52 protein-coding genes (2 of these 52 running past the window's edge) are annotated in these 54793 nt (G+C 69.5%); 29 read left to right on the top strand and 23 right to left on the bottom strand.

From position 1 onward, the window contains the following. Positions 1–230, bottom strand: the 5' portion of a protein-coding gene (gene chpT, locus B5Y19_RS02740; RefSeq protein WP_055729426.1) for a histidine phosphotransferase ChpT. Its footprint begins 412 nt before the window's first position; the window shows 230 of its 642 coding nt (coding positions 1–230); its start codon is at positions 228–230; its stop codon lies beyond the left edge, outside the window. A gap of 128 nt (positions 231–358) precedes the next feature. On the opposite strand from chpT, the gene B5Y19_RS02735 reads away from it, so the two are divergent. Then, positions 359–1195 carry a 3'(2'),5'-bisphosphate nucleotidase CysQ family protein gene (locus B5Y19_RS02735; protein ID WP_055729427.1) on the top strand — a complete coding sequence of 279 codons (837 nt, stop codon included), beginning with the start codon at positions 359–361 and terminating at the stop codon, positions 1193–1195. A gap of 7 nt (positions 1196–1202) precedes the next feature. Here B5Y19_RS02735 and B5Y19_RS02730 read toward each other — a convergent pair whose 3' ends face one another. Next, a complete protein-coding gene (locus B5Y19_RS02730) occupies positions 1203–1754 on the bottom strand; it encodes a YHS domain-containing (seleno)protein (RefSeq protein ID WP_055729428.1) in 552 nt (183 codons plus the stop codon). Positions 1755–2045: 291 nt separating this feature from the next. Here B5Y19_RS02730 and B5Y19_RS02725 point away from each other — a divergent pair, with 291 nt between their 5' ends. The 4 genes from B5Y19_RS02725 (at position 2046) to B5Y19_RS02710 (ending at position 5883) form a co-directional block, all read left to right on the top strand. Then, on the top strand, positions 2046–2639 hold the full coding sequence (locus tag B5Y19_RS02725) for a DUF1134 domain-containing protein (RefSeq protein WP_055729429.1): 594 nt from the start codon (positions 2046–2048) through the stop codon (positions 2637–2639). 67 nt (positions 2640–2706) lie between these two features. Next, on the top strand, positions 2707–3954 hold the full coding sequence (locus B5Y19_RS02720) for a coiled-coil domain-containing protein (protein ID WP_055729430.1): 1248 nt from the start codon (positions 2707–2709) through the stop codon (positions 3952–3954). Positions 3955–4084: 130 nt separating this feature from the next. Next, a complete protein-coding gene (locus B5Y19_RS02715; RefSeq protein ID WP_244555454.1) occupies positions 4085–5023 on the top strand; it encodes a sugar kinase in 939 nt (312 codons plus the stop codon). After that, a complete protein-coding gene (locus B5Y19_RS02710; RefSeq protein ID WP_055729432.1) occupies positions 5023–5883 on the top strand; it encodes a TIGR01459 family HAD-type hydrolase in 861 nt (286 codons plus the stop codon). Before B5Y19_RS02715 ends, B5Y19_RS02710 begins: the two co-directional genes overlap by 1 nt. 22 nt (positions 5884–5905) lie before the next feature. On the opposite strand, the gene B5Y19_RS02705 is transcribed toward B5Y19_RS02710, so the two are convergent. The 3 genes from B5Y19_RS02705 to ribA all read right to left on the bottom strand — a co-directional run bounded on the left by B5Y19_RS02705 (position 5906) and on the right by ribA (position 11063). Next, a complete protein-coding gene (locus tag B5Y19_RS02705; protein ID WP_079591050.1) occupies positions 5906–7432 on the bottom strand; it encodes an MFS transporter in 1527 nt (508 codons plus the stop codon). Positions 7433–7558: 126 nt separating this feature from the next. After that, a complete protein-coding gene (locus tag B5Y19_RS02700; RefSeq protein ID WP_079591049.1) occupies positions 7559–9904 on the bottom strand; it encodes a glycosyltransferase family protein in 2346 nt (781 codons plus the stop codon). Between the two features lie 31 nt (positions 9905–9935). Next, the gene (ribA, locus tag B5Y19_RS02695) at positions 9936–11063 is read right to left on the bottom strand and encodes a GTP cyclohydrolase II RibA (RefSeq protein ID WP_055729434.1); all 1128 of its coding nucleotides are present in this window, start codon (positions 11061–11063) and stop codon (positions 9936–9938) included. A 240-nt stretch (positions 11064–11303) separates the two neighbouring features. On the opposite strand from ribA, the gene B5Y19_RS02690 reads away from it, so the two are divergent. Next, complete coding sequence (locus B5Y19_RS02690) at positions 11304–11867, top strand: cytochrome b (RefSeq protein ID WP_055729435.1); 564 nt, start codon at positions 11304–11306, stop codon at positions 11865–11867. A gap of 6 nt (positions 11868–11873) precedes the next feature. On the opposite strand, the gene B5Y19_RS02685 is transcribed toward B5Y19_RS02690, so the two are convergent. Genes B5Y19_RS02685 through B5Y19_RS02670 form a run of 4 tightly spaced genes read right to left on the bottom strand, consistent with a single transcriptional unit; the run spans position 11874 to position 15228 of the window. Continuing rightward, entirely contained in the window at positions 11874–12713 is an 840-nt protein-coding gene (locus tag B5Y19_RS02685; protein ID WP_055729436.1) for a class I SAM-dependent methyltransferase, read from the bottom strand. Then, on the bottom strand, positions 12713–13777 hold the full coding sequence (locus tag B5Y19_RS02680; RefSeq protein WP_055729437.1) for a glycosyltransferase family 4 protein: 1065 nt from the start codon (positions 13775–13777) through the stop codon (positions 12713–12715). Before B5Y19_RS02680 ends, B5Y19_RS02685 begins: the two co-directional genes overlap by 1 nt. After that, positions 13774–14175, bottom strand: coding sequence for a 6-pyruvoyl trahydropterin synthase family protein (locus B5Y19_RS02675; RefSeq protein WP_055729438.1), 402 nt, complete (start codon positions 14173–14175; stop codon positions 13774–13776). Before B5Y19_RS02675 ends, B5Y19_RS02680 begins: the two co-directional genes overlap by 4 nt. Positions 14176–14208: 33 nt before the next feature. Next, positions 14209–15228: a zinc-dependent alcohol dehydrogenase gene (locus B5Y19_RS02670; protein WP_079591048.1), complete on the bottom strand. Its 1020-nt coding sequence runs from the start codon at positions 15226–15228 to the stop codon at positions 14209–14211. Positions 15229–15280: 52 nt separating this feature from the next. Between B5Y19_RS02670 and mdoH the strand changes: the two genes are divergently transcribed. The 6 genes from mdoH to B5Y19_RS02640 all read left to right on the top strand — a co-directional run bounded on the left by mdoH (position 15281) and on the right by B5Y19_RS02640 (position 21902). Beyond that, positions 15281–17095, top strand: a complete 1815-nt coding sequence (gene mdoH / locus B5Y19_RS02665) for a glucans biosynthesis glucosyltransferase MdoH (protein WP_139384228.1) — start codon at positions 15281–15283, stop codon at positions 17093–17095. Beyond that, entirely contained in the window at positions 17092–17850 is a 759-nt protein-coding gene (locus B5Y19_RS02660; RefSeq protein ID WP_055729440.1) for an FkbM family methyltransferase, read from the top strand. The genes mdoH and B5Y19_RS02660 overlap by 4 nt, the downstream gene beginning before the upstream one ends. A gap of 16 nt (positions 17851–17866) precedes the next feature. After that, positions 17867–18847: a hypothetical protein gene (locus tag B5Y19_RS02655; protein ID WP_055729441.1), complete on the top strand. Its 981-nt coding sequence runs from the start codon at positions 17867–17869 to the stop codon at positions 18845–18847. A gap of 190 nt (positions 18848–19037) precedes the next feature. Then, positions 19038–19817 carry a 2-oxo-tetronate isomerase gene (otnI, locus tag B5Y19_RS02650; RefSeq protein ID WP_055729442.1) on the top strand — a complete coding sequence of 260 codons (780 nt, stop codon included), beginning with the start codon at positions 19038–19040 and terminating at the stop codon, positions 19815–19817. After that, positions 19817–20821 carry a glucokinase gene (locus B5Y19_RS02645; protein ID WP_055729443.1) on the top strand — a complete coding sequence of 335 codons (1005 nt, stop codon included), beginning with the start codon at positions 19817–19819 and terminating at the stop codon, positions 20819–20821. The genes otnI and B5Y19_RS02645 overlap by 1 nt, the downstream gene beginning before the upstream one ends. A 34-nt stretch (positions 20822–20855) precedes the next feature. Continuing rightward, positions 20856–21902, top strand: coding sequence for an acyltransferase family protein (locus B5Y19_RS02640; protein ID WP_055729444.1), 1047 nt, complete (start codon positions 20856–20858; stop codon positions 21900–21902). A gap of 134 nt (positions 21903–22036) precedes the next feature. On the opposite strand, the gene B5Y19_RS02635 is transcribed toward B5Y19_RS02640, so the two are convergent. Next, positions 22037–22390 (bottom strand): hypothetical protein, encoded by a 354-nt coding sequence (locus B5Y19_RS02635; RefSeq protein WP_244555453.1) that lies wholly within the window; start codon positions 22388–22390, stop codon positions 22037–22039. A 122-nt stretch (positions 22391–22512) separates the two neighbouring features. Between B5Y19_RS02635 and B5Y19_RS02630 the strand changes: the two genes are divergently transcribed. Next, positions 22513–24318: an ATP-binding cassette domain-containing protein gene (locus tag B5Y19_RS02630; RefSeq protein WP_055729446.1), complete on the top strand. Its 1806-nt coding sequence runs from the start codon at positions 22513–22515 to the stop codon at positions 24316–24318. A gap of 206 nt (positions 24319–24524) precedes the next feature. Further along, on the top strand, positions 24525–25271 hold the full coding sequence (locus B5Y19_RS02625) for an SDR family oxidoreductase (RefSeq protein WP_055729447.1): 747 nt from the start codon (positions 24525–24527) through the stop codon (positions 25269–25271). A gap of 35 nt (positions 25272–25306) precedes the next feature. On the opposite strand, the gene B5Y19_RS02620 is transcribed toward B5Y19_RS02625, so the two are convergent. Further along, positions 25307–26200, bottom strand: coding sequence for a metallophosphoesterase family protein (locus B5Y19_RS02620; RefSeq protein ID WP_055729448.1), 894 nt, complete (start codon positions 26198–26200; stop codon positions 25307–25309). Positions 26201–26532: 332 nt separating this feature from the next. Between B5Y19_RS02620 and B5Y19_RS02615 the strand changes: the two genes are divergently transcribed. After that, positions 26533–27042 carry an NUDIX domain-containing protein gene (locus B5Y19_RS02615; protein ID WP_079591047.1) on the top strand — a complete coding sequence of 170 codons (510 nt, stop codon included), beginning with the start codon at positions 26533–26535 and terminating at the stop codon, positions 27040–27042. Between the two features lie 21 nt (positions 27043–27063). Here B5Y19_RS02615 and B5Y19_RS02610 read toward each other — a convergent pair whose 3' ends face one another. Next, entirely contained in the window at positions 27064–28587 is a 1524-nt protein-coding gene (locus B5Y19_RS02610) for an argininosuccinate lyase (protein WP_079591046.1), read from the bottom strand. 303 nt (positions 28588–28890) lie between these two features. On the opposite strand from B5Y19_RS02610, the gene B5Y19_RS02605 reads away from it, so the two are divergent. Next, positions 28891–29400 carry a GNAT family N-acetyltransferase gene (locus B5Y19_RS02605; protein ID WP_055729497.1) on the top strand — a complete coding sequence of 170 codons (510 nt, stop codon included), beginning with the start codon at positions 28891–28893 and terminating at the stop codon, positions 29398–29400. Between the two features lie 129 nt (positions 29401–29529). On the opposite strand, the gene B5Y19_RS02600 is transcribed toward B5Y19_RS02605, so the two are convergent. The 4 genes from B5Y19_RS02600 to B5Y19_RS02585 are packed head-to-tail and all read right to left on the bottom strand — an operon-like array spanning position 29530 to position 36403. Continuing rightward, positions 29530–31620, bottom strand: a complete 2091-nt coding sequence (locus B5Y19_RS02600) for a hypothetical protein (RefSeq protein WP_055729451.1) — start codon at positions 31618–31620, stop codon at positions 29530–29532. Between the two features lie 2 nt (positions 31621–31622). After that, the gene (locus B5Y19_RS02595) at positions 31623–34451 is read right to left on the bottom strand and encodes a DUF4159 domain-containing protein (protein WP_055729452.1); all 2829 of its coding nucleotides are present in this window, start codon (positions 34449–34451) and stop codon (positions 31623–31625) included. Positions 34452–34461: 10 nt separating this feature from the next. Continuing rightward, positions 34462–35376: a DUF58 domain-containing protein gene (locus tag B5Y19_RS02590; RefSeq protein WP_055729453.1), complete on the bottom strand. Its 915-nt coding sequence runs from the start codon at positions 35374–35376 to the stop codon at positions 34462–34464. A gap of 4 nt (positions 35377–35380) precedes the next feature. Beyond that, entirely contained in the window at positions 35381–36403 is a 1023-nt protein-coding gene (locus B5Y19_RS02585; RefSeq protein WP_055729454.1) for an AAA family ATPase, read from the bottom strand. 197 nt (positions 36404–36600) lie between these two features. On the opposite strand from B5Y19_RS02585, the gene B5Y19_RS02580 reads away from it, so the two are divergent. From B5Y19_RS02580 to B5Y19_RS02565, 4 genes are read left to right on the top strand one after another with little or no spacing between them, the layout of a single operon-like run. Then, positions 36601–37188, top strand: a complete 588-nt coding sequence (locus B5Y19_RS02580) for a DUF1285 domain-containing protein (protein WP_244555452.1) — start codon at positions 36601–36603, stop codon at positions 37186–37188. Beyond that, positions 37185–37841 carry a CoA pyrophosphatase gene (locus B5Y19_RS02575; protein WP_055729456.1) on the top strand — a complete coding sequence of 219 codons (657 nt, stop codon included), beginning with the start codon at positions 37185–37187 and terminating at the stop codon, positions 37839–37841. The genes B5Y19_RS02580 and B5Y19_RS02575 overlap by 4 nt, the downstream gene beginning before the upstream one ends. A gap of 43 nt (positions 37842–37884) precedes the next feature. Beyond that, positions 37885–38142 carry a DUF6111 family protein gene (locus tag B5Y19_RS02570; RefSeq protein ID WP_055729457.1) on the top strand — a complete coding sequence of 86 codons (258 nt, stop codon included), beginning with the start codon at positions 37885–37887 and terminating at the stop codon, positions 38140–38142. After that, complete coding sequence (locus tag B5Y19_RS02565; protein ID WP_055729458.1) at positions 38139–39368, top strand: CCA tRNA nucleotidyltransferase; 1230 nt, start codon at positions 38139–38141, stop codon at positions 39366–39368. Before B5Y19_RS02570 ends, B5Y19_RS02565 begins: the two co-directional genes overlap by 4 nt. On the opposite strand, the gene hemF is transcribed toward B5Y19_RS02565, so the two are convergent. Together hemF and B5Y19_RS02555 are read right to left on the bottom strand one after the other, a co-directional pair. Next, complete coding sequence (gene hemF / locus B5Y19_RS02560) at positions 39365–40291, bottom strand: oxygen-dependent coproporphyrinogen oxidase (RefSeq protein ID WP_055729459.1); 927 nt, start codon at positions 40289–40291, stop codon at positions 39365–39367. The two genes, B5Y19_RS02565 and hemF, sit on opposite strands and share 4 nt — an antisense overlap. After that, on the bottom strand, positions 40269–40766 hold the full coding sequence (locus B5Y19_RS02555; RefSeq protein ID WP_055729460.1) for a tRNA (cytidine(34)-2'-O)-methyltransferase: 498 nt from the start codon (positions 40764–40766) through the stop codon (positions 40269–40271). The genes hemF and B5Y19_RS02555 overlap by 23 nt, the downstream gene beginning before the upstream one ends. Before the next feature lie 114 nt (positions 40767–40880). On the opposite strand from B5Y19_RS02555, the gene B5Y19_RS02550 reads away from it, so the two are divergent. The 8 genes from B5Y19_RS02550 (at position 40881) to B5Y19_RS02515 (ending at position 49211) form a co-directional block, all read left to right on the top strand. Continuing rightward, a complete protein-coding gene (locus B5Y19_RS02550) occupies positions 40881–42746 on the top strand; it encodes an ABC transporter ATP-binding protein (protein ID WP_079591045.1) in 1866 nt (621 codons plus the stop codon). 192 nt (positions 42747–42938) lie between these two features. Beyond that, entirely contained in the window at positions 42939–43487 is a 549-nt protein-coding gene (petA, locus tag B5Y19_RS02545; protein ID WP_280174374.1) for a ubiquinol-cytochrome c reductase iron-sulfur subunit, read from the top strand. Positions 43488–43540: 53 nt separating this feature from the next. Beyond that, entirely contained in the window at positions 43541–44827 is a 1287-nt protein-coding gene (locus B5Y19_RS02540) for a cytochrome b (RefSeq protein WP_055729463.1), read from the top strand. Positions 44828–44834: 7 nt separating this feature from the next. After that, positions 44835–45713, top strand: coding sequence for a cytochrome c1 (locus tag B5Y19_RS02535; protein WP_055729464.1), 879 nt, complete (start codon positions 44835–44837; stop codon positions 45711–45713). A 264-nt stretch (positions 45714–45977) separates the two neighbouring features. After that, positions 45978–46853, top strand: coding sequence for an S-methyl-5'-thioadenosine phosphorylase (locus B5Y19_RS02530; RefSeq protein ID WP_055729498.1), 876 nt, complete (start codon positions 45978–45980; stop codon positions 46851–46853). A gap of 75 nt (positions 46854–46928) precedes the next feature. Beyond that, positions 46929–47456 carry an adenine phosphoribosyltransferase gene (locus tag B5Y19_RS02525; RefSeq protein ID WP_055729499.1) on the top strand — a complete coding sequence of 176 codons (528 nt, stop codon included), beginning with the start codon at positions 46929–46931 and terminating at the stop codon, positions 47454–47456. 4 nt (positions 47457–47460) lie between these two features. Continuing rightward, a complete protein-coding gene (gene mtnA / locus B5Y19_RS02520; protein ID WP_079591044.1) occupies positions 47461–48570 on the top strand; it encodes an S-methyl-5-thioribose-1-phosphate isomerase in 1110 nt (369 codons plus the stop codon). After that, positions 48567–49211, top strand: a complete 645-nt coding sequence (locus B5Y19_RS02515; protein WP_055729466.1) for a class II aldolase/adducin family protein — start codon at positions 48567–48569, stop codon at positions 49209–49211. The genes mtnA and B5Y19_RS02515 overlap by 4 nt, the downstream gene beginning before the upstream one ends. 3 nt (positions 49212–49214) lie before the next feature. Here B5Y19_RS02515 and B5Y19_RS02510 read toward each other — a convergent pair whose 3' ends face one another. Next, positions 49215–50228, bottom strand: a complete 1014-nt coding sequence (locus B5Y19_RS02510) for a MaoC family dehydratase (RefSeq protein ID WP_055729467.1) — start codon at positions 50226–50228, stop codon at positions 49215–49217. A 14-nt stretch (positions 50229–50242) separates the two neighbouring features. Beyond that, on the bottom strand, positions 50243–51340 hold the full coding sequence (gene ychF / locus B5Y19_RS02505) for a redox-regulated ATPase YchF (RefSeq protein WP_055729468.1): 1098 nt from the start codon (positions 51338–51340) through the stop codon (positions 50243–50245). Positions 51341–51549: 209 nt separating this feature from the next. On the opposite strand from ychF, the gene B5Y19_RS02500 reads away from it, so the two are divergent. Beyond that, positions 51550–52155 carry a hypothetical protein gene (locus B5Y19_RS02500; protein ID WP_055729469.1) on the top strand — a complete coding sequence of 202 codons (606 nt, stop codon included), beginning with the start codon at positions 51550–51552 and terminating at the stop codon, positions 52153–52155. 78 nt (positions 52156–52233) lie between these two features. On the opposite strand, the gene pth is transcribed toward B5Y19_RS02500, so the two are convergent. The 3 genes from pth to B5Y19_RS02485 all read right to left on the bottom strand — a co-directional run. Beyond that, positions 52234–52848 carry an aminoacyl-tRNA hydrolase gene (gene pth, locus B5Y19_RS02495; protein ID WP_055729470.1) on the bottom strand — a complete coding sequence of 205 codons (615 nt, stop codon included), beginning with the start codon at positions 52846–52848 and terminating at the stop codon, positions 52234–52236. A 152-nt stretch (positions 52849–53000) separates the two neighbouring features. Next, positions 53001–53621: a 50S ribosomal protein L25/general stress protein Ctc gene (locus B5Y19_RS02490; protein WP_055729500.1), complete on the bottom strand. Its 621-nt coding sequence runs from the start codon at positions 53619–53621 to the stop codon at positions 53001–53003. A 137-nt stretch (positions 53622–53758) separates the two neighbouring features. After that, positions 53759–54793: the 3' portion of a putative bifunctional diguanylate cyclase/phosphodiesterase gene (locus B5Y19_RS02485; protein WP_055729471.1), read on the bottom strand. 819 nt of this gene lie beyond the right edge of the window; the window shows 1035 of its 1854 coding nt (coding positions 820–1854); its start codon lies beyond the right edge, outside the window — the gene reads right to left on this strand; its stop codon occupies positions 53759–53761.

Genomic DNA, 54793 nt, shown 5'->3' with positions numbered 1-54793 from the left:
CCGGCCGAGCCGGCGGCGCCGAAGGCCAGGCGCGCGAACTGCAGGCGGGCCGAGGCGTTGCGGGCGCTCTTCTTGATCAGCTCGAGCGCGAAGTCGCGCATCGAGGGATCGTCTTCCTCGAGCACCTCCAGCGCGTTGACAATCGCACCGACGGGGCTGATCACGTCGTGGCAGACGCGGCTGCACAGAAGTGCGGCCAGATCGAGCGAGTCGAGCGAGATGGCGTTCATGGAGGCGGATTCCTGGAAGCAGCGATGCGCCGGAAGAAGGGCGCCATTGCCGCCAGATATGCTGTCATCTTGGTTTTCATGTGGTTAATCGCCATGTCCGGGACGAAGATTCAAAGGAAGGGCCGCAGATGATCGGCCATGACGATCCGCGCCTCAGCGATCGCGACGGGCTGGCGCGGAAGCTTGCGGAAGCCGCCCGCATCAGCGCCGCCGTCCTGCTGGCGAAGCGCGCGGAGCCCGACGTCAAGCTCAAGCGCGACGGCTCGCCGGTCTGTGCGGCCGACCTCGCCGCGGACCACGCGGCCAAGGGAGCGCTGGCGCGGCTGCTGCCCGGCTTCCCGGTGATCAGCGAGGAGACGGCCGATGACGGCGCGAGCTCCGGTGCCATCTTCATCCTGCTCGATCCGCTGGACGGCACCCGCGAATTCCTCGCCGGCGGCGACAGCTATTGCGTCGCGATCGCCGTCGTGCGCGACGGCCGGCCGATCGCAGGAGCCATCGCGGCACCGGCCATGCGGCGGCTCTGGTTCGCCGGGACCCATGCCTTCACCCAGGATTTCGGCAGCGACGGTGCGGCGACCGGCGAGCCGCGCCCGGCCAGCGTCCGCGATCTTCCCGCGGCAGGCCCCGTGGCGCTGGTCAGCCGCTTCCACGGCGATACCCGCAGCGACGGCATCGCCGCGACGATGTGCTGCAGCGAGGGCATTCCGGTCTCGTCGGCGGTGAAGTTCGGCCTGATCGCCTCGGGCGAAGCCGATCTGCATGTGCGCTGCGGCCAGACCATGGAATGGGACATTGCTGCCGGCGACGCCATCCTCTCGGCGGCCGGAGGAATCGTCCTGACCCTCGACGGAGCCCGGCCGCGCTACGGAGTGTCCGAGCGCCAGTTCCGCAACCCGCCCTTCGTGGCGGCTTCCAGCGAGGCGCTGGCCCGGCGGGCGATCGCGGGCGATCCCGGCTGCTGAGCCCGCTTCAGCGGGCGACGGAGCGCAGCACCGCGGGCCAGTGCTCCTCGGCGAGGGCGAGCATCTGCGCGTCCCGCAGGAACCGGCGGCGGTTCTCGGCCGAGCGGAACAGGAAGAGCCGGGAGCCGACGACGGCGAAGAAGGCGGGGTCGCTGTCGACGGCGACGCCGCCGGCCACGCCGGTCGGATCGAAGCCGCCGAAGGCGGGCGCGTAGATCTCCGGCGCGTCCCGGAAAGCTTCCAGATTGGCTCGCGAAGCGAAGCGCCAGACGACGCCGTCATGGATCAGCTCATGCTCGGGGTGGCCGGCCGCAGGCCTGCCCGCGAGCCGATAGGAGACCGGATCGAAGCCGTTGATCGCGAGCCCCGTGCGCAGGTCGCGCTGCATGATCTCGCCCAGCGCCGGCAGGTCCGGAAGGCCCGCAGGCAGGGCCGGTGCGGCGGGCCCGGTCGCTGCCGGTGCGGAGGCGGGCGCGCCCGCGCCGGCGCCGGGCGCAAGGACCATCAGGGCCAGCCCGGCGGCGAGCGAGCGCGAGCGTCGCCTTGTTGCGGCCTTCATCGCATCAAATCCTTGATGTCCCGCCCCGGGCCGTTCGGCTCTCCGGAATCTTCACGCCTTGGATAGATTTACGGCGTATCAAATCCGTTACCGAATTGATTCGAATTCGCCGGATGTCGCCTTGCGACGACCGTGCGAACGGCGGACAGCCCAGGATCGGCCCGCCTTCCGGCCCGCATCGCATCCGTCCGGCGCAGGTTGCACCGCAACCCGGACCGGCGCTCAGCGGCCGGGCGATCAAACCGCCCTGGCGTCCGGCCTGCCCGGACCCATTGCCCGGAGAGCTTGCTCATGAACCAGACCCGCCGCAGTCTCATCAAAGGCGGCCTCGCCGTTGCCGGCACGGGCCTCACCGGCCTATCCGTCCCGGCCCTCGCGCAGCAGCAGAACTATGGCGATCAGCGCTCGTTCTCCCAGAACGAACTCGTCTCGTCCGGCCACAAGTTCTTCGGCAACGTCTCGCGGGGGCTCGCGCTCGCCATCGAAGAGGCGGTCCGGCGCTGGGGCGAGCCCAATGGCTACGTGCTCGGCCAGGAGGCGTCGGGCGCCTTCGTCGGCGGGCTGCGCTATGGCGAGGGGCAGCTCTACACCCGCAATGCCGGCGACCGCCGCGTGTTCTGGCAGGGCCCGTCGATCGGCTTCGACTTCGGCGGCGAGGGCGCCCGCACGATGATGCTGGTCTACAACCTGCCGGCGGTCGATGCGCTCTACCAGCGCTTCGCCGGCGTCGACGGCTCGGCCTATTTCATCGGCGGCTTCGGCTTCACCGCGTTGACCGCCGAGGGAATCACCGTGGTTCCGATCCGGACCGGCGTCGGCTGGCGGCTCGGCGTCAATCTCGGCTATCTCAAGTTCACCCCCCAGGCGACGTGGAATCCATTCTAGGGTTGTCCTTGCCGGGAAGGGCGTGGCAGGTTCGCGGCAAGACAGTTCGGAGCAGGAGCCGTAAGTCTTGATCGAAGCCGCCATGCTGTTCGCGCTCGGCTTCCTCTGCGCGGGGCTGCTCGCGCTGGCCGCCGTGCCTGCCCTGTCGCGGCGCGCCGACCGCCTGGCGCGCAAGCGAGCCGAGGCCGCCTTTCCCTTGTCCCTGGCCGAGATCGCCGCCGATCGCGACCATCTGCGCGCCGAGCTCGCGCTGCGGATGCGGGCGACGGAGCAGGAGGCCGAACGCGGCTTCGCGGCCAAGGCCGGCGCGATGCAGGAGCTCGGCCGGCGCGATATGACGATCGGCCGGCTGGAGCGCGAGAGCGCCGAGCGCAGCGCCCGGATCGCGACGCTGGAGGATGAGCTCGCTGCCACCCGGCGCGACCGCGACGAAACGAGGACCTCGCTCGAACAGGAGCGGGCGGGGCATGGCGAGACCGCCGCGACGCTCGACAAGCGGCTCGCCGATCTCGCGAGCCTGGAACAGAACCTCGCCGAGACCCGGCAGGCGCTCAGTGGCACCGGGGCCGATCTCAGCGCGCGCAATGACGAGCTGGGGCGCGAGCGCGAGACGGTCGGGCGCATCGAGGCCCTGCTCGTCGAGCGCGAGCAGGAGCTGGCGACGCTGCGCAGCGAGCACGAGAGGCTGCGGGTGGCGCAGGTCGAGGACCGGACGCAGATCATGATATTGCAGGCCAAGCGCGACGAGCTCGCCGGCCGGCTCGCCGCGAGCGAGGAGCGGCTTGCCGAGCTCGACGCGGGGCTGAAGAAGATGACGGCCGAACGCGACGGCGAACGGGTCCGGGCCGGCGCCTTCGATGCACGGGCCGCGCAGGCGGAGGCCGGGCTGGCCGCGGCCGATGCGCGCGCTGGCACTGCCGCCGTCGCGGCCGGGCAGCTGGAGGCGCGGCTGTTGCAGGCGCAGGCCGATCACGCGGCCGTGCAGGACAAGGCGCAGTCGCTCGAACAGGCCCTCGCCGCGGCGCAGGCCGAGCTGGCCGAGCTCCGTCGCGCCAACAAGGAAGAGATCGTCGTCTTGCAGAATGCCCAGCGCGAGCGCGAGAGCCAGGTCGAGATGCTGCGTGCCGAACTTCGGACGCTCGAAGGCGCGCTGAGCCAGGCGCGGGAGGACCGCGACCAGCTCCTCGACGAGATGTCGGGCCTGCGCCGCGCCGCCGCGGGAGCGGGGGGATCCAACGCCGCCCTGCGCCAGGAAATCACCCGGCTGGCCGACCGGCTAATGTCACTGGCGCCGAGCCGCGAAGCCGCCGAATAGCGCCGGCCGCACCGCCTTGCCGCCGCCTCGCGCTGCCGGGGCTGGCCAAAACCGGTTTCCCCTTTTCGATTCGATGCTCTAGGAAGGCGGAGCTTTCCGGCGCGCCCGCGCCTCCTGCATGGTTCCAGACGTGACCGACAGCCATATCGACCTCCTTTGCCTGGGCGAGCCGCTCGGGGAGTTCAACGCGACCCGGGGCGAGGCCGGGGCCTTCCTCTTCGGACATGGCGGCGACACGTCGAACTGCGCCGTGGCGGCGGCGCGGCAGGGCATGTCGGTCGGCTATATCGGCGCGCTCGGCGACGACAGCGCCGGTCACTCGATCCGTGCGCTGTGGAAGCGCGAGGGCGTGAACGACAGCCAGGTGTCGACGCATCCGAGCGCTCCGACGGGACTCTACTTCGTCGACCACGGCCCCTCGGGCCATGTCTTCTCCTATCTGCGCGCCGGCTCGGCCGCGAGCCTCTACGGCCCGCGAGACCTGCCGCGCGATCTCATCCGTTCGGCCCGTATCGTCCAGGCTTCGGGCATCAGCCAGGCGATCTCGGCCGGTGCCTGCGACGCGGTGTTCGAGGCCTTCGAGACGGCGCGCAAGGCCGGCGTGATGACCGCCTACGACACCAATCTGCGGCTCAAGCTCTGGCCGCTGACGCGCGCGAGGGCGATCATCCATGCCGCCTGCGCCATGGCCGACATCGTGCTGCCCGGCCTCGACGATGCGACGCAGCTCACCGGGCTCAACGATCCGGACGCCATCGCCGATTTCTACCTCAGGCTCGGTGCGCGCGTCGTGGCGCTGACGCTCGGCCATGAGGGCTCGCTGGTGGCGACGCCGGTCCGGCGCGACCGCTTCCGGCCGATCAAGGTGAATGCAATCGACGCGACCGGCGCGGGCGATTGCTACGACGGCGCCTTCCTCGCCGAATATCTGCGCACCGGCGACGCCTTCGCCGCTGGCGCCTATGCCAATGTCGCGGCGGCGCTCTCGACGCAGGGCTACGGCGCGGTCGCGCCGCTGCCGCGCCGGGCCGAGGTCGAGGCGCGCATCGCCGCCGAGGCAAAACTCTGATGTCCGTTCCCGTTCTGAAGCATGCCGGCGACCTGCTCGCCCGCTACGACGTGCTGATCAGCGACGTCTGGGGCGTCGTCCATGACGGGCTCTGGGCACTGGAGCCGGCCTGCGAGGCGCTGATGGCCTTCCGTGCGCGCGGCGGCACGGTCGCGCTGCTGTCGAACGCGCCGGGACCGTCGCAGCAGGTCGCGGGGCTGCTCGACGCCAAGCGCGTGCCACGCGAAGCCTGGGACCGGCTCGTCACCTCCGGCGACGTGACGCGCGCATTGGTCGCGCAGAGCCATCATCGGCTCGTCTATCATATCGGCTGGCAGAGCGACCGGGCGGTCTTCGACGGGCTCGATGTCGAGCTCACCGACGAGGCGCGGGCCGACATCGTCGTCGCGACCGAGCTCAACGACTACCGCACCGAGACGCCGGAGCAGTACCGGCCGCTGCTCGAGCGCTTCGCCGGGCGCGGCCTGCCCTTCATCTGCGGCAATCCCGACCTCGTCGTGCATGTCGGCGAGGATCTGCTGCCCTGTGCCGGCTCGCTCGCCACGATCTACGAGGAGCTGGGCGGTACGGTCGCCTGGGCCGGCAAGCCCTATCGCCCGGCCTATGACCTAGCGCTCGCGGCCGCGGCCGAGGCGCGCGGCGGCCGCCCGGTCGAGCCGGGCAAGGTGCTGGTGATCGGCGATGCGGTCAGGACCGATCTGGCCGGGGCCCGCCTGATGGGCTTCGACAGCCTGTTCATCGCCGGCGGCATCCACCGCGACGAGACCATGCGCGGCGGCGAGGTCGATCCGGCCGGGCTCGCCAGGGTGCTGGACGGGTTGCCGGTCCGGCCGATCGCGGCGATGGGCGCCCTGGCCTGACGTTCCGCTGCCGTGGCGCGGCTCAGTGCGCTTCGCCCGTCCGGGCGTCGCGCAGCGTCGTCAGCGTGACGGCGATACAGAACAGCATGCCGACGATCGACAGGATCGCGGCGGCGCGGAAGCCGAGCATGAAGGCTTCGCTCGCCCGTGCCAGCATCGGCCCGGCCTGATCGGGCGCGAGCTCCGTCGCGAAGGCCAGCGCGCCGCCGAGCGTGGAACGGGCCGGGGCGAGCGCCTCGGCGCTGATTCCGGGCACCGCGACATCCGCCATGCGACTGCGATAGAGCGCGGCGCCCAGGCTGCCGAGCACGGCGACGCCGAGCGCGCCGCCGAGTTCGGCTGACGTTTCCGACATGGCCGAGGCCGCGCCGGTGCGCTCGGGCGGGGCGGAGCCGACGACGATGCCGGTCGTCAGCGTGATCACCGGCGTGAAGCCGATGGAGAAGAACACCGAGGCGGCGACGACCTGCACGAGGCTTGGCGCGAAGACGAGCCAGGCGAAGCCGAGCGCCGATATCACCATGCCGCCCGCCATCAGCGTCGCGGGCCTGTAGCGGCCGACGAGGGCCGGCGTCACGAAGGAGGCGAGCGTGAAGGCGATCGCCGAGGGCAGAGACCAGAGCCCGGCCTGCAACGGCGTGAGCCCGGCGACCAGCTGGAAGTACTGCGCCAGGAAGATGAAGCTGCCGAACATGAAGAGGATGCCGGCGAGGTTGATCGCGAGCGCCGCGCGGAAGGCCGGGATGCGGAACATGGCGAGGTCGACCATCGGGTCGGCGAGCCGCGCCTGACGCCGCAGGAAGACGAGGACGAAGCCGAGCCCGACCAGGATCGCGGCGGCGGCCTGCCAGTCGAAGCCATCGGCGGCCCAGTGCTTGATGCCGTAGATCAGCGCGAGCACCGAGGCGAGGGAGAGCAGCGCGCTCAGGAGATCGATGCGGCCGGCCTCGGGCGCGCGGTATTCCGGCAGCAGGATCGGGCCGATGACGAGCAGCAGCAGCATCGGCGGCACGGCGATAAGGAAGGCAGAACCCCACCAGAAATACTCGATCAGGAAACCGCCGACGACCGGGCCGAAGATGGCGCCGACCGAGAAGCTGGCGATCCACATCGAGATCGCGAAGGTGCGCTCCTTCTCGTCGGTGAACATCACCGTGATCAGCGACAAGGTGGAGGGGGCGAGCGTCGCCCCGGCGATGCCGAGCACGGCGCGCATGGCGATCAGCATCTCGGCGCTGTCGGAGAAGGTCGCGACGGTCGAGGCGACGCCGAAGAAGGCGGCGCCGATCATCAGCAGCCGGCGACGGCCGATGCGATCGCCGAGCGTGCCCATGGTCATCAGGAAGCCCGCGACCATGAAACCGTAGATGTCGATGATCCAGAGCAGCTGGCTCGCGCTCGGCTTGAGGTCGCGCGTCAGCGTCGGCACCGCGAGGTTCAGCACGGTGAGATCCATCGAGTAGATCATGCAGGGCAGGGCGATCGCGAGCAGGCCGAGCCACTCGCGGCGCGTCGCCTTCCTCACGCCCTGTGCGGGTACCGCCGTCATGATTTGCTCGCAGTCCTTGGTGTCCGGGCCGGGCCTTTGCCATGGCAGTGCGGCCGAATCTGGCAGGAGCGGGCAATCCGGCCCTCCGCCCTGCCGGCCCGACCGTTATCCCTGCGGCGCTGCCATTCAGCCGCGCAGCCGCGCGACGATGTCCGCGTACAGCCCTTCGAGCGGGCGGAAGACGAAGCGCACGGTCGACTTGCCCGGTGGGACGACGACAGCGCGGAATAGGACATTGGCGCGCAGCAGTTCGGCCGGCCTGTCGTCGATCTCGACCTGCCACCAATGGTGCCAGACATCGTTGAGGACGAGATAGCCGCCGCGCGGTGCGTCGACAGCGAGCGTCACCGTCGTCGTGCCGTAGTCGCGGATCGTCGCCATCCCCTGGCCGATCGCGCCGGTGGGGAGCGGTGGCGGTTCGCGGTCGAGCAGCACCGTCCGGCGCGGATCGAAGCCGGGTGGCCATTGGCCGCTCGACAGGATGGCGCCGAAATCGGCCTTTTGCGCCTCGGTGACGAGCAGGAGGCGCGGCAGGGCACGCGGATTCTCGTAGACATAGGCATCGCGGGTCCGGGCGATCTGCTTGAGGTCGCCGGGCTTCAGCCCTTTGTCGATCTGCTCGACCGGCACGCCGGTCGCGATGAAGCGCAGGCCGAGCATGTCGGCGAGCAGGGAGCGGTAGCCCGGCATCAGGGCTGAGAAACTCCGCTGGTCGGGCAGGGCGACGTGGTCTCCGGCGCCGGTCGCCTTGCTGTAGAGGCCGAGCCGGAGCGGATTGTAGCCCAGGGTGTTGTCGAGCTCGTGGACGAGGCTGGCGTTCGGCCAGTGGAAGTCGATCGCCGCCAGCTCGATGCGGTCGCGCCGGTCGGGAGCCGCCGTGCGGGCGGTCTCGCGCTTGAGCAGCGCGATGGTTTCGTTGCCGCTGTCCTTGCGCAGCACCTCGTACATCTGCGGCGGCAGGGCGGTGGATTCGCTCGGGCCGTTGTTAACCGAGAGGTCCATGACGAGCGTCGCCGCAACGACGAAAGTGGCTGCGAGCGCGGCATCGCGCCGGGCCAGGCCGCGGGCGGCGACCAGGCCGCCCAGCGAGACGATGGCGCAGAGCACCGCGACGACGAGCGGCGTGGTGGCGACGGGGATGCGCCCGACCGTCCAGGCGAGCCACAGGGCGAGCGCGAGCGCGCCCGCGAAGATCAGCCCTTCCAGGGCGAGCTGCCAAGGCCGCGCGCGCGGCGCCGCACCGGTCATGACCAGATGGGTCAGGTAGCCGCCGAGCAGGGCCAGAAGGGCGCCGAGGATGAAGAGCGCATCGGCCGGGCGGCGATAGAAGCTGACGCCGGGAAGCTCGAACAGCAGCCGGAAGGCCGGGGTGTAGCGGCCGAGCGCATAGAGCAGCACGATGAGCGCCGCGACGCTGAGCGCGACGATCTCGCGCCGCCAGAGCGCGCCGCGGATGATGCCGATGGTGAGGATCAGTCCCATCGGCACCAGGCCGAGATAAAGCTGGCTCATATTGCGGGCGAGATAGAGCCCGAGCGGACCGAAGCGGGCTTCCCAGGCCGGGCTCGGCGCGCCCCAGAAATCCGCGAGCGGCCCGGCGGCGCCATAGAGATTGGCGATCAGACCGGTCAGCAGGGCGGCCGGGTGCAGGGAGCCCTTGCCGGCCTCGACGAAGTCGATCGCGGGGCGGTTCGATTCCTGCGCGATGAAGGCCGTCAGCAGAATCGGAACGGTGGCGACGAGAATGGCGCCGAGCGTGCCCGCCAGCAGCGGCGGCAGGCTGGTGCGGAAGGCGCGCCACGGGCTGCTGGCCATCAGGATGGCCGCGATCACCAGCCCGGCGAGGACATAGACGCCGATCAGCGCGACCTGGTCGCGCCCCAGCACCATGAAGCCGGAGGCGAGCCCGGCGGCGAAGCCGTAGCCGAGCGAGCCCCGCTCAAGCGCGCGGGAGAGCAGGAAGAGGGTGACCGCGAAATAGCCGAGGCTCAGCACCTGCCCGACATGCTGGATGCGCCAGGCGGCGGCCGCGCCGAAGGCGAAGGCGAGGGCCGCGACGACCGCGCCGGCCGGATGCCAGCCGCGGTCCCGGAAGATCAGGACGAACGACAGCGCGCCGAGGAGAAGCGTGCCGAGCACGGCGCCGTCGCTCCAGCGGAAGTCGGGCGCGGGGTTCAGTGCCGCGATCAGCGCGAAGGAGGGCGAGAAGATCAGCGATTGCGGATCGGCCACCTGCGGCGAGCCGGAGAAGACGTAAGGCGTCCAGAAGGGCGAGAGGCCGCGATGCCAGCTATCGGCGAGGAACTGCAGCTGGGGATGGAAATGGGCCTTCGCGTCCCAGGGGATGGTGACGGCGCCCGAGAGCCAGGGCCAGGACAAGGCGAGCCAGGACAGGCAGACGATGCCGACCACGCTGGCGAGCGGCCAGCGTGGCTGTCGAGCGTCGGAGGTGGTGTTCCCGGGCACGGGCATCAGCCTGGCCTGATCGTGGTCGCCGGGGCGCTCAATCCGTCGGAGCCGCGCGCGCCATCAGCGCGTCCATGTCGATGAAATGGCCGGCACGGTCGCGCTTGGAGGCGAGATAACGGACATTGTGCGCGTTGGGGCGGCCGAGCACGCGCTGGCTCGCGGCGACCTCGAGCCCCGCGGCCTCGATCGCGCCGATCTTCTGAGGGTTGTTGGTCAGGGCGACCACGCTGGAAACGCCGAGCTGCTTCAGCATCGTCGCGGCGAAGTCGAAATGGCGCTGGTCGAGGTCGAAGCCGAGCACCTCGTCGGCGTCATAGGTGTCCCAGCCCTGGCTCTGCAGCTTGTAGGCGCGCATCTTGTTGGAGATGCCGTTGCCGCGGCCCTCCTGGTCCAGATAGAGCAGGACCCCGCCGCCATTCTCGGCCATCCATTGCACCGTCTCGCGCAGCTGGTCGCCGCAATCACATTTCAGCGAGCCGAAGAGATCGCCGGTGAGGCAGGCGGAATGCAGCCGCACGGGCACTGCCGAATCCAGATTCGGCTTGCCGACCACGATCGCGACCTGGTCGCGCAGGCCTTCGCCGCCGCGGAAGACGACGAATTCGGTCTCCGGCGCCCCTTCGAGCGGTACCGGCGCACGACCGACGATCCTGAGCGAGGCCGCCTGCTCGGCGCGATAGCCGTTGATAGCTTCGATCGCGACCTCGACCAGCGGCTCGCCGGCGATGTCCGCTTCGGCGACCGGGATGACAATGACGGCCGGCAGGACGAGCGACAGGCGGGCGAGCTCCAGCGCGGCCTCGTCGACGGCGGAGGCCGGTGCGGTCGGCGCGTCCATCCGCGCGTCGATCTTCAGCGCGAGCGTCTCGATACGGCCGAGATCGATCGCGGGCAGGGCGAAGATGCCGCTTTCGGCGCGGCCCTTGGCACCCAGGCGGCGCAGGCGCGCCGCGCTGAGGACGAGGTGGCCGCCGCCGCGCGCGAGCGCGTCCAGGCCGCGCACCAGCGCCTCGTCGGCTAGCTCGGCCGAGAGCGTGAGCGCGAGCCGGTCCGCGTCCCGCAGCAGCACCGGACGGCCGGCGCGGAACTCGGCGATCGCGCGGTCCACCTTCACGAGAGAAGTTTCGAGGGAGCGGCCGAAGAGCGTACGCGACTCAGGCATCGGGAAGTCCGTCAGATTGGGCCGGCGAGCGGCCGAGGAGCATCAGAGGCACCATCGAGGATCGATATAGGGCGTCTTGGCCCGCCCTTCCAGCAACGTTCCCGACGCGGCACGGTTCCGCGCCGCAAGGGACATGCGGAAGCGGGGCGTCGGGAACCCGGCCGGGGCTGCACCGTATAGGCTGTAGCGCTTGAACGTGAGATGAATGCCTTCCCCAGCGGCAGGATGAGGAGGCCGGCCATGCCGAAGGAGATGCCGCCAGCCGCGGTCTACAGCCCGGTCGCCCGCACGCTGCACTGGATCACGGTCGTCGCGGTCTTCGTCATGATCCCCGTCGGCCTCACCATGAGCTATCGCGGCAATGTCCTGAACCTGTGGGACGGGCTGACCAACGGCCTCTACAGCGCGCACAAGCTCACCGGTTTCCTGTTGCTGTGGCTGACGGCAGGGCGGCTGATCTACCGCCTGCTGCACGGCGCCCCGCCGGACGAGCCGACGCTGGAGCGATGGCAGAAGGTCGTCTCGCATCTCGTTCACTGGCTGCTCTACGGGCTTCTGCTCGTCGTGCCGTTCCTGGGCTGGACCGGCGTCTCGCTGTTCCCGGCCCTGACGATCTTCGACCTGTTCGATCTGCCGGCCTTGGCCAAGCCCGACGAGGAGGCGGCGAAGCGCGTGCTCGGCATCCACGGCAAGCTTGCGCTGACCTTCGGCGCGCTCGTCGCCCTGCACATCGCGGCGGCGCTGTATCACCGGTTCGTCCGCAAGGATGGGGTCCTGCGCCGGATGTGGCCGGGGGCCGGCTAGGCGGCTTCAGACGGGGCGCGCCCAGAGATCCTGATGGCCGATCCGGGCCGATCGTGCGCTCCGGCGGGCCGAGAGCCAGTCGCTCAATTCCGCCGGGTCGAGGCGCCCGGTCTCGCGCACCGCATCGGCGATGCCCTCCGCCAGCGCCGCACGCAGTGCGGCCCGGTCATCGTCGATCAGCCAGCTGCTGTCGCCGGTCGAGACTGCGAACCCGGTCTTGCGGAACGCCTCGGCCATGACCTCGCAGGCATCGGGACCGGCGGCTGGGCCGAAACCCTTGTCGCCGCGCTGATGGTCGGCAAAGGCCGCCTGCGTGCCGGCATCGGCTGGGTGCGGCGGCTGCCAGTCCTCGCGGCCGTCATAGGTCAGGACCGCGTAGAGCGGCAGGCGCTGGCTCGCGAGCGCCGCGACGAAACGTTCGATCCAGCGCCGCGACGTCAGGTCGAAGAGCGCGGCGGCCGTGACGAGATCGGGCTGCCAGCCCAGCACCCATTCGAGGTCCCGGTCGAGATCGACCCGGCGCGCATCGACGGTGATCAGCTTCTCGTCCTTGGTGAGGACGAGCTCCTCGCCCTGCTCGCGCGCCTCGTCCGCCCATTCGGCGAGGCGGGCGCGGGCATGGTCGAGCAGCGCGGGATCGTGATCGATCAGGGTCCAATGCTGGCGGTCGGGCAGTGCAGCGTAGGAACCGCGCAGATTGGAGCCGCCACCGCAGCCGAGATCCACCACGGACAGCGACGGCCTGCCGGAAAAATGCGCGCCGACCGCGGCGAGCACCTGCGGATTGCGCGCCGCGTGATCCGCGGGCTCGCGCAAGGCGAGCCATTCGGGAGAGAAACCAGCCATTACCCCACCTCTCGGCTGCCGTCGCCCAGGCAGGCCCGCGCGACGATGCGCGCGGTGTCCTGCCAGCGCGGCAGGGCGCCGGCTGCCGCCCATGCGGCGTCGGCCCGCTGCCGGCGGTCGGCCGGCGCATCAATCAGCCTGGCGAGGGCCTTGGCAAGTGCCATGGTGTCGCCGGGCGGCACCTTGAGGGCGGCGGCATCGGGCAGGGCCGCGGCCCCGGCCCCGCTCAGCGTCGTGACGATGGGCAGGCCGCGCGCCAGCGCTTCCGTCAGCACCATGCCGTAGCCTTCGTAGAGCGATGGCATGACGAAGATATCGGCCCCGTCATAGAGCCGCCATAGCGCGCCCGAGTCCACGCTGCCCACAGGCGAGATCCGATCCGCCAACCCGGCCCTGGCGATCCGGTCGTGCAGGAGTGCGACGGTGCGGGGGGCATAATCGGGCGAACCGGCGATCGTCATGGTCCATGGCCGATCCCGGATGGCCGCGAGTGCCTCGACGAGGACGTCGTAGCCCTTCCGGGGGATGATCGAGCCGACGGCAAGCAGGCGCACCGTGGCGCCGATGCTTGCCCGCGTCGCGCGGATCGCCGGTTCGGTGCCCGGAACGGCAACGGTGATGGCGTCGCGCCGAACGGCATAGTTTTCCGCGAGCAGGTCGCGCGTGGCCGGGCCGGTCACGACGACGGCCCGTGCATGGCCGAGGGCCGCTCTTTCGTTGTGGCGCAGGAAGGCAGCCTCGTCCGGGGCGAGGCCGGTCTCCAGCGCCAGCGGATGATGGACGAGCGCGACGAGGCGGTCGGCGAAGCGTGCGGCGAGCGCTTCGGGGAAGGCGCCGAAGGCGAGGCCGTCGATCAGCAGCACCTCGTCGGAAGCGGTTTCTGCCAGGAGGCGTTCGGTCGTCGCCAGGTCCTCCGCCGTCGGAAAGGGGAAGGACCCGGGCAGCGCGAGATGGCGTGCCTCGGTGCCCGTCTCGCGCCATTCCCGCAGCAGCTGGCGGTCATAGCCATAGCCGCCGGTCGGGGCATCGATATCGCCGGGAATGGCGAAGACGATACCGCTCACGCCAGCGCGCCCTCATAGCTGGCGCGGGCGAGGTCGGTCTCGTGCAATGTCACGCGGATCTTCGCGAGCCCGGTGCCATCGGCACCCAGCGCGCCGGATTTCGCGGCGGCGGCCATCGCGTCGAAGATGTGCTTGCACAGGAATTCGGTGGTGGTCAGCACGCCGGCGAATTGCGGCAGGGCATCGAGATTCTGGTAGTTCAGCGGCTTCAGGGTCCGCGACAGCACGTCGAGCGCGGCGCCGATGTCGACGACGACGTTCTGGCGGTTCAGCGTTTCGCGGAAGAAGGCGACATCGACGACGAAGGTCGCGCCGTGCATGGCCTGCGCCGGGCCGAAGAAGGGATCGGGCAGGGAATGGCCGATCATGATGCGGTCACGGACTTCGACGGAAAACATGCGATCTCCCGGTTGGCGCGAGGGGCGGCGCCGTCATGGCCGCGTTTCATAGCAAATCGCTGCAGTCAGGCCAGCAGCGCCGGCGGCGAGCAGCTCGGGGACGCGCCGGTCAGCGTCGCGGAAGGCGATCTCGTCGGTGATCAGGGCGTCGAGACGGTCGTCGGCGAGAAGCGCCATGGCGGCCAGCGCGCGGCGCGCATGGTCCCAGCGCACCCGGCGCGAGCCGGCGATCATGCCGACCTGCGAGGAGATGAGCTGGAGGCGACGTGCGTGGAAGGCGCCGCCAAGCGGGGCCGGGACCGCACCCTCGCCATACCAGCTCAATTCGACGATCCGGGCCTCGGTGCCGGCCGCGGCGACGGCCGTCGCGAGGCCGGCGGCGGTGGCGCTCGCATGGAAGACGAGATCGGCATCCCGCGGTGCCGCGTCAGGCGTGGCGAAGGCGAAGCCGAGCGCCGTCGCCAGGGCGGCGCGGCCGGGCTCGATATCGACGAGCGTCACCTCGCTGCCCGGCAGGCGCGCGGCGAGCCAGGCGACGAGCAGCCCGAGGACGCCGCCTCCGACCACGACGATCCGGTCGGCCGGGCCGGAACCGGCGTCCCAATGCGCGTTCAGGGCGGTTTCCATGTTGGCGGCCAGGATCGCCCGCCGGGCCGGCACGGCGTCCGGCACCGGCGTCAGGCTGCGAAGCGGCACGATGAAACGGTCCTGATGCGGGTGGAGGCAGAAGACGATGCGTCCCAGCATCTCCGGCGGGCCGGCGTCGACGCGGCCGACGGCGCAGTAGCCGTATTTCACCGGGAACGGAAACTGGCCTTCCTGGAACGGCGCGCGCATGCGCTCATGTTCGGAAGCCGGTACGCGCCCTTCGAAGACCAGCCGCTCCGTGCCGCGGCTGAGGCCGCTCCACAGTGTCGTGACCAGGCAGTCGTCCCCGGCCGGCACCGGCAGCGGAACCTCATTCAGGCTGCATTCACGGGGAGCGGCATACCAAAGAGCAAGAGCCTTTGCCCTTGCGTCAACGGTCGTTGCAGGCTTTAGCTCCCGCGCCATCGTGTCCGATCCCGTTCGTCCGAGCCTGTCTGCCTCCATGACAGAAACCGCCATGAACCAGCGCCCCGCTCCGACCACGTTCCGGCCGGCGGCGCAAGAGGGAGCACCGATCGGCTTCACTCCGGCCGGGCTGCAGAACGAAGCCGGCCTGCGGCGTCGGCGTCTCTTCGTTCTCGCGCTCAACCTCGCGACGCTCGCCCTGCTGCTGGGCGGGCTCGCCCATGTGCTCGGGGCCGGGGGCTGGAGCGCGGCGGATGTGGCGATCTTCGTCGCCTTTCTCTTCGGCGCGCCCTGGACCGTGCTGGGTTTCTGGAACGCCGTGATCGGGCTCTGGTTGCTGCATGGTCGCCGGGAGGGGCTGAAGCAGGTCGCGCCCTTCGCCCTGGCCGGCGAGCGGGCGACGCCGCTCGTCCTGCGCACCGCCGTGCTGATGACGCTCCGGAACGAGGATCCGGAGCGTGCCTTCCGCCGGCTCAGGGTGGTGAAGGATAGCCTCGACGTAACCGGGGAGGGCGTCTGGTTCGACTATTTCGTCCTGTCCGACACCAGCGATCCCGTCGTGGCGGCGGCGGAAGAGGCCCTGGCCGAGCGCTGGGCTCGCGAAATCGGCGAGCCGGCGCGCCTGACCTATCGACGCCGCAGCGACAATGCCGGCTTCAAGGCCGGCAATCTCCGCGATTTCTGCGAGCGCTGGGGCGAGCGCTACGAGTTGATGCTGCCGCTCGACGCCGACAGCGTGATGGCGGGCGAGACGATCCTGGGCATGGCCCGGATGATGCAGGCGCATCCGCGGCTCGGCATCCTGCAAAGCCTCGTCGTCGGCATGCCCAGCCGCTCGGCCTTCGCCCGCATCTTCCAGTTCGGCATGCGCCACGGCATGCGCCCCTACACGATGGGCTCGGCCTGGTGGGGCGGCGATTGCGGCCCGTTCTGGGGCCACAATGCGCTGGTGCGGATCGCGCCGTTCCGCGACTGCTGTCACCTTCCTGTCCTGCCTGGCAAACCCCCGCTGGGCGGGGCGGTGATGAGCCATGACCAGGTCGAGGCGACGCTGATGCGCCGCGCCGGCTACGAGGTGCGCGTGCTGCCGGTCGAGGGTGGGAGCTGGGAGGAAAATCCGCCGACCATGCTCGATTTCGCCAAGCGCGACCTGCGCTGGTGCCTCGGCAACCTGCAATATCTCAAGTTGCTCGACCTGCCCGATCTCAAGCCGATGAGCCGCTTCCAGCTCGTCTGGGCGATCCTGATGTTCCTCGGCCTGCCGGCCTGGACACTGATGATCGCGCTGCTGCCGCTCGAGGTTGTCGAGGCCCGGGCGATCGCGGACTATCCGACGGTGGCTGCAGCGTGCCTCTATTTGCTGTTCCTGGCGATGTATCTCTCGCCCAAGCTCGCCGGCTTCGCCGACATCCTCCTGACGCGCGGCGGCGTCAGGCGCTATGGCGGGGCGGGGCGTTTCCTGCTCTCGGCCGCGATCGAGGTGCTGTTCGCCTTCCTGCAAGGCGCAGTCTCGAGTTTCCGCACCACCTTGTTCATGGTCGGCCTGCTGTTCGGGAAGGCGCGGATCGGCTGGAACGGCCAGGCGCGCGACGCCCATGCCCTGTCCTTCGCCACTGCCTTTGCGGGTTTGTGGCCGCATTTCCTGTTCGGGAGCTATCTGTTCACCGCGCTCGGCATGCTGGCGCCGGCGGTGCTGCTCTGGTCGCTGCCCTTGACGGCGGGCTACGTGCTGGCGATTCCTTTCGCGATGCTGACGGCCTGGCCGGCCGCGGGCGCCTGGCTCGTCCGTCACGGGCTGTGCGGCATTCCAGAGGATTTCGACATGCCGCCGGTGCTGGCCGCCATCCGCGACGGGGAGAGGGCATGAACGCCATCGCCTATCCGAAGGGAACGGTGAAGGCGCTTTCGCGCTCCTTGCGCATCTATCACGGCGACAAGCAGCGCAACGCGGCGATGGACCGGCTCTACGGCGCCTTCCTCGCACCGGGCGATCTCGCCTTCGACATCGGAGCCCATGTCGGCGACCGGGTCACGTCCTTCCGGCGCCTCGGCGCGCGCGTTGTCGCGCTGGAGCCGCAGCCGGGGCCGGCCCGCATCATCCGCCTGATCCACCGGCGCGATCCGCTGGTGACGCTGATCGAGGCGGCCTGCGGCGACCATGAGGGATCGATCGCACTCAGGATCAACAGCGCCAACCCCACGGTCTCGACGGCGTCGGCCGCCTTCATCGGGGCGGCGGCCGGGGCCGCCGGCTGGGAGGGGCAGGTCTGGGACCATGAGATCATCGTGCCCTGCACCACGCTCGACCGGCTGATCATGCGCCATGGCTTGCCCAAGCTGCTGAAGATCGACGTCGAAGGCTTCGAGGCGCATGTGCTGGCCGGGCTGACCCGGGCGGTGCCGGTGATCTCCTTCGAGTTCACCACGATCCAGCGCGAGGTTGCGGAAGCCTGCCTCGCCGTGCTGGAGACGCTCGGCCCCTACCGCTTCAACGTCGCGATCGGAGAGAGCCAGAGGCTCGAGCTCGCCGCGCCGGCGAGCGCCGAGGCGATGGGCGATTATCTGCGCGGGTTGCCTCACGACGCCAACTCGGGCGATGTCTACGCCATCCTCCAGAGCTGAACGAGACCGAAGCCTCATGATGTTTCCGCGCCTGCGCGCCGCCGCCTTCGTCGCCTTCCTCTCCTGCCTCGCCGGTCCGGCGCTGGCCGCCGGCGACCTTGCCGTCGAGGTGAAGAACGAGTCCGAGCCCGTGCTCTGCGCCGAGAAGGACAACGTCACGATCAAGGCGATCTCGCCGGAGGTGCGGCGCTTCCAGATCGAGGCGGCGCACCCGGCCTATATCGCCGGGCTCGTGCGCGACAACTGGGACGCGGACTGGGCCAATTGCGACATGAAGGGCGACCCGTCCTTCGCGGCGCCGACGCCGCCGCGCCGCATCACCTTCTGGGAAACGACCGAATACTGGCTGGTCGGCTACACCTTCCCGACCTTCTGGCGCCCGGCCGACACGACCTTCCGCGTCGGCGACCGGGTCGAGAAGGGCCTGCATCTCGTCCAGCTCTGGAAGCTCGGCAAGGACAAGTCCTACGAGGTGCTCGTCGTCTATCCGCAGGACGGCTACTGGCGCGCCCGGCCGATGCCGCCGCAGCATCTCGGCTTCTCCTCCTATGGTTCCTCCTTCCTGTTCGGGCCGATCGAACAGGACGGCCGCCCGGTGGTGAATATCAAGGAGATCGACTTCGATCCGAAGACGCTGACCTTCAAGCTGAACTTCAAGGACGGCTCGGCGGGCAGCCTGAGGCTCGACAGCGTCGACGAGAACCGGATGGTGCTCGATGCGGTGCTCGACAAGCCGGTCACGGGCGGCAAGGCCTTCGTCGCGCTGCGCTCGATGTACGTCACCGAATTCAACAACGACGTCGCCCGCATCGCCGTGCGCGAGCCTGGCGCCAAGGGCTGGCGCGAGGAGAAGCTGATGCCGTTCCAGGGCGGCAATGCGACCGACATCTGGATGGGCCGCACCACCCATTCGCGCCACAACACCTCTTCGCCCGACATGGTGTTCCGGCATTTCTCGGCCGACCCGAATCCGCCGCCGAAGCCGGAGAAGAAGTAGCGCTAGGCGTCGTTGCGGGCGCGGCGAGGCAGCCCAGCCCCTCTGGATCGCCTCGTCGCTTTGCTCCTCGCCATGGTCGGGAGGGCTCCGCCCGGGAACGCATCCCCTCCGTGTCGCGTTTGGCCATGACGCGGCCAGACTGGCGCGCTAGCTTGCCGCGACCGCTACCGCTTAGCCTGCAGAGATCTTCATGCCGCGTTTTGCCGCCAATCTTTCGATGATGTTCACCGAATGGGATTTCCTCGACCGCTTCAAGGCGGCTGCGGAGGCCGGTTTCGAGGCGGTCGAGTTCCTGTTCCCCTATGAACACCACCCCGAGCAGATCGGGCTCGCGCTGACCGGCGGGGAGCTGACGCAGGCGCTGTTCAACCTGCCGCCGGGCGATTTCGCCAAGGGCGAGCGCGGCATCGCCGCCCTCGCCGGGCGCGAGGACGAGTTCAAGGCCTCGGTCGACAAGGCGCTCGCCTATGTCCACGAGACCGGCGTCAAGCGCCTGCACATGATGGCCGGGCTCGCCGATCCGAACGATCCGGCCGCGCAGAAGACCTATCGCGCCTCGCTGGCCTATGCCGCCGATCGGCTGGGCGAGCAGGGCATCGACCTCCTGCTCGAGCCGATCAACGGCAAGGACATGCCGGGCTATTTCCTCAACGATTTCGACCAGGCCGCTGCCTATGTCCGCGAATCCGGCCGGCCGAATGTCCGGCTGCAATTCGACATGTATCATTGCGAGCTGATCCATGGCGACGTCTCGGCACGGCTCGAGGTGCTCTATCCGCTCGTCGGCCATGTCCAGATCGCGCGTGCCGCCGGCCGCCATGAACCGGACGCCTCGGGGCCGGACTATCCGAAGCTCTTCGCCGAGCTCGACGCACTGGGCTATGACGGCTTCGTCGGCTGCGAGTACCGGCCGGAGCGCGGCACGCTCGAAGGCCTCGGCTGGTTCGCGCCCTGGCGGAAGCCGCTCTGATGCGCCCGCCGTCGATATCCTATCCGGTGCTGGTCGCCGATATCGGCGGCACGAATTGCCGCCTCTCGCTGGTGCCCGAGCCGGACAGCCCGCACCGGCCGCTGGCACGGATCGGCACGGGCAGCTACCCGACGGCGGAAGCCGCGTTCTCCGAGGTGCTGGCCGGGGTGGAGGAGAAACCGCGCTCGGCCGTGCTCGCCGTGGCCGGTCCGCTCGACGGCCGGCAGGCGCAGCTGACAAATGCCGTCTGGAATCTCGACGGGCCGCGGATCGCGGGCGCGCTCGGCCTGGGGCAGGGCCTGCTGGTCAATGATTTCGAGGCCCTGGCGGCTTCGCTCGCCGTGCTGGGTCCGGCGGATCTCGTCACGCTGGTGGAAGGTCAGCCGGAACCGGAGGGCGTGCGCCTGGTGCTCGGTCCCGGCACCGGCTTCGGCGCGGCGGCGCTGTTGACGCGCGGCGAACGCGGCATGCTGATCCCGACCGAGGCAGGCCATATCGGCATCGGCCCCGAGCACCAGACCGAGGAGCGGATCTGGCCGCTGCTGGCCGAGGGCATTCCGCGGCTGACCGTCGAGCACCTTCTCAGTGGCGACGGCCTGGTGCGCCTGCACAAGGCGGTGGCGCGGGCTTCCGGCATGCTCGAGGCGGAGGTCAGCGCGGCCGATGTCTCCCGGCTCGCCCATGACGGCGATCCGGCGGCGCTGATGGCGGTGGTCTGCTTCTGGCGCCTGCTGGCCCGGGTTGCTGGCGATCTCGCCCTCACCTTCAAGGCGACGGGCGGCGTCTTCATCGCCGGCGGCATCGCGCCGCATCTTCTGCCGCTCGCGGACAGGGCCGCGGTTCGCACGGCCTTTGCCGGCAAGCCGCCGATGGAAGCACTGGCCGGGCGCTTCGCGCTGCATGTGATCAAGAGCACCGACGCGGCCGAGCAGGGGCTGACCGCGATCGCCGCCAATCTCCACCGTTTCGGGCTCGACGACCCGAAGCGGCTATGGTTTGGCTGAGCGACGTCCCGCTCACTGCTTCCCACAGGTACGCGTGCAGCCCATCCATTCGATCCAGGTCCTGCGCGCGCTCGCAGCCTTCATGGTCGCGGTCCACCACGTCCAGCCGGACGCTGCGGTGCTGGCCGAGCGGGCGGGCATCGCCTTCGTCCGTAGCGACGTGCTGCCCTGGATGGCCGGCGTCGACATCTTCTTCGTCGTCTCCGGCTTCATCATGGTCCACGCCTCGCAGGACCTGTTCGGCCGGCAAGGCGCTCCGGCGATCTTCCTGAAGCGCCGGCTCGCCCGCATCGTGCCGCTCTACTGGGCGACGACGACGCTGTTCCTGCTGGTCGGCCTCGCCGTTCCGGCGACGCTCAATTCCAGCGCGCCGAATCCGGCGCAGATTCTCGGCTCCTACCTGTTCTGGCCGGTGGTCTCGACGCAGGGCTTCGTCCAACCGGTCTATTCGCTGGGCTGGACGCTGAACTACGAGATGCTGTTCTACCTGCTCTTCGCCGCCGGACTGCTGCTGCCGAAACGCTGGACGCTGCCCGCCGTCGCGCTGCTGCTGGCCGTGCTGGTCGGGGCGGAGAGCCTGAACGGCCCGCTCGCACTGCCCTTCGGATTCTGGGGGCAGCCGATCGTGCTCGAATTCGCCGCCGGCATGGGCATCGCCGTCCTCAGGCAGAAGGGCCTTCGCCTGCATGGCCTGTTGCGCATCGCGGTCGCGGCGGCCGGCGTCGCGGTGCTGCTTGCGGCGGCGGATCAGCCTGGCACCGAAGGCTCATGGAATAGCGTGCTCTGGCGGGGCGGGGCGGCGGTGCTGCTGATGCTCGCCGCCGGCTGCGGCCGCGAGGGCATTGTGCCGGCCGCTCCGGTCAAGGCGCTCGCGGCGGTTGGTGACGCCTCCTACGCGCTCTACCTCGTCCACCCCTTCGTGATCCGGGGGATGCGCGAGGCCGCGCTGCGGATCGGACTCTATGCCCCGCTGCCCTACATGGTGCTGGCGCTGGCCGGCTCCGTCGTCGCGGCGCTGCTGCTCTACCGATTCTTCGAGAAGCCGGCGACGCGGCTCGTGCGCCGCTGGCTTAGAGGTTGACCCTGCGTCGTGCTCGCCCCTGTGGCGAGCATCCACGTCTCGAACACGACCTTGGACCAGTGAAGACGTGGATGGTCGGGGCAAGCCCGACCATGACGGAAAGGGCAGCGCGCGACGTCGGCAGCACCGCGACCTCAGCTCAGCTTCATGCCCTTCAGCGACTGGCCGACCACGCCGCCGTCCTTGCGGCGCTGCGCCCGCTTGGACTTGATCGTCGCGACATGCTCGGGCTGCGGGTAATAGCCGCGCTCCATGATCTCGAGGGAATATTCCTCATAGGTCAGGCCAAGCGCCGAAGCCTTCTCCTCGCGCCGCAGCGCGATCTCGCGCGGCTTCTTCCAGGCCTTGCGATGGGCGAAGCGCCAGTCAAAATAGCGGCCGATATTGCCGGATCCCGTGGCCGCGCGGCGCTTGCGCTCCTTCAGCGGCGGGCCGCCATTATGGCCGATTCCGATGGGGCGCTCGCCGGGCATTGCTCTGGGACTCATCAGGCCGTCTCGCCGATCACGATAAGGGGCGAAATCCCTCTGGCAAGCGCCGTGCCACCGCCTGCAGACGTGACAGGGCGGCTGCGGCGGTCTATCCCGCAGGCCGACCAACAGGATGGACCATGGCCCCCTTGCTGCATCTGCGCGATGTCGCGCTCACCTTCGGCGGACAGCCCTTGCTCGAAGCTGCCGAGATCGCGGTCTCGGCCGGCGAGCGCGTCTGTCTCGTCGGGCGCAACGGCTCGGGCAAGTCGACCCTGCTCAAGATCGCGGCCGGCCTCGTCGAGCCCGATCATGCCGAGCGCTTCGTCCAGCCGGGTTCCACGATCCGCTACCTGCCGCAAGAGCCGGACTTCACCGGTTTCGCCACGTCGCTCGCCTATGTCGAGGCGGGGCTGGGGCCAGGCGACGACGCCTATCGTGCGCAGTATCTTCTGACCGAGCTCGGCCTGACAGGGCAGGAGAACCCGGCCTCGATGTCGGGCGGGGAGGGGCGCCGCGCCGCGCTGGCGCGGGTTCTGGCGCCGGAGCCCGACATCCTGCTGCTCGACGAGCCGACCAACCATCTCGATCTGCCGGTCATCGAGTGGCTGGAACAGGAGCTGAAGTCGCTGCGCTCGGCTATGGTGCTGATCAGCCACGACAGGCGCTTCCTGACGTCGCTGTCGCGCGCGACGATCTGGCTCGATCGCGGCGTGACGCGCCGGATGGAGAAGGGTTTTGGCGACTTCGAGGCCTGGCGCGACGAGGTGCTGGCGCAGGAAGAGCTGGAGCGCCACAAGCTGGACCGCAAGATCGCGCGCGAGGAGGACTGGCTGCGCTACGGCGTCAGCGCCCGGCGCACCCGCAACCAGCGCCGGCTCGGCGAGCTTCACGCTTTGCGCGACCAGCGCCGCAACGCCCGCGCCGCGCAGGGCAATGTCCGGCTCGAGGTTTCCGAAGCGCAGACCTCCGGCAAGCTCGTCATCGAGGCCATCGACGTCGCCAAGGCCTATGGCGACAACGTCATCGTCAAGAACCTGTCGCTGCGGGTGGCGCGTGGCGACCGGATCGGCATCGTCGGGCCGAACGGCGCCGGCAAGACCACGCTGATCAACCTGCTGACCGGGGCGCTTGCGCCTGACAGCGGCAAGGTGAAGCTCGGCACCGCGCTGGAGATGGTGACGCTCGACCAGCGCCGCGAAAGCCTCGATCCGGAAACGCCGCTCGGCGACGTCCTGACCGGGGGCGGCTCCGACCAGGTGATGGTCGGCGGGCAGCCGCGCCATGTCGTCTCCTACATGAAGGACTTCCTGTTCCAGCCGATCCAGCGCGGCACGCCGGTCGGCGCCCTCTCGGGCGGTGAGCGCGGGCGCCTGATGCTGGCCCGCGCCCTGGCGAAGCCCTCGAACCTGCTCGTGCTGGACGAGCCGACCAACGATCTCGACCTCGAGACGCTCGACCTGCTGCAGGAACTGCTGGCCGACTATCAGGGCACGGTTCTGCTGGTCAGCCATGACCGCGACTTCATCGACCGGGTCGTCTCCTCCGTCTTGATCTCGGATGGCGACGGGGTCTGGACCGAGTTCGCCGGCGGCTATTCCGACATGCTGGCGCAGCGCGGCCGCGGTGTCGGCGCCAAGGCGCGGCCGGTCGAGAAGGCGCCCGTGGCGGCGCCGAAGCCCGCGAGCGCCCCGGCGGCATCCGCATCGAAGCGCAAGCTCTCCTTCAACGAGAAGCATGCGCTCGAAACCCTGCCCAAGAAGATCGAGGCTCTGCAGGTCGAGGCTGCCAAGCTCAATGCCGCGGTGGCCGGCGATCTCTATACGCGCGATCCAAAACTCTTCGCCAAGGCGACGACGCGGCTCGATGAGGTGACGCGCGAGATCGGCGAGGCCGAGGAGCGCTGGCTGGAGCTGGAGATGCTGCGCGAGGAGATCGGGGCGTGAACCGCCGGCGTCATGCTCGGGCTTGACCCGAGCATCTCGGAAGTCCGCGCCCTTGTTTCGGCAAGAGATTCTCGGGTCTGCGCTTCGCGCTGCCCGAGAATGACGTCGAGCCATCCAATTTTCATATCCGCCTGCGCGCAAAAGCGCATTTACGGCCGCGCGCGATCGCTCCAAACATCGCGCAACCGCAAAGCATGAGGACAAGCATGAGACTGAAGGGCAAGACGGCGCTGGTGACTGGCGCGGCGCAGGGATTCGGCTTCGGCATTGCCGAGACCTTCGTGCGCGAAGGCGCTCGCGTCGCGGTGCTGGACATCAATGGCGACAAGGCCAAGGAGGCCGCCAAGGCGATCGGCCGCAAGGCCTTCGCGGTGACCTGCGACGTCGGCAAGGCGAAGAGCGTCGACAAGGCGGTCGAGAAGATCATCGCCAAGTTCGGGCGGCTCGACATCGTCGTGAACAATGCCGGCACCACCCATCGCAACAAGCCGATGACCGAGGTGACCGAGGAGGAGTTCGACCGGATCTTCGCGGTCAACGTGAAGTCGATCTACTTGATGGCGCGGGCGACCGTGCCGCATTTCCGCGAGCATGGCGGCGGCGTGATCCTGAACATCGGCTCGACGGCGGGCCTGCGGCCGCGCCCGGGCCTGACCTGGTACAACGGTTCCAAAGGCGCTGCGAACCTGATCTCGCAGTCGATGGCGGTGGAGCTCGCGCCCGACAAGATCCGCGTCAACGCGATCGCGCCGGTCGCCGGCGAGACGCCGCTGCTCGCGACCTTCATGGGCGAGGATACGCCCGAGCGGCGCAAGGCCTTCACCTCGACGATTCCGTGGGGCCGCTTCTCGACACCGCAGGACATCGCCAATGCGGCGCTGTTCCTCTGCTCCGACGAGGCCGACATGGTGACGGGCTCGGTGCTGGCCGTCGACGGCGGTCGCTGCGTCTAAGCCAGCGCATACGGCCTGGGCTTGCCCCAGGCCGTTCAGACGCGCTCGCCCAGGAGCGCGATTTCCTGGCGGCGGATCACCGTGCCGTCAGGCTCGAAGCCGCGCTGCTCCAGCGTGATCCGCGGGGTGGCCGCATCGCCTTCGATGCGGAACAGGTGCCAGGTGCCGAGCTCGCCATGCCCGAGCGGGCCGAGCGAGGCCGAGGGCACGCCGACGATCGGCACGTCATGGCCGGGGCCGGGGCGCCAGGCCAGCGAGAAGCTGTGATTATGGCCGTGGAGGACGAGGTCGGCGCCCTTGCGCTTCAGCATGGCCTCGAAGGCGGCGGCGTCGACCAGCTCGCGGCCGCGCTTGGCGCCGCCGACATAGGGCGGGTGGTGGATCAGCACGATGCGGATGAGGCCTTCGTCGCGGGCGCGGTCGAGCAGCGTCTCGATCCGGCCCATCTGCTCGCTGCCGACGCGGCCCGTGGCCATCAGCGGCAGGGTCGGCACGCCGCTGTTGACGCCGATCAGCGCCACCGGCCCGCGGCGGCGATACCAGGGATAGCCGGCGCGGCCCTCGTCCCCGGCGATCCAGGGGGCGAGCAATCCGGCCAGGGGTTTCAGCGAGGAGCGGGCATAGGCATCGTGATTGCCCGGCACGAAGCTGACCGTGTCGCGCGACCCGAGCGTGTCCAGGAAGGCGATGGCGGTCTTGAACTCGTCCGGCAGGCCGATATGGGCGACATCGCCGGTGCAGGCGATATGGTCCGGCCGCTGCGCATGGATATCGGCGACGATGCGCGCCAGGATCTCCATGTCATGGGCGTGCCGGCGCTTGCGGCGCCAGTTGACATAGCCGGTCGCACGCTTGCCGAAGAGCTGATGCAGCGAGAACCCGGCGAGCGGGCCGAGATGCGGGTCGGACAGATGCGCGAGCTTGAACACGCTCCAGCGCTTGCCCTCGCGAGAGGGCAGCCGTCAAGCGCGCCGATGGCGCGCCTGGGTAGCGGATGTGTTCAGGAGCTCAGTTGGCAGCGCCGGTCAGCTCGGACACGATACGCGAATCGGTCAGCGTGACGGCGGGCTTCCAGACATAGGCCGGCTTGGCCCTCAGGCGGGCGATGATGAAAGAGAGCAGCATGTTGATCGGTCCCAGCGGGTACGGCTGTTGTATGCGCTCTATTTGGGGTGCGTTTGTGATGGAGCAAGCGACTTGGTTGACGGTCCGTCATGCGCTTTTTGCATAGACAATTAACCTGGCCTTGAGAGTCCTTCAGATGCAATCCCAGAGCCGACCCGAGACTCCCGGCCATGAGGAAGGCCGCCCCTTCGGCCAGCGATTGCTCGGTGGGCTGCTGCATCTCTATTTCCGGCTGGTGCGCGGCCTGACCTTCGGCGTTCGCGCCGCGGTGCTAAACGAGCGCAACGAGGTCTTCCTCGTCCGCCACGGCTATATTCCCGGCTGGTACCTGCCGGGCGGCGGCGTCGAGGTCGGCGAGACGATGTGGGACGCCCTGGAACGCGAGCTGGCGGAGGAGGGCAATATCGCGATCAAGGGCCCTGCGATCCTGCACGGCATCTTCTTCAACGGCCGGATCTCGCGTCGCGACCATGTCGCGGTCTTCGTCATCCGCTCCTTCGTCGTGGAGGGCGTGAGGCAGCCGGATCGCGAGATCGCCGAAACCGGCTTCTTCCCCTTGGACCGCCTGCCCGAGGGAACGACGCCGGCGACGCGGCGCAGGCTCGACGAGATCATCGCCGGGAAGCCCGCCGCCGCGGAGTGGTGACGTCCGCGACGGCCTTGCGCCTCAGTTGGCGCCCTTCGCCAACTTGCCGAAATCGGCGTCGAGCTTCGCCAACGCTGCCGCGATCGCCCCGCGCCTGTCCTTGATCCAGCCATCCTGCTGGGCAAGGCGCTGGCGGGCCTCGGCGAGCATCCGGTCCATCTCGGCGGGCTGGGGGCCTCCGGCGGTGGCCCGGTTCCTGACGATCGCCACCGGATCCAGCGTCGCGCGGAACTCGGCCTCGCTCATCGGCAGCTCTGCCGCGGAGAGGCGCATCTCCGCAGCCGTCTTGCGATAGATCGCCTGCGCCTGCGCATAGGGGAAATCGGTCGGCCTGATGTCGTTGAGCTTGGCGTGGTCGACGATTTCCGATGCGAAATGGTGGCCGGCGCGGAAGGGAAGCCCATATTTGCGCATCAATACGTCGGCGAGCTCCTGCGATGCTGTCCAGTCGCTGTTGAGCTCCGCCAGGGCCCGCTCGGGGTCGATGACCAGCGCCTTCAGGATGCGGTCGAGCCCGTGCAGAGCCTTGCCCGCGCCCTCGATCATGGCGCCGTTGGCCTTGGCATCCTTGGCGTCGGGCATGCCAGGCGGGATGTTGTGCGCCCTGAAGACCGGCCCCATCGCCAGCGACAGCGCCGTCGAGGCATCCTCGCGCGTGCCGTTCAGCAGGCCGGGATTGCGCTTCTGTGGCATGGCGCTCGAGACATAGGTGTTGCCGCCGCCCTCGCGCAGCAGGATCCAGGGCCGCGACTGAGCGTATTGCGTCATCACGTCCTCGACAAAGCCGCCGACATGGAGCGCGATGCCGGTGACGATCCCGCCGGCTTCGACCGGCAGGTCGGCCGCGGCGATCTGCGAGGCGTCATAGGCATTGTCGACGAGGGCGGCGAAGCCGAGATAATCCGCCATGCGCCGGCGATCGAGGGGCGAGCTCGTGCCGTTGAGCACGGTCGTGCCCATGGGTGAGCGGTCGAGGCGGGCATAGATCTCGCGGATGCGCTGGGCGTCCCGGTCCAGGCCCGCGGCGAAGCCGAGGAGGTAGTGCCCGTAGCTGTTGGGCTGGGCGGCCACGCCGTTGGTGTAGTTGGGGACGACGGTCTCCTTATGCGTGGCGGCAAGCTCCACCAGTGTCCGCGTCGTCCGGTTGAGCTGGTCGGCGAGCGCCAGCAGGCGGTCGCGCATGATCGTGGCGCGGTAGGTCGCGTGCATGTCCTGGCTGGAACGGCCGGCATGGATCAGCGTGACCTCGACCCCGGCCTGCTCGATCATCAGCGGCTCGAAGGTGATCACGGTCGAGGGCCGCTTCGCGCCGGGCTGGTTGCCGGCCTCGATGACCTTGGCGATACCCTGCGCCAGCTTCGGCGCCAGCGCGCGGTCGAGCAGGCCCTGCTCGGCATTGATCACCGTGCTCGCCTTGTTGATCTCGCCGAGCCAGAAGAACTCGTCCCGGACCGGTTCCTTCGGCGGCGTCGGCTGCTGGGCATGGGCGGGCAGGGCGCCGATCGCCAAAGCGAGGGCGGCGGCCCGCAACGGGAGCTTGGACATCGGTTCCCTCCGTTTCGAAAGGCAGCGCCGCGTCCGGCGCCTCGGCGTCGCCCCGAGCGCGGGTTCTCCGGCGCTCCGGAACCGCGGAGTTGAGACCAATACACCGCCGGCGACAAGCATCGGTCGGCGCGACGGAAGACGGATGGACGGCGATCGGAAGCTCTGCTAGAGGCGCTGACATGACGATTGGGCACGACCTGCGAGACCTGCGACGACCGGCGCGCTGAATGCGCCTGCCCGGCATTGCGCCCGAACGCGCCTGCCCTCGCTCCGCCGATCTGCTTCCTGCCTCGCGTTATCGTCATGACATCCCTGCCGCTGACCATCCGCCACGAATTGCCCGTGGACGCCGCCGCCATCGAACGCCTGCACGAGCGCGCCTTCGGCCCCGGCCGCTTCGCCCGCACTGCCTTCCGCCTGCGTGAGGGCGTGCCACCCGATCCGGCGCTGTCCTTCGCCGCCCATGTCGGCACCTTCCTGGTCGGGTCGATCAAGGTGACGCCGGTCCTCGCCGGTGGCCATCGGGCGCTGATGCTCGGGCCGCTGACGGTCGATCCTGCCTTCGACGGCCGCGGCATCGGGTCCGCTCTGATGAACCGTTCGATCGAGGCGGCGCGGGACGCCGGGCATGACCTGATCATGCTGGTCGGGGACGAGCCCTACTATGCGCGTTTCGGCTTCAGGATGCTGCCGCCGGGCCAGTTGGTGCTGCCCGGGCCGGCCGATCCGGCGCGCTTCCTCGCGCTGGAGCTGGTCGAAGGCGTGCTGCAGCAGCGGCGCGGTGCCGTGACGTCGGCGCGGGCGGCGGGCTGAATAAGGCCGCCCTGCCGTCATGCTCGGGCTTGACCCGAGCATCGCGGAAACCAGCTTTCTCTGGTCTTGAGATTCTCGGGTCTGCGCTTCGCTTCGCCCGAGAATGACGCCGGTATCTGCGGGGCCGGATCACGCCTGACGCCTGAAGCGGCGGCCGCTTTCGCCCAGCCAGCCGGCGACGAGGGCGCCGAACAGGATCGCGAGCCCGAGCAGCCCGACGAAGAGCGGCGAGATCTGCACCCCGCGCACGATGCCGGAATCGCTGATCCTGAGGCCGATCCAGTCATTGCCGGCGAACTGGCTGCCGGACCGCACGGGCACGATGCGCGGCACGCTGACGGCCGAGCCGCTCTCATGGCCGATGCGCCGGGACGAGCCGCCGGTAGCCTGCGCCAGAGACTGGAGCGCGGCCGGATCGCTCACCACCTCCATCAGCTCGCGCGGGTTCTCGGGGCCGACATTGGCGAAGGCGGTGAGATTGTCGGCCGTCAGCCTGTAGAGCCCCTGCTCGCCGGCGGGGATCCGGGCGGTGAACAGGCCAGGGCGGCCCGGCTCGAACGGCACCGTCCGGGACTGGCCGTCAGGGCCGGTGATGGTGACGGGGGCGGGATTGTCGCCCAGCGTCTGGCGTTCGACCTCGACGGTGCCGCCGCGAGCAGTGGCGCGCAGGGCCTCCTCCTCGAGCTCCGGCTCCTTCATCAGCCAGTGGCTCAGGCGCCGCAGCAGGTCGAGATAGGGGCCGCCGTCGCGGAAGCCGCGGGCCCAGAGCCAGGCATGGTCGGAGAGGAAGAGGGCGACGCGCCCCTTCTGCTCGCGGGCGAGCATCAGCAGCGGACGTTCGCCGGGGCCGGTCATGACGGGGGAGGCGCCGGCACGTGCCTGCGCGCCGACCATGCGCAGCCATTCGCCCCAGCGCGGCGGCGAGACTTCCGAGCCTGGCAGGTCGCGGGTCACGGGATGGCGCTTGCCGGGCTCGCTGACCTGGGCGCGATAGGCCTCGTCGACGACGCTGCCGTCCGGCACGGCCGGCAGGATCTGGCCGAGGGGCGTGCGCGCCAGCGTTTGCGATCCCGCATATTCGGGCCCGGCCGCGACCAGCAGCGCGCCACCGTCGCGGACATAGCGGACGATGTTCTCGAAATAGAGCAGCGGCAGGATCGACTGGTTGGCGTAGCGGTCGAAGATGATCAGGTCGAATTCCTTGATCTTGACCTGGAACAGCTCGCGCGTCGGGAAGGCGATCAGCGAGAGCTCGTTGATCGGCGTGCCGTCCTGCTTCTCCGGTGGCCTGAGGATGGTGAAATGGACGAGATCGACATTGGCGTCGGCCTTGAGCAGGTTGCGCCAGGTCCGCTCGCCCGGATGCGGCTCGCCCGAGACCAGCAGCACGCGCAGCTTGTCCCTGACTCCTTCAATTGTAATGACCGCGCGGTTGTTGGCGAGCGTCAGCTCGCGGTCGAGCGGCGCGGCCTCGATCTCGACGACGTTCGGGCCGCCGCGGTCGATGCGCACCGGCACCTGCACGATCTGGCCGGTCGCGACGTCGCGGCGGGCGACGATCTCGCCGTCGCGGCGGATGGTGAGGCCGGCACGGCTGGAACCGTTCTTGTCGATGACGCGCAGGCGGATGACCTGATCCTTGCCGACGATGCCGAAGCGCGGCGAATCGACCAGCATGATGCGGCGGTCGATCTCGGCATTGCGGCCGGTGGTCAGCACATGGAGCGGCGCGCGCAGGCCGAGCGCCTCGGCATTGGCGGGCGTGTCATGGGCGAGGCCGTCGGTGATGGCGATGGCGCCGGCGACGCGCTCGGAGGGAACGTCGGCGAGGCTCGACGACAGCGTCTCGAACAGGCGGGTGCCGTCGCTTGCGCCCTGGGCGTCGCGCAGCTCGACTATCCGCGGTTCGACATTGGGGATGCCGTTCAATTGCCGCTCGACCTCGGCCACGGCGGCGTCGGTCTGGGCGGAGCGGTCGGCGAGGCGGTTCGAGGCCGAACGGTCGACCACCACGGGAACGACGTCCTTGACCGGCTCGCGCTCCTCGAAGACCAGCGAGGGGTCGGCGAGCGCGACGGTCAGGACGACCAGCGCCAGCGCCCGCAGGATGGCGCCGCGGCCAGCGAGAACCAGGGCGGCGCCGGCGGCGAGCGCCGCGAGCACGGCGAGCCCGATCAGCAGCGGCAGCGGCACCAGCGGGGCGAAGGAGAGGCTCCACATGGTCATTGCCCCAGGCGTTCGAGCAGGGCCGGGACATGGACCTGGTCGGCCTTGTAGTTGCCGGTCAGGGCATACATCACGAGGTTGATGCCGCCGCGCAGGGCCATCTCGCGCTGGCGCGGGTCGGAGCCCGAGAGCGGCACCCGGCCTTCGCCGCGCCGGTCGATGGCCCAGGCGGCGGCGAGGTCATTGGCGGTGATGATGATCGGCGAGACATTGTCGCCGGCGCGGGCCGGGCGGCGGCCGTCGCTGTCGGCGGGCGGCAGTGTCTCGACCCAGGTCGTGCCGGTGTCGTAGCGGCCGACGAGCTCGTCGAGGATATAGAAGGTCTTGGTCAGGACGTGGTCGCGCGGCAGCGGCTCGAGCTCGGGGATGTCGAGCGTCTGCAGCATGCGCTTGAGCTGGTCGCCCTCCGGCGTCGTGCCGCCGCCGGGGCGCACGCTCATCGCGTCGCGCGTGTCGAAGATCACCAGCCCGCCGCCCTTCATATAGGCTTCGAGCTTTCGCAGGGTCTCTGCCGTCGGAAGCGGCCGGCCGGCGACCACGGGCCAGTAGAGCACCGGGAAGAAGGCGAGCTCGTCACGCTCGACATTGACGCCGACGGCATCGCCCGGCTCCAGCGCCGTGCGTGCGCCGAGGACGGTGTTGAGGCCGGCGAGGCCTTCCTTCGACATGTCGTCGACGGCCTTGTCGCCGGTCACGACATAGGCGAGCCGCGTCACTGCGCCATTGGCGAGGAGCGCGCGCGGAATCGGCGGGCGCGGCGCCTCCGCCTCTGGCGGCTTCGGCACCGGCTGGGCACGGGCCGAATCCGGCTGGAGGATTCCGGCCAGGGCGAGGGCGATCAGGATGGCGGCCGGCGCCGCCGCCTTGCGGGCGCGGCCGAAGCCGAGGCGGCCGCCGAGCCACAGCGTCGCCAGGGTGTCGGCGATCAGCAGCAGCAAGGCCAATACCAGCAGGGGCGGCCGGGCATCGCGCGCGACCGGCTCGTCGATCGGCAGTATCGGCGCGCCGAGACCTGCGAGATCCAGCGCCGCGAGCCTGTCGTTCGGGGTCAAGGCATTAACCGCGAGCGAGCCGTCGGCCGGTCCGTAGAGGCCCGGCGGGTGGGCGAGCGTGGCGCGCCCGGCATGGTTGCGCGCGACGGGCTGGCTCGTCGCCGGCGGCGTGCGGAAGCGGCCATTGCCATCCAGCACCCGCGTCGGCGGCAGTGTTTCGACGCGGGCCTCGTCGCTTTGCGTGTCAGCCGCGGGGCCCGTGCCGGCCAGATTGACGACCTTGCGCAGCATCTCGACGAAGAGGCCGGAGAGCGGCAGGTTCGACCAGGTGGTGTCGGCGGTGACATGGACCATGGCGATCAGGCCGTCGCCGCGGCGCTCCCCGGTGACGACCGGGGTGCCGTCTTCCAGTGCCGCCCAGGTCTTGCGCGAGAGCTCGGCTTCCGGCTCGGCGAGGATCTGGCGGTTGACGCGGATATCGTCGCTGATCGTCAGCCCGTAGAAGGGGCTCTCGCGGGTGAACGGCGCCAGCCTGCGCGGCGTCTCCCAGGAGAGGCCGCCGCCGAGCGTCCGGCCGCCGCGGCGCAGGCGGACCGGCGTCAGATCGTCGGAGGAGGCGGCGAGGCGCGCCCCGGCGAAGCGCAGCAGCACGCCGCCGCGGGCGACGAAATCCGAAACCTTGGCGCTGGTCTCGCGGTCGAGTGCGCCGATATCGGCCAGGACGAGCACGGAGAGGTTCTGCGCGAGCAGCTCGCCGACCGGGTCGGTCGAGCCCTGGCGCGGCTCGCGCACCTCGGCGAAAGGCTGGAGCGCGCGGGAGATGTAGTAGGTCGGCGACAGCAGCGGCTGCGCGGTGTCGGCGGTAGACCCCGAGACGATGCCGATTCGGCGCCGCTTGGCCCGGTCGTCGAGCAGGGCGACGGCGCCGGCGCTGTCGGCCCCGACGATCTCCAGCCGCGAGACGGCGTTGCGGACCTCGATCGGCAGGGTCAGGCGCGCCGTCGTCTCCAGGCCGGAGCCCTCGAAGATGAAGGGCGCGTCCCCGAGCGGCAGGCCCTTCAGGTCGAGGGCGCGGACCTGCCCGGTCGCCGGTGCGCTTGCGGTCGGACGCAGGATCTTCACGCTGAGCGCTCCGGCGAGGTTCTCGGGCGCGGCGAGCGCGAGCTGGTTCGGCGGACCGGCATGGATCGAGAGGCGCCGCGCATCGGCGAGCTGTTTCAGCCGCGCCTGGAAGCTGCCGTCGTCGGAAACGCCGAGGCCGTCCGCAATCCAGACGATCTCGGCCTCGGGCGCGGTCTGCAGGAAGCTCTCGATCCGCGGCAGATGCGCAGCGCGATCCGGCGCATGAGGCTGCAGGGCGAGCGCGCGCAGCCGGTCGAGCGCCGCGCGCGGCTCCGCCAGCGCGATGGCCGCGGGCGCCTCCGCGAGGCCGACGACCGCGACGGGGCGGCCCTCGCGCGTCGCGGCGGCGATGCGCGATTCGGCGACGGCGACGCGGTCCGGCCAGTCGGAGGCGGCGCCGAAGCCGTTGTCGACGAGAAGGAGAACCGGGCCGCGCAGCGGGGCGCCTTCGCGCGCCGGGTTCCAGATCGGGCCGGCGACCGCCAGGATGGCGAGGGCGGCGGTGGCCATCCGCATGGCCAGCAGCCACCAGGGCGTGTGCGCCGGCATTTCCCGCTTGGCGACGAGGTCGGCCATGATCTTGAGCGGCGGGAAGTCGACCCGGCGCGGGCGCGGCGGCGTCACCCGCAGGATCAGCCAGAGCGCCGGCAGCAGAGCGAGCGCCGCCAGTGCGAGCGGGGCGGTGAAGCTCAAGGGGAGGGCGCTGAACATGGCAGGCCCCTCAGAAAGGCGCCGCGCCGCGCGAGGCGGCGACGAGGCTGGCGATGCGCAGGACCGCCTCGCTGGCCGGCCGGTCGGTCCGGTGCAGCGTCAGGGTCCAGCCTGCCTTGCGACAGGATTCGGCGATCGCGTCGCGATGCGCGGCCAGGCGCTGGCGATAGGCTTCGCCCCAGGCGCCGGCGTCGCCGACGCGCAGGCTGAGGCCGTCCTCGAGGTCGAAGAGCTCGGCCTGGCCGGTGAAGGGGAAGGTCTCCTCGATCGGGTCGGCGATCAGCAGGAGATGCCCGCGCGCGCCCGACGACGCCATGGTCGCGATGCGCTGCGCCAGAGCGCTGGCGGGCGAGAGCCCGTCGGTGATGAGGATGGCGTCGGCCAGCCGCGGCAGCGGCTCGCCCGGCGGGAGGTCGGCCTCGCTGCGGCTGTCGGCGATGAGGGCCTGGGCGAGCACCTCGACGATCCGGCGTGAGGCCAGCGCCCGCGTCAGGCCGAGATGGCCGACGCGTTCGCCGCCATCGACCATCGTCTCGGCCAGGGCGAAGCCGGCCACCAGCGCACGGTCGACCTTGGGCGCCATCGCCAGCGAGGATGCGAAGCCCATCGAGGGCGACCGGTCGATCCAGAGCCAGATCGAATGCGAGGCTTCCCATTCGCGCTCGCGCACGAAGAGATGGCCGTCCCGGGCCGAGCGGCGCCAGTCGATGCGCGAGGCGGATTCGCCGGCGACCAGCGGGCGATACTGCCAGAAGGTCTCGCCCGGGCCGGAGCGGCGCCGGCCATGGATACCGTGGATGCTGGCCGAGACGCGGCGGGCCTCGAGGATGAGGCGCGGCAGGCGCGCGGCAAGGTCGAGCGATTCGGTGAGAATCGGCTTGGCGGGTTTCCGCTCGCTCGGACTCAGGACGCGCATGCGCAGCATCGGCCTATCCCAGCCGTTCCACGAGCTTGCCGACCACGGCTTCGACGGTCTCGCCATCGGCGCGGGCGGCGAAGGTCAGCGCGACGCGGTGTTTCAGGACGGGCAGGGCAAGCGCGGCGACATCGTCCACGGAGGGGGCGAGCCGGCCCTCGACGAGGGCGCGAGCGCGCACGGCGAGCGTCAGCGACTGGCTGGCGCGCGGGCCGGGGCCCCAGGCGAGCTTGCTGGTGACGGAGGCATCGCCCTCGCCGGGGCGCGCCGAACGGACGAGGTCGAGAATCGCATCCACCACCGCTTCGCCCACCGGCAGGCGGCGGACGAGGCGCTGGATCGACATCAGCGTCTCGGCGGCCATCGCCTGTGCCGGCCTGTATTCCTTGGCGCCGGTGGTCTCGAGCAGGATGCGCCGCTCCGCCTCGCGGTCGGGATAGTCGACGTCGATCTCGAGCAGGAAGCGGTCGAGCTGGGCCTCGGGAAGGGGATAGGTGCCTTCCTGCTCGATCGGGTTCTGCGTAGCCAGCACGTGGAAGGGCGCCGGCAGGTCGTAGCGCTCGCCGGCCACGGTGACGTGGTGCTCCTGCATCGCCTGCAGCAGCGCGGACTGGGTGCGGGGCGAGGCGCGGTTGATCTCGTCCGCCATCAGGAGCTGGGCGAAGACCGGGCCCTTGATGAAGCGGAAATGACGTTTGCCGTCGGCGCTCTCGTCGAGCACCTCGGAGCCGAGGATGTCGGACGGCATCAGGTCCGGCGTGAACTGGACGCGCCGGGCGGCGAGGCCGAGCACGGTGCCCATGGCCTCGACGAGCTTGGTCTTGGCGAGGCCGGGCACGCCGACGAGCAGCCCATGGCCGCCGGCAAGCAGGGTGACGAGCGAGAGGTCGACGACCTTCTGCTGGCCGAAGATGACCTGGCCGATTTCCTTGCGCGCCGAGCCGATGGCGCCGAGCGCGGCTTCGGCCGCCTCGACGACGCTGCTGTCGAGATCGATCGGGGAATTGCTCTCGCCTGACCGGGCTTGCTCCGCCATATCGGTCTCCTTCACTCTCATGCCGCGCGCCGCCTCCCGGTCCAGCCGGGAGACTCCACCCTTCAATGTGGACGGGCCTCTCCCCTGGCTCAAGCACCGAGTGGGACGCTACACACATCTCGGCTTCACGATTATGTGGAGTTCAAGGCGGAAACGCGATGCAACCAATGCCGCAGCGGGCGGCGACAGGTCTTCCGATGACGGCTCCGGGCAATGCGATGGATCGGCTGATGGCGGCGCTGGGCGGCGCCAAAGGGCGCGGATTGCCGCCGGTCGAGCGCTGGAATCCGCCATTCTGCGGCGATCTCGACATGCGCATCGCCGCCGACGGCACCTGGTTCTATCTGGGGACGCCGATCGGCCGGCCGGCCCTGGTGAAGCTCTTCTCCTCGGTGCTGAAGCGCGAGGGCGACGATTACTTTCTCGTGACCCCGGTCGAAAAGGTCGGCCTCAAGGTCGAGGATGCGCCCTTCCAGGCGGTCGAGATGCAGGTCGACGGGGAGGACGGCGGCCGCAGCATCGCTTTCCGGACCCATGTCGACAACCTGCTCTGCGTCGGCCCGGAGCATCCCTTGCGTTTCGAGCGGGCTGCGCAGGATGGGCTGAAGCCCTATGTGCATGTGAGGCGCGGCCTTTGGGCGCGGCTGACGCGGGCGCTGACCTACGACCTGCTGGCGCTCGGCGAGGTGCGCGAGGTCGATGGGCAGGCGATGTTCGGCATCGCCGCGGCGGGGCAGTTCTACCCGGCGCTGCCGGCAAGCGAGATCGAAGGCATCGAGACGTGACCATCATTGGCCAGGCCCTGAATCTCAGCACCGAGACCTTCGCGGAACTGGCGCGTGCCCGGCTGCGCCCCGAGCCGCCGGCGCTGGGCGACCTCATCGCCCGCCCGCGCGGCGACCATGAGAACCAGCCCCAGTCCGTGCCGATCCCCGACGAGAAGCGGGCAGTGCCGGCCGCGGTGCTGATCGGCATCGTGCCGCGCGCCTCGGGGCCGACCATGCTGCTGACGCAGCGGGCGGCGGCGCTGCGCAGTCACTCGGCCCAGGTCGCCTTTCCCGGCGGGAGGGTCGACGCCACCGATGGCTCGCCGGTCGTCACGGCGCTGCGCGAGACCGAGGAGGAGATCGGCCTGTCGCGCCGGCATATCCGGACGCTCGGCTTCCTCGACGCCTATCTGACGGGGACCGGCTACCGCATCGTGCCGGTGGTGGCGCTGATCGAGCCGCCCTTCTCGCTGACGATCAACCATCACGAGGTCGACGAGACTTTCGAGACCCCGCTCTCCTTCCTGCTCGATCCGACCAACCACAAGCGCGAGGGACGGGAGTGGCAGGGACATTTCCGCACATACTATGCGATGCCGTTCGAGGGTCGCTATATCTGGGGGGCGACCGCCGGCATGATCCGTAACCTCTACGAACGTCTGGCCGGTTGAGCTTGTCTTTGCGCGAAGTGCGCGCCGGGGAACGACGAGACCGATGCTGCGCGCGATCATCGAAGAGATTCTGCTCTTCGTCCTGCCCTTCTGCCTCTTCGCGGCCTATCTCGTCGTGCGGCGGCGCAATCCCTTCGACGTCGAGCACTGGAGCCGCCACGCCTTCTGGCTGGCCGTCGCCGGGCTGCTTCTGGCGATCGGCGTGCTCACCTACACCGGTTTCATCGCCCCGCGCAGCCAGGGCGCCTACGAGCCGCCGCATATGGAGAACGGGGTGCTCGTGCCCGGCCGGTTCAAATGAGCCGGGAGCGTGCGGAGGCGGTCGCGCGTTTCCTCGCGGAGCCCCTCCTGGCGCGCCTGCTCGAGGCGCTGAACGGCGAGGGCGAGGAAACCCGCATCGTTGGCGGCGCGGTGCGCAATCTCCTGCTCGGCGAGGCGGCGAACGATGTCGACCTCGCCACCACGGCCTTGCCCGCTGAGACGATCCGCCGCGGCCGGAAAGCCGGGTTCAAGGCCGTCCCGACGGGGATCGAGCACGGCACGGTGACGCTGGTCTCGGGGCGCGCGAGCTTCGAGGTGACGACGCTCAGGCGCGACGTCGAAACCGACGGGCGCCGGGCCAAGGTCGTCTTCGGCCGCGATTTCGCCGCCGATGCGCTGCGGCGCGACTTCACGATCAACGCGCTGGGGCTCGATCGGAGCGGCGCGCTCCACGACTACAGCGACGGCCTCGCCGATCTCGCGCAGCGGCGCGTGCGCTTCATCGGCCAGGCCGAGGCGCGCATCCGCGAGGATTACCTGCGCATCCTCCGCTTCTTCCGCTTCCATGCCCGCTACGGCGTGGGCGCTCCCGATGGCGAGGGGCTGCGCGCCTGCATCGCCGGGCGGGCCGGGCTCGCCGGTCTTTCGCGGGAGCGCGTCCGGGCGGAGCTGATGAAGCTCCTGGCCGCGCCGGGCGCGGCCGCCACGCTCGACGCGATGGCGGGGGCGGGGCTGTTGATGCCGGTGATCGGCGCCGTGCCGCATCTTTCCCGCTTCGCCGCGGTGGCGGGCGCGGGCGGTGACGGCGTCTATCCGGCCTTCCGGCTGGCGGCCCTGGCGGTGTCGGTGCGGGAGGACGCGCCGCGGCTGCGCCAGCGGCTGCGGCTGTCCAACGAGGAGTTCGACCGGATCGACCGGATCGCGCAGGCGCTGGAAGGCCTCGGCGGGCGGGCCGAGCCGCCGTCGCTGGTCCTGCTGCGCATCGTCGCCGACCGCGCCGGGAGCGATGCGGCGGCGGCTGCCCTCGTGCTGCTGACAGGCTCGACCGACGCCGAGACCGGAAGGCAGGTCCAGAAGCTCATCGGCCAGCTCGGCGCGACGCCCGCCTTCCTGCCGCGCGGGCAGGACGTGCTGGCGCGCGGCGTGCCGAAAGGCGAGCGGGTGGGGCAGGTCCTCGCGGAGGCGCGCCGGCTCTGGATCGAGGCCGGCTGCCCGGCCGATCGGGAGGCGCAGCTCGCGCTGCTCGATGCCGCGAGCCGGCTCTAGGGCCAGCGCACCGTCGGCGGCATCGAGGACAGGATCGAATCGACGTTGCCGCCGGTCTTCAGCCCGAAGATCGTGCCGCGATCATAGAGCAGGTTGAACTCGACATAGCGGCCGCGGCGCACCTGCTGCTCGTGCCGTTCGGCCTCGCTCCAGGGCTTGCCGATATTGCGGCAGAGGATGCTGGGATAGATGTCGAGGAAGGCTTCGCCCACCGCCCGGGTGAAGGCGAAATCGGCCTCGACATCGCCGGTCCAGACATAGTCGTAGAAGATGCCGCCAATGCCGCGCGGCTCGTTGCGGTGCTTCAGGAAGAAGTAGTCGTCACACCAGCGCTTGAAGCGCGGATAGTCGGCCACGGCCGGGAAGTGCTCGCAGGGGCGGCGCATCGCGCCGTGGAAATCCCGCGAATCCGGGTCGTCCTGGCTGCGCCGCGCCATCAGCACCGGCGTCAGGTCGGCGCCGCCGCCGAACCAGGGCTTCGTCGTGACCACGAGGCGGGTGTTCATGTGCACGGTCGGCGCGTGCGGGTTCCAGGGATGGGCGATCAGCGAGATGCCCGTGGCGTGGAAGCGCGGATCCTCGGCGGCGCCGGGAATCTGGCCGGCGAAATCGGGATGGAAGCTGCCATGCACGGTCGAGACATGGACGCCGACCTTCTCGAAGACCCGGCCCTTCATGATCGACATCACGCCGCCGCCGCCGGGCGTGCCGTCATGGTTGGTCCGTTGCCAGGGCGTGCGGGCGAAACGGCCGGGCTCGTCCGTCTCGGCCGGGAAGGGGCCGGCCGCCTCGTCCTCGATCGCCTCGAAGGCGGCGCAGATGCGGTCGCGCAGATTCTCGAACCAGGCGCTGGCGCGTGGTTTCAGCGCCTCGACGAGGGCGGGATCGGCCGGGGGAGCATCAGCTGGCTTCGGGGTGTCCATGGTCGTTTCCGTCGCGGCCCGGAAAGCCGCCTGTCTGTCGCAACGCCTCGCCCATTACCATCGCCGCGGCCAATGCGACATTGAGCGAACGCAATCCCGCCCGCATCGGAATGTGGAGGCTGGCCTCGGCCGCGGCCTGCACTGCGGGCGTGACGCCGGCCGACTCGCGTCCCACCAGTACGATGTCGTCGGGCCGGAAGACGAAATCAGATAATGGGGTCGTGCCATCGGTCTCCGCAAGGACGAGGCGGTGCCCATGGTCGTGGCGCCAGCGCTCGAAAGCCGCGAAGGAATCGTGGCGCATCACGGCGGCGCGCTCGAGATAGTCCATGCCCGAGCGGCGGAAATGCCGGTCCGACACGTCGAAGGCCGCGGGCTCGACGATGTCGACGGCAATGCCGAGGCAGGCCGCCATCCGGATCATCGTGCCGGCGTTCTGCGGGATGTCCGGCTGGAACAGGGCGAGGCGCAGCATGACCCTGTCATGCGGTGACGCCCGGATATGCGTCAAGCAGGGTGGCCATTCGCCGGGGCGAGGGCCATATCCTGCCTCGAATCCGTCGTCATGCCGATCCAGAGGAGGGCAGACATGTTCGCTCCGCTCTTCCGCTGGCTCGAAAGCCGAATCGACGTCTTCGCCCCCTTCGACGAGCGCGAGACGCCGCCGCGCGGCGTGTGGCCCTTCATGTGGCACCACATCAAGGGCGTGAAGGGCTGGATGGCGGCGATCATGATCACCGGCCTCGGCTTCAGCGGCATCGAGGCGGCGATGTATCTGATGGTCGGCTGGTTCGTCGACCTGCTGGCGACGCAGTCGCCCGAGACGATCTTCCGCGACCATGGCTGGCTGCTCGCCGGAGCCGCATTCCTGCTCGTCGTAGTCCGGCCGCTAATCTATTTCGCCAACCACGCCATCGTCGACCAGGTGGTGGTGCCGCAGATCACCAACCAGATCCGCTGGCGCAACCATGTCTACACGCTCGGCCATGCGCTCGGCTATTTCCAGAACGATTTCGCCGGGCGGCTCTCGGCGCGCGTCATCCAGGCGGGGCAGTCGATCCGCGGGGCGACGATCGAGGTCATCGACGACCTCTGGTACGCGCTCGTCTTCGCCTCGGTCGCGATCGGCTTCTTCGGCAGGACCAGCCTGTGGCTGGCGCTGCCGGTCGTGGTCTGGCTCGGCGCCTATGTCGCGCTGCTGATCTATTTCGTGCCGCGCGCCAAGAAGCGCTCCGAGGCGAACTCGCTCGGCCGCTCGACGACCACGGGGCGCATCGTCGATTCCTACACCAACATCCTGACGGTGAAGCTGTTCGCGCGCGCCGACGCAGAACGCTCGGCGGTGCGCGACTCGTTGACGCGGTGGAACGCTTCCTTCCTCAACCTGTCGCGGCTGATCACCGGCGTCAGCGTCATCCTGCAGACGATGAACAGCCTGCTGGTGGTCGCCACCGCCTGGCTCGCGCTGCTGTTGTGGAGCCAGGGCGAGATGACGCCGGGCGCGGTCGCCGCCGCGATCGGCCTGGTGCTGAGGCTGGTCCAGATGTCGAGCTGGCTGATCCATCTCGTGCGCGGCATCTTCGAGAATATCGGTTCCGTGCAGGAGAGCATGGAGACGATCGCCAAGCCGCACGATCTGCCCGACGCGCCGGATGCCGTGCCGCTCGCCATCGGCAAGGGCGCGATCAGCTTCGAGAACATCCGATTCAACTATGGAAAGGGGGGAGGGCTCTTCGACGGGCTCGACCTCGCCATCAAGCCGGGCGAACGCGTCGGGCTGGTCGGTCCGTCCGGGGCCGGCAAGTCGACGCTGGTGAACCTGCTGCTCAGGCTCTACCCGCTCGAAGGCGGACGCATCCTGATCGACGGGCAGGACATCGCCCATGTCACGCAGGACTCGCTGCGCGCGCAGATCGGCATGGTGACGCAGGACAATTCGCTGCTGCACCGCTCGATCGGCGACAACATCGCCTATGGCCGGATAGGCGCAAGCGACGCCGAGATCGCGACCGCGGCGCGCCAGGCGGAGGCCCATGACTTCATCCTCGGCCTCGGCGATCAGGACGGGCGCGAGGGCTTCGATTCGCGGGTCGGCGAGCGCGGCGTGAAGCTTTCCGGCGGCCAGCGCCAGCGCATCGCCATCGCGCGCGTGCTGCTCAAGGACGCGCCGATCCTGATCCTCGACGAGGCGACCTCGGCGCTCGATTCGGAGGTGGAGGCCGCCATCCAGCAGCAGCTCGCCGCGCTGATGCAGGGCAAGACGGTGATCGCGATCGCGCATCGGCTTTCGACGATCGCGGCGCTCGACCGGCTGATCGTGCTCGATCGCGGGCGGATCGTCGACAGCGGGAGCCATGGCGAGCTGATCGCCCGCGGCGGCCTCTATGCAAGGCTATGGGCACGGCAATCGGGCGGCTTCCTCGCCGCTGCGGATCCGGAAAAGCTCGCCGTCTGACGCCCTCGTCGGCGGACTGTGCGCCATGCATGGCTGGGGCGTTCGCGACAGTAGACTTCGTCCAATCTGCATGTCAAAGAGCCCACGGTGACGCACCGCCGCATTGCGGCGGAAGCGGCGCGCCCCTATGAGGGCGACAGACGACAATTTCGAGCTGTTCCAGCTCGCGAGAAGTGTGAGAGGGATTGGATCGTGGCGCACGCGACCGATACATCGACCGGAACAACCCGCCGCGATTTCCTGATGCTCGCGACCGGCGCCGCCGGCGCCGTCGGCATCGGTGCCGTCGTCGTCCCGCTGATCAGCCAGCTTGCTCCCGACGCGCAGACCGTCGCCGCCGGCGCCCCGATCGATCTCGACCTCTCGCCCGTCGCCGAAGGCCAGGCCATCAAGCTGTTCTGGCGCGGCAAGCTGATCTTCGTGCGCCACCGCACCAAGAAGGAGGTCGACGAGGCTCTCGCGGTCGATATCGCCACGCTGCGCGACCCGCAGACCGACCAGCAGCGCACCAAGGCCGGCCATGAGCGCTTCCTCATCGTCTACGGCAACTGCACCCATCTTGGCTGCGTGCCGCTCGGCAACGCTCCCGGCGAGCCGAAGGGCGACTATGATGGCTGGTTCTGCCCCTGCCACGGCTCGCACTACGATTCCTCCGGCCGCATCCGCAAGGGCCCGGCACCGCTCAACCTGCCGGTTCCGCCCTATGCCTTCACCGCGGACACCAAGATCAAGATCGGCTGAGCAATGCGCTCGACGCTTTCCCGCCAAGATGAGACAGCCTTGAGGCATTCTTCATGAGTGGTCACAGTTCCTACGTTCCGAAGACCGGCATCGAACGCTGGCTTGATGCCCGTCTGCCGATCGTCCGGCTCGCGCATGATTCGGCGGTGTCCTACCCGGTGCCGCGCAACCTCAACTATCTCTGGACCTTCGGCGGCATCCTCGTGTTCATGCTGGTGGCGCAGATCGTCACCGGCATCATCCTGGTGATGCACTACACCCCGCATGCGACGATGGCGTTCAACTCCGTCGAGCACATCATGCGCGACGTGAACTACGGCTGGCTGCTGCGCTACCTGCACTCCAACGGCGCCTCGATGTTCTTCGTCGCCGTCTACGTCCACATCTTCCGCGGGCTCTACTACGGGTCGTACAAGGCGCCGCGCGAGGTGCTCTGGATCCTCGGCGTGGTGATCTTCCTGCTGATGATGGCGACCGCCTTCATGGGCTACGTCCTGCCCTGGGGCCAGATGTCCTTCTGGGGCGCGACCGTCATCACCAACCTGTTCTCGGCGCTGCCCGTGATCGGCGAGACGATCGTGACCTTCCTGTGGGGCGGCTACTCGGTCGACAACCCGACGCTGAACCGCTTCTTCTCGCTGCACTACCTGCTGCCGTTCATGATCTTCGGCGTCGTCGTGCTGCACGTCTGGGCGCTGCACCATGTCGGCCAGAACAACCCGACCGGCGTCGAGGTGAAGAACGTCGAGAAGGACACCGTGCCCTTCACGCCCTATGCGACGGTGAAGGACATCTTCGGCATGGTCGTGTTCATGATCGTGTTCGCCTGGTTCGTGTTCTACCAGCCGAACTACATGGGGCATGCGGACAACTACATCGTTGCGAACCCGGCTGCGACGCCGGCGCACATCGTCCCGGAATGGTACTTCCTGCCATTCTACGCGATCCTGCGCGCCATCCCCGACAAGCTCGGCGGCGTGCTGGCCATGGGCTCGGCGATCGTCGTGCTCGCCTTCCTGCCCTGGATCGACACCTCCAAGGTCAAGTCGATGAGCTACCGGCCGATCGCGCGCCAGCTCTTCTGGGCCTTCCTCGCGGTCTGCATCGGCCTGGGCTATCTCGGCGCCATGCCGGCCGAGGGTGGCTACGTCATCGCCTCGCAGATCTTCACCGTGCTGTATTTCGGCTTCTTCGTGGCGCTGTTCGTCGTCGGCCTGTTCGAGCGGCCGAAGGCGCTGCCGACCTCGATCGCCGATGCGGTACTGGCCGCTTCCGCCAAGAACGGCTCGGCGGCCCGCATGGCGGCCGCCACCGCTGCCGAACCGAACGTCAAGGGCTGACGGAACCATGAGCAGAACCTCGTTTCGTCTCGCCCTGACCGGGCTCGCCGCCGGCCTGTCGCTGGCGCTCTTCCAGCCGGCAGCCCAGGCCGCCGAGGGTGCCCCGAAGCCGCCGGCGCTTAGCTGGTCCTTCGCCGGTCCGTTCGGCACCTTCGATCGGGCCCAGCTGCAGCGCGGCTTCAAGGTCTACAAGGAAGTCTGCGCGGCCTGCCACGGCGCCAGCCTGGTGCGTTTCCGCAACCTGTCGCAGCCCGGCGGCCCGGAATTCTCGGCCGGTCAGGTCGCCGCGCTCGCCGCGACCTACCAGATCAAGGACGGCCCGAACGACCAGGGCGAGATGTTCGAGCGGCCGGGCCGGCCGGCCGACGCCTTCCCGTCGCCGTTCCCGAACGAGCAGGCGGCGCGCGCGGCCCAGGGCGGCGCCTACCCGCCGGACTTCTCGGTCCTGGCGAAGGCCCGCACCTACACCCGCGGCTTCCCGACCTTCATCTTCGACATCTTCACCCAGTATCAGGAGCAGGGGCCGGACTATATCCACGCCCTGCTGACCGGCTACAAGGAGCCGCCCGCGGGCGTCACCCTGCTGCCGGGGCAGAACTACAACGAGTTCATGCCCGGCCATCTGATCGCGATGCCGAACCCGCTGTCCGACGGGCAGGTCGAGTATCCGAAGGGCGCGGACGGCAAGTCGCCGGTCCCGGAGACGGCGGATCAGTACGCTCGCGACGTCGCCGCCTTCATGGTCTGGATGGCGGAGCCGCATCTGGAAGCGCGCAAGCGCCTGGGCATGCAGGTCATGCTGTTCCTGGTGATCTTCGCGGGGCTGCTCTACTACACCAAGAAGAAGGTGTGGTCGCGCATGCCGGACGGTTCGCCGGCTCACTGAGCAGCAACGATATCCCAGAAAAGGCCCCGGAAACGGGGCCTTTTTCATGCGCGCTGTCGCGCTGCGCCGCGAGGCGCGCCGATCGCCATTGCGGCCGACCGTATTGCGACCGTCATCGAAAGATGGTCCCTTCCGCGCCCGCACCAGATCGCCGCGCGTCCTGCCGGACGCGGTCACGGCGGTCTGCATATTCGTTATCGCATCGGATCATCCCGAAATGTGACTGCCACTTTTCGGGATGATCCGATGTTTGAGGAATCGATCATGAGCGAAGCCGTTCTCGGAATCATCGGCGGATCGGGCATCTACGATCTGCCGGGCCTCAGCGACCTTCGGGAGGAGCGGATCGAAAGTCCCTGGGGCGAACCGTCGGATACGCTGCGGATCGGCCGGGTCGGCACGACGAAGATCGTCTTCCTGCCCCGGCATGGGCGTGGCCACGCCATTCCTCCGTCCGAGATCAACTACCGCGCCAATATCGACGTGCTCAAGCGCGCCGGCGTGACCGACCTCGTCTCGCTCTCGGCCTGCGGTTCCTACAAAGCGGAGCTCTATCCCGGCCTCTTCGTCCTGGTCGACCAGTTCGTCGACCGCACCAGCCGGCGCGAGAGCTCCTTCTTCGGCCGGGGTTGCGTTGCGCATGTCTCGGTCGCCCATCCGGTCGGGCCGGCGCTGCAGGGCAGGATCGCGGCGGCGGCCGAGGCCGAGGAACTGCCTTTCGTGCGGGGTGGGACGCTGGTCACGATGGAGGGGCCGCAATTCTCGACCTATGCGGAATCGATGACCTATCGCGGGCTCGGCTACGACCTGATCGGCATGACCGCGATGCCCGAGGCCAAGCTCGCGCGCGAAGCCGAGATCACCTATGCCACGGTCGCGATGGTGACCGACTACGACTGCTGGCATGAGCTGCATGGCGCGGTCGATGTCGCCTCGGTGGTCGCGGTCCTGCACGAGAATGCGGACAAGGCGCGCCGGCTCGTCGCGCGGCTCGCGGCCGATTTTCCGGCGGAGCGCGAGCCTTGCCCGGCCGGCTCGCACAACGCGCTCGACAACGCGCTGATCACGGCGCCCGCCTTCCGCGACCCGGCCCTGCTGGCGAAGCTCGACGCGGTGGCCGGGCGCGTGCTCAGGGGCTGAATGATGGCTGCGCCCTTGACGAAGCCGGCCCGGCGTCCGACCAAGGCGTCCGCCGCCACGCCCGAGAAGACGCTCATGAACCTTGCCGACAGCATCCGTGCGATCCCGGACTATCCCCGGCCGGGCATCGTCTTCCGCGACATCACAACGCTGCTCGGCGATGCGCGGGCCTTCCGCCGCGCCGTCGACGAGCTGGTCCAGCCCTTCGCCGGGCTGAAGATCGCCAAGATCGCCGGGATCGAGGCGCGCGGCTTCATCCTCGGCGGCGCGGTGGCGCATCAGCTTTCGGCCGGCTTCATCCCGGTGCGCAAGAAGGGCAAGCTGCCGCTTGAGACGCTGCGGGCGACCTTTGCGCTCGAATACGGCACGGACGAGATCGAGATCCACCGCGACGCGGTGCTGCCGGGCGAGAGGGTTCTGCTGGTCGACGATCTCATCGCGACCGGCGGCACGGCCGAAGCGGCGGTCAATCTGCTCAGCGGGCTCGGCGCCGAGGTGGTGGCGGCCTGTTTCATCGTCGACCTGCCCGATCTCGGCGGAGCCGACAAGATCAGAAGGCTCGGCGTGCCCGTGCGGACCCTGGTGTCCTTCCGAGACGCGTGAACCCATGAAGATCAACGGCCAGCACTATCGGACGATCTGGCTTGCGCAGGATGGCTGGCGGGTCGTCGTGATCGACCAGACGCGGCTGCCCTTCCGCTTCGAGACGGTGGCGCTGGGATCGGCCGAGCAGGCCGCCGACGCCATCCGCTCCATGGTGGTGCGCGGAGCGCCGCTGATCGGCGCGACGGCAGCCTATGGCGTGGCGCTGGCGATGCGCGCCGACGCATCGGGCGCCGCGCTCGAGGCGGCGCTGGCGCTGCTCGGCGGGACGCGGCCGACGGCGGTCAATCTGCGCTGGGCGCTGGAGCGGATGCGGCGGGTGCTGGCGGCGCTGCCCGCCGAGCGCCGGAGCGAGGCGGCCTATGCCGAAGCGGCGGCGATCTGCGACGAGGACGTGGCGCTGTGCCGGGCCATCGGCGAGCATGGCCTGCCTCTGATCCGCGAGATCGCGACACGCAAGCCGGCCGGGCAGCCGGTCAACATCCTCACCCATTGCAATGCCGGCTGGATCGCGACGGTGGATTGGGGCACGGCGCTGGCGCCGATCTACCTGGCGCATGACGCCGGCATTCCCGTCCATGTCTGGGTAGACGAAACGCGGCCGCGCAACCAGGGTGCGGCGCTGACGGCCTATGAGCTCGGCGCCCATGGCGTGCCGCATACCGTGATCACCGACAATGCCGGCGGCCACCTGATGCAGCGCGGCGCGGTCGACATGGTGATCGTCGGCACCGACCGGACGACGGCCAATGGCGATGTCGCCAACAAGATCGGCACCTATCTCAAGGCGCTGGCGGCGCATGACAACGGCGTGCCGTTCTATGTCGCGCTGCCCTCGCCGACGATCGACTGGAGCATCCGCGACGGTCTCGCGGAGATCCCGATCGAGGAGCGTGCGGCGCGCGAGGTGACGCATCTCTCCGGGCTGGCGGAAGATGGCGAGGTCAGGCCCTTTCGGGTGGTCGCGCCCGGCAGCGGCGCAGCCAATCCGGCCTTCGACGTGACGCCGGCGCGGCTCGTCACCGGCCTCGTCACCGAGCGCGGTGTCTGCGCGGCGAGCGCCGCGGGGCTGGCGCATCTCTTTCCGGATCTGGCGAACAGGGCGACGGCATGAACGAGATGGAGCTGCGGCGGGAGATCGTCGCGGTCGCGCAGACGATCGACCAGGCGGGCTTCTGTCCGTCGAAATCGGGCAATGTCTCGGCCCGCTTCGGCGAGGGGCTGCTGATCACGCCGTCAGGGCTTCCCTACGCGCAGACCAAGCCGGAAGACCTGATCCATTTGGCGCTCGACGGCACGGTGCTGAGCGGCGTCCGCAAGCCCTCCTCGGAATGGCCGTTCCATGTCGAGATCTACAAGGCGCGGCCGGATGCGCAGGCGATCGTGCATACCCATTCGCCGCGGGCGACGGCGCTGTCCTGCACCCGGCGCGGCATCCCGGCCTTCCACTACATGATCGCGCTCTGCGGCGGCGCCGATGTGCGCTGCGCCGACTACGCCACCTTCGGCACGCCCGAGCTCGCTGCCAATGCGGTGAAGGGGCTGGAGGGGCGCAAGGCGGTGCTGCTCGCCAATCACGGCGTGATCGCGCTGGGCCAGACGCTGGCGGGCGCGCACACCATCGTCGCCGAGGTGGAGAACCTTGCCGGCCAGTATCTCGACATCCTGGCGGCCGGGCTCGAGCCGGTCATCCTCGACGGTCCCGAGATGGAGCGCGTCGGCGCCAAATTCGCCGGCTACGGCAAGGTCGGCTGAAGGTCAGCCGGGCTTCCGCTCGACGAAGACGCAGCCTTCGAAGCTGAACACCTCCTCGCCCTTCTGGTTGAGGCCGGTGTTGCGGTGGAAGTAGAGGCCCCATTGCGGGCGCGAGGCGCTCTCGCGCTTGGCCGTCACCTCCGAGAAATAGGTGATGCGATCGCCGGCGAAGACCGGCTTCGTCCAGCGCAGGTTCTTGAAGCCGGGGGAGGGGCCGAGGCGGGCAGGGCGGCCCGACGCGACCGCGAACTGGCGCCTGCGGTGCGAGACCATCGTCGCCATCCAGACGGCCGCCGTGTGCCAGCCGGAGGCGGCGAGCCGGCCGAAGGATGACGCCGCGGCCGCAGCTTCGTCCATGTGGAAGGGCTGTGGATCGAAGCTGCGGGCGAAGGCGACGATCTCCTCGGCCGTGAAGATGAAGCTGCCGAGTTCGTGGCGGCTGCCGGCGTCCAGCTCCTCGAAGAAGCGGGGCGGTTCCGGCAGGGCGGCCGGCGCTTCCAGCGGGCTCTCGGCGGCGGGCCGTTGGTAGTGCGGCGCATGGGCGAGCCAGTCCCCGCCGGGCAGGGGTCCGATGCCGGAGCCCTTGCGGCCGAACATGATCCAGTTGGTCTGTTCCAGCACCGGCTCGTCGCGCTGGTTGAGCAGTTCCAGCCGGAAGCGCACGAGGCCCATCTCGGGGCGCGAGCGCGACGGCTTGCTCTCCAGCACGGTGCGGCGCGCGCTGACGCTGTCGCCGGGCAGCAGCGGCCGCAGCCATTTCACCTCGTCGATGCCGGGCGCGCCCATGCTGGTGGCATCGAGCAGGAAGCTTTCCGCCATCAGCCGCATCAGCAGCGAGCAGCTGTGCCAGCCGGAGCCGATCAGCCGGCCGACGAAGCTCGCCTTGGCCGCCTCCGGGTCGACATGGAAGTCCTGCGCGTCATAGCGTGAGGCGAAGGCGACGATATCGTCCTGCGAGACGGCGATGCTGTGCGACCGGGCGCTCTCGCCGGGGACGAAATCCTCGAAGTGCAGCATCGGCGCGGGCTTTCTCAGGTCGCGAAGCGGAAGTGCAGGACGTCGCCGTCGGCGACGACGTATTCCTTGCCTTCGAGCCGGAACTTGCCGGCTTCGCGTGCGCCCGACTCGCCCTTGTGGGTGACGTAATCGTCAAAGGCGATGGTTTCGGCCCGGATATAGCCCTTCTCGAAATCGGTATGGATCACGCCGGCGGCCTGCGGCCCCTTGGTGCCCTTCTCGATGGTCCAGGCGCGGGCCTCCTTGGGGCCGACGGTGAAGTAGGTGACGAGGTTGAGCAGGCTGTAGCCGGCGCGGATGACGCGGTTGAGACCCGGCTCCGCCAGCCCGACGGCTTCGAGATACTCGGTCTGCTCCTCGGCCGGCAGCACCGCGATCTCGCTCTCGATCTTGGCGGAGACCACGACCGCGACGGCGCCTTCCTCGGCGGCGCGCTTCTTCACCAGCTCGGAGAAGGCGTTGCCCTTGTCGGCGCTCGCCTCCTCGACATTGCAGACATAGAGCACCGGCTTCGAGGAGAGCAGGCCGAGCAGCTCGAAGGGGCGACGTTCCTCGGGCGAAAGCTGGACCAGGCGTGCCGGCTTGCCGTCGCGCAGCAGCGCCAGGCAGCGGTTCATCAGATCGGCCGCTTCCTTGGCTTCCTTGTCGCCGGCCTTGGCCTTCTTCTCCAGCGGCTGAACGCGCTTCTCGAGGCTTTCCAGGTCGGAGAGCATGAGCTCGGTCTCGATCGTCTCGATGTCGTCGACCGGCGAGACCTTGCCTTCGACATGGGTGATGTCGCCATCCTCGAAGCAGCGCACGACATGGGCGATGGCGTCGCATTCGCGGATGTTGGCGAGGAACTGGTTGCCGAGACCCTCACCCTTCGAGGCGCCGCGCACCAGGCCGGCGATGTCGACGAAGGTCAGCCGCGTCGGGATGATATCCTTGGAGCCGGCGATGGCGGCAAGCTTGTCCAGGCGCTCATCCGGCACGGCGACGTCGCCGACATTCGGCTCGATCGTGCAGAAGGGATAGTTCGCGGCCTGTGCCGCCGCCGTCTGCGTCAGCGCGTTGAAGAGGGTCGACTTGCCGACATTCGGCAGGCCGACGATTCCGCATTTGAAACCCATGATCGCCTGTTCCGTTGCCCGCGGCGGGGGGCCGCTGCCGGGCGTGAAGCTTCTGAAAGTTGCGGCCTTATTGGGGGGCGCGCGCGATAAAGACAAGTGCCGCGCGCCTTATGGCCGCCGTGCCGCTCACGCGAACGTGCATGGCGGCAGGGCTTCCGCGGGTGCTGGATCGCCCGGCGCTGGTTGCCCGCGCCCTTCGGAGCCTCGCCATGAACCGGTCCCGCCTCGTGTTCGCCCTGTCGATGCTCGCCTTCGCCGGCGGCGCGGCGCTGGCGCAGACGCCGGGGACACGGCTGCGCGGCACGGTCGAGCGCAGGGAGGGCGCCACGCTCGCGCTCAAGGCGGCGGATGGGCGGGAGGTCAAGATCGCGCTCGCGCCTGGCTTCTCGGTGGGTGGGGTCGTGCCGGCGAAGGCGGCGGATATCGCCAAGGGCAGCTTCATCGGCGTCGGTGCCCGGCCGCAGCCGGACGGGACGCTGCTCGCCGTGCAGATCTTCATCTTCCCGGAAGCGATGCGCGGCACGGGGGAGGGGCACCGCCCCTGGGGCGTATTGCCGGACGCGACCATGACGAACGCGACGGTGGCCGAGACGGTCTCGCGCGTCGACGGGGCGAATCTCGTGCTGAGCTATCCCGGCGGCGAGCAGAAGGTCGTCATCACCCCCGAGGCGGCCATCCTGATGGCGGCGCCGGCTGTGGCGAGCGATCTCGAGCCCGGCGCGCAGGTCGCGATGACGGCGAGCCGGCAGGCCGACGGCAGCTACAGCACGAGCCGCGTCACCGTGGCCAAGGCGGGCGCGAAGCTGCCGTTCTAGCTCCGGAACCATCGAGGTCTCCCCGGGCCTTCGCTTCGCTGCGTCCGGGATGCCACGCGTTTCCGCGTCAGGCGGAAATCAGCCTTCGCTCTTCTCGCCGAGGCGCTTCACGGCGCCGTGGCCGCGCGCCTCCATGAAGAGATGCACCTTGTTCTGGAAGGCGGCATCGTCATGGGCTGCGAGCAGGGCCGCATGATCGGCGCAGGCGATGCAGAGATCCTCGACCCAGGGCAGCTCGACCTTGCCGAAATCGTTGAGCACGTAAGGGTGCACCAGCGCCTTGTCGCCGGGATGGCCGATGCCCATCCGCACGCGGCGGTAGTCGTTGCCGATCGCCGCGGTGGTCGAGCGCAGGCCGTTATGCCCGGCATTGCCGCCGCCGAGCTTGACCCTGAGCTTGGCCGGCGGCAGGTCGAGCTCGTCATGGAAGACGATGACGTCGGCCGGAGCGACCTTGAAGAAGCGCGCGGCCTCGCCGATCGAGCGGCCGGACTCGTTCATATAGGTCTGCGGCTTGAGCAGGAGCACCTTCTCGGCCCCGATCGTCGCCTCGCAGGATTCGGCCTGGAAGCGCGCGCGCCAGGGCGAGGCGCGGTGCAGGCGCGCGATCTCCTCGACGGCCATGAAACCGATATTGTGCCGGTTGCGGGCATAGCGTGCGCCCGGATTGCCGAGGCCGGCAAAGATCAGCATGGCGGAACTCCGGCAGGCTCAGGGATCGGCATCGGATCCATCCGAAAGTGGATTCCACTTCTGGGTCCGACGCCAAAGCAAGACGGCCGGGATGAACCCGGCCGTCTCGGTAGACTGGATAGGCGGAAGCGGCGCCGGGTAGCGCCGTTTCATCAGGCCTTGGCTTCGGCCGGAGCCTCGGCGGCGGCCTCTTCCACCGTCTCGACCTCGACGGTCGGCGGGGCGATCGTGACGATCGTGGCGTCGGAGCCGACAGTCAGCTTGGCGCCGGCCGGCAGCTTGATGGCCTTGGCTTCGATCTGGTCACCGATGTTCAGGCCGGCGACGGAGACCTCGAAGGCTTCCGGGATGTTGTCGGGCTCGACCGAGATTTCGAGCGAGTGCTCGATGATCTGGACGAGGCCGCCGCTCTTGACGCCCGGGCTGGCCTCCTGGCCGACGACGTGGACCGGAACCTGGACCGTGACGGTCTGGCCCTTGGCGACGCGCAGGAAGTCGACGTGGATCGGGAAATCCTTGACCGGGTCGAGCTGGTAGTCGCGCGGGATGACCCGCTGCTTCTTGCCGGCGACGCTGATCTCGAAGATCGTGGTCAGGAAGTGGCCGCCGAAAATCAGCTGGCGGGTCTTGTTGGCGTCGAGCGCGATGGCTTCGGGAGCGGCGCCCCCACCATAGATCACGGCAGGCGTCTGGCCCTGGCGGCGAACTGCACGGGCGGCCCCCTTGCCGACCTGTGCGCGCGCCGAAGCCTCGATTTGCTTCACGGCGGTCATGATGTTGTCCTTGACGTTCAAATGACAAGGCCGCCTGGTGGCGGCCATCGGGTTTCGCGTCCAGAGCCTCCAAGGGTGTCAGCGGGACGCTGGGGCAGCTCATAGGCGAAAATCGCCGCAATCTCAAGCCCGTCGGATCAGGCGGCGTTCGCGACCAGGCGGCGGTCGTCGACGGATGCCGGCGCGGCCGGGCCGAAGCGCTTGAGCAGTTCCCGCACGACCGGGGCAGGGACCGGCGGGGAATAGAGAAAGCCCTGGCCGAGGCGGCAGCCCATCTCCTCGAGGCGCCGGGCCTGGGCGGGAGTCTCGATGCCCTCGGCGATGGTCATCATGCCGAGACGGCGCGTCATCGTCAGAAGCGACTCGACGATCGCGCCGCTGCGCGCGCCGCTGTCGATGGCACCGACGAAGGACCGGTCGATCTTGATGATGTCGATCGGGAAGTCGAGCAGATGGGTCAACGAGGCGAAGCCGGTGCCGAAATCGTCGAGGGCGACCGGCATGCCGCAGGCCCGCAACGCCTCCATGGTCCGCGCTACGCCATCCCGCCGCCCGCCCATGAATACCTGTTCGGTGATCTCGATGACGAGTTGCTGCGCCGGCAGGCCCGCTCTCTCGAGCGCCTTCGCGGCTCGCTGGACGAGGTCGCCCTTCTCGAAATCGGCTGAGGTGACGTTGAGACCGACATGCTGGAAATGCAGTCCCTCCGCCTGCCAGCCCGCCATGTCGGCGGTGGTTGCGGCCAGCATCAGGGAGGTGATGCGATGGGCGATCTTGGGGTCGTGAAGGGCGTCCTGGAAGTCCCCGGCCGCGACGAGGCGGCCGTCGGCGAGCCGCATCCGGGCCAGCGCCTCGACGCCGACGATCTCGGCCGTGTCGAGGCGGATGATCGGCTGGTAGTGAGGGACGATCCGCTCGTCGCCGAGCGCGCCATCGACCTCCTTCCTGACGCGGATGCGGCGCATCATCGCGCTGCGCAGCCGGCTGCGGAAACGGACATAGCGGCCGCGGCGGGTTTCCTTGGCGTGGTACAGCGCGAGATCCGCGTTCTGGCGCAGGGTCACGCTGTCTCCGCCATCCTCGCCGGCGATGGCGGCGCCGATCGTGGCGCTGGGCTGGATGCTGTGGCCGTCATGCTCGATCGGGGCCGCGATCGCGCCGAGCGCAGCGGA

It is taken from the genome of Allobosea thiooxidans, assembly GCF_900168195.1.
Lineage (GTDB): Bacteria > Pseudomonadota > Alphaproteobacteria > Rhizobiales > Beijerinckiaceae > Allobosea > Allobosea thiooxidans.
This window is presented reverse-complemented; position numbering and strand designations above follow the sequence as displayed.

Excerpts from the sequence above, each read along its gene's own strand:
- B5Y19_RS02735 (WP_055729427.1), top strand. The coding sequence starts at position 359 with ATGATCGGCCATGACGATCCGCGCCTCAGCGATCGCGACGGGCTGGCG.
- B5Y19_RS02730 (WP_055729428.1), bottom strand. The coding sequence starts at position 1,754 with ATGAAGGCCGCAACAAGGCGACGCTCGCGCTCGCTCGCCGCCGGGCTG.
- B5Y19_RS02725 (WP_055729429.1), top strand. The coding sequence starts at position 2,046 with ATGAACCAGACCCGCCGCAGTCTCATCAAAGGCGGCCTCGCCGTTGCC.
- B5Y19_RS02710 (WP_055729432.1), top strand. The coding sequence starts at position 5,023 with ATGTCCGTTCCCGTTCTGAAGCATGCCGGCGACCTGCTCGCCCGCTAC.
- B5Y19_RS02705 (WP_079591050.1), bottom strand. The coding sequence starts at position 7,432 with ATGACGGCGGTACCCGCACAGGGCGTGAGGAAGGCGACGCGCCGCGAG.
- B5Y19_RS02700 (WP_079591049.1), bottom strand. The coding sequence starts at position 9,904 with ATGCCCGTGCCCGGGAACACCACCTCCGACGCTCGACAGCCACGCTGG.
- ribA (WP_055729434.1), bottom strand. The coding sequence starts at position 11,063 with ATGCCTGAGTCGCGTACGCTCTTCGGCCGCTCCCTCGAAACTTCTCTC.
- B5Y19_RS02690 (WP_055729435.1), top strand. The coding sequence starts at position 11,304 with ATGCCGAAGGAGATGCCGCCAGCCGCGGTCTACAGCCCGGTCGCCCGC.
- B5Y19_RS02685 (WP_055729436.1), bottom strand. The coding sequence starts at position 12,713 with ATGGCTGGTTTCTCTCCCGAATGGCTCGCCTTGCGCGAGCCCGCGGAT.
- B5Y19_RS02675 (WP_055729438.1), bottom strand. The coding sequence starts at position 14,175 with ATGTTTTCCGTCGAAGTCCGTGACCGCATCATGATCGGCCATTCCCTG.
- B5Y19_RS02670 (WP_079591048.1), bottom strand. The coding sequence starts at position 15,228 with ATGGCGCGGGAGCTAAAGCCTGCAACGACCGTTGACGCAAGGGCAAAG.
- mdoH (WP_139384228.1), top strand. The coding sequence starts at position 15,281 with ATGAACCAGCGCCCCGCTCCGACCACGTTCCGGCCGGCGGCGCAAGAG.
- B5Y19_RS02660 (WP_055729440.1), top strand. The coding sequence starts at position 17,092 with ATGAACGCCATCGCCTATCCGAAGGGAACGGTGAAGGCGCTTTCGCGC.
- B5Y19_RS02655 (WP_055729441.1), top strand. The coding sequence starts at position 17,867 with ATGATGTTTCCGCGCCTGCGCGCCGCCGCCTTCGTCGCCTTCCTCTCC.
- otnI (WP_055729442.1), top strand. The coding sequence starts at position 19,038 with ATGCCGCGTTTTGCCGCCAATCTTTCGATGATGTTCACCGAATGGGAT.
- B5Y19_RS02645 (WP_055729443.1), top strand. The coding sequence starts at position 19,817 with ATGCGCCCGCCGTCGATATCCTATCCGGTGCTGGTCGCCGATATCGGC.
- B5Y19_RS02635 (WP_244555453.1), bottom strand. The coding sequence starts at position 22,390 with ATGAGTCCCAGAGCAATGCCCGGCGAGCGCCCCATCGGAATCGGCCAT.
- B5Y19_RS02630 (WP_055729446.1), top strand. The coding sequence starts at position 22,513 with ATGGCCCCCTTGCTGCATCTGCGCGATGTCGCGCTCACCTTCGGCGGA.
- B5Y19_RS02625 (WP_055729447.1), top strand. The coding sequence starts at position 24,525 with ATGAGACTGAAGGGCAAGACGGCGCTGGTGACTGGCGCGGCGCAGGGA.
- B5Y19_RS02615 (WP_079591047.1), top strand. The coding sequence starts at position 26,533 with ATGCAATCCCAGAGCCGACCCGAGACTCCCGGCCATGAGGAAGGCCGC.
- B5Y19_RS02610 (WP_079591046.1), bottom strand. The coding sequence starts at position 28,587 with ATGTCCAAGCTCCCGTTGCGGGCCGCCGCCCTCGCTTTGGCGATCGGC.
- B5Y19_RS02605 (WP_055729497.1), top strand. The coding sequence starts at position 28,891 with ATGACATCCCTGCCGCTGACCATCCGCCACGAATTGCCCGTGGACGCC.
- B5Y19_RS02600 (WP_055729451.1), bottom strand. The coding sequence starts at position 31,620 with ATGTGGAGCCTCTCCTTCGCCCCGCTGGTGCCGCTGCCGCTGCTGATC.
- B5Y19_RS02595 (WP_055729452.1), bottom strand. The coding sequence starts at position 34,451 with ATGTTCAGCGCCCTCCCCTTGAGCTTCACCGCCCCGCTCGCACTGGCG.
- B5Y19_RS02590 (WP_055729453.1), bottom strand. The coding sequence starts at position 35,376 with ATGCTGCGCATGCGCGTCCTGAGTCCGAGCGAGCGGAAACCCGCCAAG.
- B5Y19_RS02585 (WP_055729454.1), bottom strand. The coding sequence starts at position 36,403 with ATGGCGGAGCAAGCCCGGTCAGGCGAGAGCAATTCCCCGATCGATCTC.
- B5Y19_RS02580 (WP_244555452.1), top strand. The coding sequence starts at position 36,601 with ATGACGGCTCCGGGCAATGCGATGGATCGGCTGATGGCGGCGCTGGGC.
- B5Y19_RS02570 (WP_055729457.1), top strand. The coding sequence starts at position 37,885 with ATGCTGCGCGCGATCATCGAAGAGATTCTGCTCTTCGTCCTGCCCTTC.
- B5Y19_RS02565 (WP_055729458.1), top strand. The coding sequence starts at position 38,139 with ATGAGCCGGGAGCGTGCGGAGGCGGTCGCGCGTTTCCTCGCGGAGCCC.
- hemF (WP_055729459.1), bottom strand. The coding sequence starts at position 40,291 with ATGGACACCCCGAAGCCAGCTGATGCTCCCCCGGCCGATCCCGCCCTC.
- B5Y19_RS02555 (WP_055729460.1), bottom strand. The coding sequence starts at position 40,766 with ATGCTGCGCCTCGCCCTGTTCCAGCCGGACATCCCGCAGAACGCCGGC.
- B5Y19_RS02550 (WP_079591045.1), top strand. The coding sequence starts at position 40,881 with ATGTTCGCTCCGCTCTTCCGCTGGCTCGAAAGCCGAATCGACGTCTTC.
- B5Y19_RS02540 (WP_055729463.1), top strand. The coding sequence starts at position 43,541 with ATGAGTGGTCACAGTTCCTACGTTCCGAAGACCGGCATCGAACGCTGG.
- B5Y19_RS02535 (WP_055729464.1), top strand. The coding sequence starts at position 44,835 with ATGAGCAGAACCTCGTTTCGTCTCGCCCTGACCGGGCTCGCCGCCGGC.
- B5Y19_RS02530 (WP_055729498.1), top strand. The coding sequence starts at position 45,978 with ATGAGCGAAGCCGTTCTCGGAATCATCGGCGGATCGGGCATCTACGAT.
- B5Y19_RS02525 (WP_055729499.1), top strand. The coding sequence starts at position 46,929 with ATGAACCTTGCCGACAGCATCCGTGCGATCCCGGACTATCCCCGGCCG.
- mtnA (WP_079591044.1), top strand. The coding sequence starts at position 47,461 with ATGAAGATCAACGGCCAGCACTATCGGACGATCTGGCTTGCGCAGGAT.
- B5Y19_RS02515 (WP_055729466.1), top strand. The coding sequence starts at position 48,567 with ATGAACGAGATGGAGCTGCGGCGGGAGATCGTCGCGGTCGCGCAGACG.
- B5Y19_RS02510 (WP_055729467.1), bottom strand. The coding sequence starts at position 50,228 with ATGCTGCACTTCGAGGATTTCGTCCCCGGCGAGAGCGCCCGGTCGCAC.
- ychF (WP_055729468.1), bottom strand. The coding sequence starts at position 51,340 with ATGGGTTTCAAATGCGGAATCGTCGGCCTGCCGAATGTCGGCAAGTCG.
- B5Y19_RS02500 (WP_055729469.1), top strand. The coding sequence starts at position 51,550 with ATGAACCGGTCCCGCCTCGTGTTCGCCCTGTCGATGCTCGCCTTCGCC.
- pth (WP_055729470.1), bottom strand. The coding sequence starts at position 52,848 with ATGCTGATCTTTGCCGGCCTCGGCAATCCGGGCGCACGCTATGCCCGC.
- B5Y19_RS02490 (WP_055729500.1), bottom strand. The coding sequence starts at position 53,621 with ATGACCGCCGTGAAGCAAATCGAGGCTTCGGCGCGCGCACAGGTCGGC.